Origin of the sequence: Nodosilinea nodulosa PCC 7104, assembly GCF_000309385.1 — a bacterium.
GTDB lineage: Bacteria > Cyanobacteriota > Cyanobacteriia > Phormidesmidales > Phormidesmidaceae > Nodosilinea > Nodosilinea nodulosa.
Genome location: NZ_JH976537.1, coordinates 4870807 through 4927674 on the forward strand (window position 1 = coordinate 4870807; position 56868 = coordinate 4927674).

Sequence of the window (56868 nt, forward strand, 5' to 3'; positions counted from 1 at the left end):
AGGCCGGTGGTAACGTGCAAATCCCAGGATTTGCCGAACAGCGTGATCCACTCGGTGCCCGCCGCCAGCACCGGCTGGAGCATCGGTTCTTCGGCGGCAACTTGTCCAGGGCGACGGGTCGAGCAAAAGGCGGTAATGCTGGCCTGGGTGAGGGGGGTTTCTTTGAGCTGCCAGAAGAACTGCACATCTTTGGGGTTGGCCCCCGGCCAGCCGCCTTCGATGAAGGGCACGCCCAGGGCATCGAGCCGCCGCGCAATCCGCAGCTTGTCTTCGATCGACAGGGCCAGCCCCTCCCGCTGCGCTCCATCGCGCAGGGTGGTGTCGTAAATGAAAATGGTCTTGCGTTGCCCCTCAGGGGTCTTGCGTTGCCCATCGCGCTCAGTCATCGTCCCTGGTGCCTCAATTGTCCCAAGTAATCCCAACTTCTTAGGGTAAGCCCTGGGTCGGCCTAGCTTGAGGGGGGAGGGGCGATCGCGTTATAAAACGTAGATATTCTTCGCCTGCCAGGAAATGCCATGCCCACCGTCACCGCCCAGGGAAAGACCATTCAGTGCGAGGCCGGGGCCAACCTGCGGCGGGTCCTGCTGGCCCACGGCGTCGATCTCTACAACGGCCAGGCCGCGCTGATCAACTGCCGAGGCATTGGCACCTGCGGCACCTGCGCGGTAGAGATTGAAGGGGAGATTTCAGCCGCTAATTGGAAAGACAAAACGCGCCGATCGCTGCCGCCCCACGACCCCGCGCGCAACCTGCGCCTGGCCTGCCAAACCAGGGTGCTGGGCGATATCACCGTCACCAAGTACGACGGCTTTTGGGGCCAGGGCATGCAACCAGTCTGGTCGGCAGAGTAGTAGACTTCGGCATGGGTTTCCGGACTATGGCGATCGCCAGGGAGCAGTGAGGCTAGGGAGCCAGGGGAGTTGGAGCGGTGGCCTGATTTCCGTCCAGCAGGACAAATCCCCGAAGGCCAAAATACACCCACCCTCTTGGATCGCTTTGCTCCCCCCGCTCCCCCGCTCCCCCGCTCCCCTACCCCCTTAGCTTTCAAGAAAAGCGCCTCAACGCCCGCCCTAGCTTACTAGTCCTCAGTTTCAATCGCCTCCAGCAGGTCAGCCTTGGTGCCCTCCAGACTGCCCCCCTGGATCGTCGCCCGGTAGCACACAGGCGACAGATAGCCCTGAATTTGCAGGCTCTGGCAGGCCAGGTGAAACTGGCTCAGGGCCACCTGGGGGTCCGCGTTAAAGGTCTTTAAGTAGTCGTCAAAGCCCAGAAATGCCAGCCGGTACAGCAGCTCCTGGCTAAACTTGCCCTCAAAGTAGCCGCCGTGCACGTCGCGCTTGCCCCGGGCGTAGTCGAGGGTCAGCAGGAAGTAGTCCCAGGGTTTTAGGGTGGCGTGGCCCAGGGCGCGGGTCAAAAGGCCCGTGGGCTTGGCCGAACAGGTGTTGTTGCTGGGGTCGTACTTGATATCAAAATAGTCGGTGCAGTCGAAATAGGTAAAAAAGTCGGCCACGGTGGCGCGGTTGGCGCTCCGGGCCGTCTGCACCTTAAACAGATCGGCCATGGTCACAACGCCCCGCTTCTGAAACCGCTGATAGGTTAGAAACAGGCTTTCCATCACGTTGGCCTGCGCCTGGGCAATGGCCTCCCCAATGGGTAAAGAGGCTGAAAAATCCTTGTCCAGGGTCCTCAGGTTGATCAGCCCGTAGTCGTCAATTCCCCCCAGTTTGTTCTGCAGCGCCACATTGCCGAGGCGGTAGCCCCGCGCCTGGGTGCGGCTGGGAAAGGCGATGTAGTTGGCCGTCGTTGAGGCCGTGCGCAGGGCGATGTCGCCCTCGCTGCTAAACAGGTAAGACTCCGAAAACCGCCGCAGCGACGAGGCTAAAAAATTGGCCCGGCTCGACACAATGGTGAGGACCGGAATGTCCGGGGAGGCCAAAATTAGCCGCCCCAGGCTAAACACGTCGCCCACGTAGCTGTCGGGCCGTTTTTCGACCGATGCGGTGTCAAACACGTCCGACAGAATGCGGATGACGTTGGTGACTACAAACGCGCCCATGCTGTGGCCAATGAAGCTGAGCTTGACCTTGTTCTGCGATCGCCGCCCCCAGTAGGCCCTCGCCTGGGCCATCGCCTGGCGGTGCTGCTCTTCGCTGGCGGTATTGGGAAACATCTCCACCGCCGTGCGCTGAACAATGGCCTGGTCAATCTGGCGCAGCAGCTCCACCAGGTCTAGCACCCCAAAGTTGTCGGCCCGGTAGTTGTCGCGAAAGTACACCACCAGCCGCAGCACCACCAGCGCCAGCATGAGCGTGCCCAGCACAAACAGCAGCGTCAGCAGCAGGCCGAGTAAAAAGCCCCAAACGGATTCGTCAAAGGTGGATAGCTCCAACCACAGCAGCACCAGAGCGCCCAGGGCGCCAGTGGTGATCATGTCGCGGGGCAGGGGCGGTAGCGCCTTCAGCGCCTCCCAGATATGCTTGGGGCTGGTCAGGGCGACGTTTTCGGAGGGCCAGCGATAGCCAACAAACAGCCGGTTTGGGCGGGTCGCAATGGTTGGGTCGTGGTGGTTAACGTATTTGAAAATATTTTTGTACCAGGCTTCTACCCCGTCGAGGCTGGTGTTGTAGCCATGTACCGTAATCACTAGCTCGGCGGTACCGTCGGCAGAGGTCGTCATCATGCGGTGGAGATGGGCGGCGATCGCATCTACCCCCAGCGTCGCCTGCCTTTGAATCGTTTCGCTGGCTTCCTGGGCCTCTTCAATGTTGGGCGGGGCGCTACTCATGACAAAATAGCCGGGAATTTTGCCCTCAACGCCGCTGGTGTCGTCTATATCCACCAGGGCCGCCTGGCTCTCCTGCCGGAAGACAAATTTTTGAATAATAAACGGAAGCTGTTTCATAGATGCCCTAGAAAATCCGTCAATGGGAGATTTCAAGAGCGTAGCTGACCTTTCCAGACGCTACCCCCCCAAGTTCACGAAATGTAGGTTCGCCAGAACTGGGGATCGCGCGGCCCGCCTGCGCCCAGCCCTGCCGGGCCAGCGACATGTGCTGGGGCGCTTTGCCGCTGCCTAGGCGCCCGTCGCCAACACCGGCACCGCCTGGAGCAGAGTTTGGGTATAGGGGTGCTGGGGAGAGTCAAACAGCGTCTTGGTGGGGGCCAGCTCGACAATTTTGCCCTGCTGCATGACGGCAATGCGATCGCACATAAACCGCGCCACCCACAGGTCGTGGGTGATAAACAGGTAGGTGAGGTCAAACTCCTGCTTGAGGGCGATCATCAGGTCGAGCACCTGGGTCTGCACCGTGGCGTCGAGCATGCTGACCGGCTCGTCGCAGATTACCAGCCTGGGCTTGGTGATCAGGGCGCGGGCAATCGCCACCCGCTGCTGCTGCCCCCCCGACAGATCCCGAGGAAAGCGATGGAAATAGTCTTTGGTGGGAATTAGGCTGACGCGGGCGAGCATGTCGTGGGCCTGCCGCTCGGCCTCGGCGACCGTAGCCAGCCCGTGGATCAGCAGCGGATCGGCAATGCTTTTGCCCACGGTCATCATCGGGTTGAGGCAGGCCAGAGGATCTTGAAACACCATTTGCAGCTGCCGCCGCTGCTGCCGCATGGCCTGCCGCGACAGGGCGGTCAGTTCAGTGCCGTCAAACTCAACCTGGCCTGCGGTGGGTTTTACCAATTGCAAAATGGTGCGCGATAGAGTGCTCTTGCCGCAGCCCGACTCGCCCACCAGCCCCACTACCTCGCCGGGGTAAATCTCCAGCGAAACGCCGTCCACGGCCTTGATCACCTTGGCCTCCTGGCCACCGAAAAGGCGGGCGAGGGGGCTGCTCTCCAGGGTGTAGTGCTGTTTGACATCCGTCAGCCGCAGCACGGGGTCGGCGGCGGTGGCGGTGTAGAGCAGGCCCTCCGCCTGCTGCATTTGCCGGGCCGATTCGACCAGCGATCGCGTGTAGTCGTCCTGGGGATCGTGCAGCACCGCCGCCGCGCCGCCCTCTTCCACCACCCGACCCTCATACATGACGGCGACGCGATCGCAGTACTCGGCCACCAGCGACAGGTCGTGGGAGATTAGCACCAGGGTGGTGCCCAGCTCGTCGCACAGCCGCGTCAGCTCGTCGAGAATTTGGGCCGACACCGTCACATCCAGACTGGTGGTGGGCTCGTCGGCCACGATCAGCTGGGGTTCTAAAATCATCGCCAGGGCGATCGCCACCCGCTGGCGCATGCCGCCGCTAAACTCGTGGGGATACTGGTCAAACCGGCTGGCGGGAATGTTGACCGCCTCCAGCACCGCGATCGCCCGCTCCCTGGCCGCCGCCTGGGAAACCTCCCGGCGATGGGCGCGCAGGGTCTCGATGCAGTGGTTGCCAATGGTCATCAGCGGGTTGAGCCGGGTCATCGGGTCCTGAAAAACCAGGGCGATCGCCTCGCCCCGAAACTGCCGCAGCCGCTGGGGGGTAAAGTCGAGCACCGACTCGCCGTTAAACCACACTCGCCCCTGCAGCTCGGTTGCGTTGGGCAACAGCCGCAGCGCCGCCCGGCCCAGGGTGCTCTTGCCGCAGCCGCTCTCGCCCACCAGGCCCAGCTTTTCCCCCGGCGATAGGGACAGAGACACGCGATCGACCGCGCGATCGGCCTGGCCGGGGTAGGTCACCGAGAAGCTTTCAAGGGCAAAGAGAGCGTCTGTCATGGGGACAAGGGGTGGATGGGTAGGGGGTGAATGGGTGGGGAGTAAATAGTGAATCAGCGCGAGAAATGCAGGCCCAGTAGAGATTAACAGTACAGACTAAATAAGAGATCAAAAACCTGAGCCAATGAGTCTGATCGATCTCACACCCCCACGCCCCACGCCCCACGCCCTACGCTCCCACGCCCCCACGCTCCCCTCCACCCCTCTACTCACTGATCCACCCGCCGCATCAAATACGCCACCCCAAAATCCCCGTTGGGGTGCTGCTCCAGCAGATCGGCCAGCTCAAACACCCGCTGGGCAATGTCTTCCCCCAGCTTGTCAATGGTGGCCTGCTTCTCCCGCTCGCCGTGCTCTAGCTCGCGCACCTGCCCCTGCCAATCGGCAGAAAAAATGTAGTCGATGTGGGCCTGCAAATCGAGCTGCCCCAGCAGTTCCCACTCTCCGGCGTCGCACCAGATGCCGTTGCAGCTGGGGCAGCGCTCTACGTAGAACACTCCCGACTTGAGGGTAATCCGCCCCCGCACCAGGTAGCTGCGGCATTCGGGGCAGAGGGCCGCCCGGTTGTCCAGGGGGGCGGGCTGAAAGGGCGTGCTCAGCGACAGGGGCAGCACCGCGACGCTGATGGGCCGGTCGGGGTCAATTTGCGATCGCTGCCAGTCAGCATAATGCTCTGGCGGAATCCAGGCTCCGCCGCAGCTGGAGCACGCTTTGACCGATAGACCCGGCGCCAGCTGACTGTCTTGAAGGTCAATGTCGCCTTCCTTAGGACACTGATACAAAGCACCTACTCTCCACCGCGTTCTTTCTCAAACCCAATAAACCCCTACTATTAAACCACTGGAGCGCTATGTCGCCTCGGCGATCGCCTGCTCCAGGGCATTACAAAAGCCCGCCAGCTGAGCGAGCTTTTCGATCAGCTGGCGCTGGCGCTGCTGGGTGGTCGTCGACTGACGGGCCGCCTGCAAAAAGGCCACATCCATGGCCAGCAGCCGCAGGGTGCGGTTCATCTCTGTAATGATCGGCTGGGCGCTGACGATCGCGTCCCCCAGGGGCAAAATCTGGTGCTGAAAATGCTGCTGAGCCAGCAAAAACTGCGCCTGGATCTGCCCGCCGTCGGGGTTGGCCGACCGCGCCAGGGTCTCCAGAGATTGCAGCTGCGATCGCAAATTTGACAGGGCATTTATCATAGGTATATGCCCTTTAGGGCAGTGAGTGAAGACTCTTGGCCGCGTTTTACCGTCGCCGGAGACAAATTGCCAGTTCCCCCCTGGGGGGACAAATGTTAAGGTTAATACACAACACTCCATCAGCCGAAAGCTGGCCATTAGCATTTATTGCGCCGTGGCCAGAAGAGGCGATTTCCTCAGGGTTATGGTGTAGGTTATCTCTATCCCAACGGGCTGCTCTCGGGCAGTTGCATCGCGTTCTTTGGCAGAACGTCTGTACGAGTTTTGCCGGAGTTTTTGCCTTTAATTTAATTTATGCGTCTGACGGGTATTTTCGCTTTCTCAGATGGTCAATCGCCTAATTAACGGTTGCCCTCTTTGATTTTCGTTACAGACCTAAATACCCTGTTCAACGATTTGCCATTGGTCCTGGCACTGTTTTAGCTTATCCGTTTCTGAGAGGTCGCTGGCATCCTATGACTGCAACGGTTCATCCCCCCCTACCCGACGATTGCACCCTGCCCGGCTGGCTCAAAACCTGCGTGCTAGCCCACCACGACGACAGCCAGGATGACCTTGCCCACGACCCCGAAGACAAGTCTAACAATGTGCTGGTGTGCCAGGCCTTTGAGTTTGCCTACACTCTGCACAAAGGGCAGTACCGCGCCTCGGGCGAACCCTACATCTGCCACCCGATCGCAGTGGCCGGTCTGCTGCGCGACCTCGGCGGCGACAGCGCCATGATTGCCTCGGGCTTTCTCCACGACATCGTCGAAGACACCGACGTTACCCCAGAGGAAATTGAGGATCACTTTGGCAGCGAAGTGCGGCAGCTGGTCGAGGGGGTGACCAAACTCTCAAAGTTTAACTTTGAAAGCAAAACCGAGCGCCAGGCCGAAAACTTTCGCCGCATGTTTCTGGCCATGGCCCAGGATATTCGGGTGATTGTGGTGAAGCTGGCCGATCGCCTCCACAACATGCGCACCCTCCAGCACCTCAGCGACGAAAAACGCCGCCGCATCGCCCGCGAAACCATGGAGATCTTTGCGCCCCTGGCCAACCGTTTGGGGATCGGGCGATTCAAATGGGAACTCGAAGATCTCTCCTTTAAGTATCTAGAGCCCGATGCCTACCGGCAGATGCAGAAGCACATTACCGAAAAGCGGGCCGATCGCGAAGCGCGGCTGATTCAGGTGGCCGAAACCCTGCGCCAGCGCATGCACCAGTCCGAAATTCAGGTGGTCGATGTCAACAGCCGGCCCAAACACCTGTACGGCATTTACCGCAAAATGGAGCGGCAGCAAAAAGATTTCAGCGAAATCTACGACATTGCCGCCATCCGCCTGATCGTCGGCACCAACGAAGATTGCTATCGCGCCCTGGCCATCGTTCACGATGCCTTTCGCCCGGTGCCGGGCCGCTTCAAAGACTACATTGGCCTGCCCAAGCCCAACCGCTACCAGTCGCTACACACGGTGGTGATCGGCCCCAAGGGCAAGCCGATTGAGGTGCAGATTCGCACCCTGGAAATGCACCACGTGGCCGAGTACGGCATCGCCGCCCACTGGAAGTACAAAGAAACTGGCTCGTCGGTCAACACCCGCATCAACGCCGACGACGAAAAGTTCACCTGGCTCAGGCAGCTGCTGGAGTGGCAAAACGACCTCAAAGACGCCCAGGACTTCCTCGAAAACGTCAAGGGCAACCTGTTTGACGAAGACGTTTACGTCTTCACCCCCGATGGCGATGTGGTGCCCCTCAGCCGGGGGGCAACCTCGGTGGACTTTGCCTACCGCATCCATACCGAGGTGGGCAACCACTGCGCCGGGGCCAGGGTAAACGGCCGCATCGTCACCCTCGATACGCCGCTGGAGAACGGCGATATTGTCGAAATCATCACCCAAAAGAACAGCCACCCCAGCCTCGACTGGCTCAACTTTGTGGTTACCCCCAGCGCCCGCAACCGCATACGCCAGTGGTATAAGCGATCGCACCGCGACGAAAACATCGCCCGAGGCCGGGATATGCTCGAAAAAGAGCTGGGCCGCAGCGGCTTTGATGCCCTGCTCAAGTCGGAACCGGCCCAAATGGCCGCCGAGCGCTGCAACTACCAGTCCGTCGATGACCTGCTGGCGGGGCTGGGCTACGGCGAGACCACCCTCAACCTGTTTGTAAATCGTCTGCGGGAGGCGATCAAGACCAAGCAGCCATTGGAGGTGCTGTCGCCCGAGTCGTCGCTGCAAGATTCTGACCAGTTTCTGGCCGGGGCCGTCACCAGCCCCCACCGCCATCGACCCGCCCCCTCCAAAGACCCGATTTTGGGCATCGAGGGGCTGGTGCACCACATTGCGGGCTGCTGTAACCCCTTGCCCGGCGAGCCGATCATGGGCAGCGTATCTTTGGGCAGCCGAGGGATTGCCATTCACCGCCAGGGCTGCCCCAATTTGGCGGATATTCCGGGCGATCGCATCATTCCCGTCAGCTGGAACTGCGGGGAGCACAACGACACGCGCCAAACCTATCCGGTGGAGGTGCGGATCGAGGTGATCGATCGCGTGGGGGTGCTCAAAGATATTCTGTCGCATCTGTCGGACCTGCAAATCAACGTTCACAAGGCCCAGGTCAAAACCTTCCCCGGCCAAACCGCCGAGATCGACCTGGGCCTGGACGTCAAAGACCACGCCCATCTCGATCAGACCTTCGTGCAGATTCGCAAAATGACCGACGTGCTCAAAATTCGCCGCATGAGCCAGGGGGGGTGAGCGCGCTGGCACGGCCCGCCGTTTATTCCTGCAAAGAACGCCAGGAAAGGGTTAGGTAGCCCAGCGCGCTGTCGCTCTAGGGGCTGTCATCAATTAGTTGCTGATGGCCCAAGCATCAACGGTTACAGCCCCTAGCCTGTGGTTTGGGTCGGGCGTGCCATGCTGGTGGAATCAGGACTTTAGCCAGCATTGATGCCACACCCTGGGGCCATGGAATAATGGGAGTTTTGCAGCGACCACAGCAGCACCATGACGCAGGCAACGGCAAACTTAATTCAGCGCATCGGCGTGATTGGCGGCGGCCAGCTGGCCTGGATGATGGGGCCAGCGGCGCAGCAGCTGGGCCTGGATCTGGTGGTGCAAACCCCTGGCGAGAGTGATCCTGCCGTTGCGATCGCCCATTCCACTATTCTTGCCCCCGTTGCCGATGTGGCGGCCACCAACGCTCTGGCGGCCCAGTGCGATGTGATTACCTTCGAGAACGAGTTCATCGACTGCGCAGGGCTGCAAACCCTGGCCCAGCGGGGCACAGTCTTTCGCCCCGGCCTGGATGTGCTCACCCTGGTGCTCGACAAGCGCCACCAGCGCGAATTCTTTAGCCGCATTGGCCTGCCCAACCCCCGCTACGACTTTTTAGAGGGCGATGAAAGCGAGGCCGAACTGGCGGCTAAGGCAGCGGCGATCGGTTTTCCGCTGGTGATGAAAACCCGCCGCCTGGGCTATGACGGCTACGGCACCTCCGTTGTCAGAGACGCCTCCCAGCTCAGCGCTACCTGGAACACCTTTCACCAGGCCCCGGTGCTGCTAGAGGAGTTTGTGCCCTTTAAGCAAGAGCTGGCCGTCATGGTAGCCCGATCGGCCGCGGGCGATGTTGCCGTGTATCCAACGGTAGAAACCCAGCAGGTCGATCAGATCTGCCGCCGGGTCTTTGCCCCTGCCCAGGTGGCTCCCACCGTCGCCGCCAGGATGGAGGCCATCGCCCGCACCCTCGCAGAACAGCTGCAGCTGATCGGCATCGTCGGCATCGAATGCTTTCTCACCCAGAATGACCAGGTGCTGATCAACGAAATCGCCCCCCGCACCCACAACTCCGGCCACTACAGCCTTGACGCCTGCGCCACCTCCCAGTTTGAGCAGCAGCTGCGGGCGGTCAGCGATCGCCCCCTCGGCCCCACTACGCTCACCTGCCCCCAGGCGGTAATGGTGAACCTATTAGGGCTAGATGCGCCTGAGGACAGCCACCACCGCAGGCTGGAGGCCCTCAAAGCACTGCCCCAAAGCACCCTTTACTGGTACACCAAAGGCATTCGACCCGGCCGCAAACTCGGCCACATTACCCAATGCCTCGGCCCAACCGAAGACCCCACCGCCGCCGCCGCCGCCATTGAAACCATCTGGTACGGCGAATAACCAACTCACCTACGTCGCCGATTTATATCAAATCTCTGCCCCCCCGCCCCCTTGCTTCCCTGCCCCCCGCGCCCCCCTGCCCCCCACTCCCCCACTCCCCCCATGCCCTACACCCTAGACCAGCTCAACGCCATGACCGAGGCCGAATTCGTCGCCGCCGTCGGCCCCGCCTTTGAGGAGACGCCTCAGATCGCCGCCCAGGTCTGGCCCCAGCGCCCCTTTGCATCGGTAGCCGATCTGCACCAGCGCATGGTAGCGATCGTGCAGACCATGGCTGAGGACGAGAAACTGGCGCTGATTCGGGCTCACCCCGATTTGGGGGCGCGAGTCACCATGGCTGAAGCGTCGGTAGCAGAGCAGAGCCGGGCCGGTCTTAGCCACCTCAGCCCGGAGGAGTATGAGCTATTTCAGCGGCTCAACCAGGACTATAAAAACAGGTTTGGTTTTCCGTTTATCCTTGCGGTAGCCGGGCATACCAAAGCGTCGGTTTTGGAAAACTTTACCGTGCGGTTGCGCAATTCTACTGTTGAGGAAATAGCGACGGCCCTGTTAGAAATCGAAACAATTGCGCGATCGCGCTTAGAAACCTGGATGCAGAGTCACTCTAGCCCCAAAGCCTCCTGAATCCTCCTCATGAGGTTTATCAAACGCTTAATTTAAGCCAGGCTTAATGAAAAGTAGGCTAGGTATTCTCCCCGGCAGCCTTAGGCCGCAACTGCAAGCGCTATATATTGAACACAGTCTAAACACCGTTAATTCATCTGCTGCCACACGCGAATGGGGTCGTATCCATGAAATGGGCTATTGCTGCGCCTTTCTTTGATCTTGAAAATATAGATACCGCCAATTGGTTAGAGCCTTTTGTCCCGGGCGACAACCACGAATTTCAGCTGATTCCGCGCCAAAAACCGCTGCCCAAATGGCACGATCGCAAATCTAAATTTACGCCTATAAATGACTGGCTCATCTACATGAGGCAGGCTGCCGATGCCCTCAACTCCGATGCTGATGGCATTATTACCGTATTTCCCCAGGTGGCGTCGGCCGTTGGTCTCCAGCAAACGCTCAGGTTCTCCAACAAGCCTGTGGTGTCCTGGCTGTTTAACGTGGGGACCTGTAGCGGTGGCCCCCGGCGAAAGCTGGCTCAGACGACCCTGGGCAATATCGATTATTTTGTGGTTCACACCCGCCGCGAGATCGACATCTACAGCGAGTGGCTAGGTATATCCGCCGAGCGATTTGAGTTTGTGCCCTACCAGGTGCCCGATATTCCCATCGAGTACGAAGAAGAGCGGCAAATTCCGTTTATTACCTCCCTGGGCTCGGCCCACCGCGACTTTCCCACCCTGTTTGAAGCGGTTAAAAAGCTCGACATCAAAACCGTCGTGGCCACCGGCAAAGGGGCCGTTGAGGGCATGACCATCCCCGATCAGGTCGAGCTACCCTTTGGCATCAGCAAGGCCGAGTGCCTGCGTCTGGGCCAGCAGGCCCGGCTCAACATCGTGCCGCTACAGCCCAAGGAGGGCGTTACGGCAGCGGGGCAGGTCACCCTGGTTGAGGCCATGATTATGGGTCGCCCGCTAATTGTGACGAACTTTTACGGTGCCGAAGACTACATCATCCACGGCGAAACGGGCTGGCTGGTCGAGCCCAACTCCCTGGAGAGCATGACCGAAGCCATCGACCTGCTTTGGAATGACGATGCCCTGCGCCAGAAGCTGGGGGAAAATGCCCGCGCCTACGCCCTGGAGCATTTTTCGGACCCCTGCGCAGGTCGCCATCTAGAGCGCATTCTCAATAAGGTCAGCGAAAACCGTAAGACTCCGGCCAGCGCCAAGTTGCAGTGGGCGAAATAGCCTGCTCCCCAGGCCTGGGCTGCTTGTGCTGAGGCTTTCACGGATGCCGTAATGGCGCACCTTGGGGAACGGGTTTAACCGATTTGCAGGGTGCGCAGTCTGTTGATGGCCGCCGCTAGCTCCAGGCCCCGGAACCAAACCAGATCGCCCATAGGCCACTCGGTCAGGCTGTCAAGCCCGTGCTGCCCTAGGTCGGCCATGACGGCGGCGATCGCCGCCGCCAGAGGTGTAGTTGCCGTCATGTAGTGGCGCTGGGCATAGACGATCGCCTCGGCGATCGCCCGCACCTGTCCTGGCTCTACCAGTTGCTCCACCGCCGACAGGTCAATGGCCTCGGTGCCAATCTGGAGCTGGTCCACATCCCGCGCCCTGAGCTTGACGCTGTGGCGACCTTTGCTGGGGTCAATGCTGTCGGGCTGAACAATTCGGGGCGTGAGGCTGCCAAACTGGGGGCCGCCCTCGCGATCGCGCTCTGTCTTGTACTGCGCCGCAATTGACCGCGCCCGCTCGGTCACATCCTGGGGCACAAACTCATCCATGGCAACTACGGTATCGGCCACGTCGAAGTAGTCGCCGCTGCCCCCCATCACCAGCACCGTGGAGATGCCGTAGTCGGTGTAGAGCTGCCGCACCTTGTCGATAAAGGGGGTAATCGGCTCGCGGTCTTTGGCGATCAGGGCCTGCATGCGGCGATCGCGAATCATAAAGTTGGTCGCTGAGGTGTCTTCATCCACCAGCAGCGCCGTTGCTCCCGCCTCGATCGCCTCAATGATGTTCGCCGCCTGGGAGGTGCTGCCGCTGGCGTTGGGCGTCGAGAAAGCCTGGGTCGATTTGCCCTGGGGCAGACTGCCGATAAACGGTGAAATATTCACTCCGGCAATGCTGCGGCCATCCTCGGCCCGCACCTTCACCGCCGCCGGATCTGTGACGACCTGGTGCCGTCCGTCGTCGGGCACGTGGTTGTACACCCCCGCTTCGATCGCCCGCAGCAGGGTCGATTTGCCGTGGTAGCCGCCCCCCACAATCAGGGTAATGCCCTGGGGAATGCCCATGCCGCTCACCTCGCCCGCGTGGGGGCAGCGCAGCGTTACCCGCAGCGCGTCGGGAGATTTGAACGGTATGGCCTGATCCTGGAGCGGACGTTCATCGACACCGCTGCGCCGGGGCAGGATGGCGCCATCGGCCACGAAGGCGACCAGGCTGTGGTCAGCCAGCTGCGATCGCAGCGCCTCCGCGTCCTCCACCGTATCGACATGGCGCTGAATCTTGCCTCTGTCTAGCGCTTCATAGACCAGCGTTCGTTTCACCAGATTGGGAACGGCCTGGCACAGCAGTACCGCCCCCTGCCGCCCTGCAATTCGCCTGCCAAAGGCCGGCAGACCCACGGTAAAGCGTAGCTCCACTGCGGCGGCGGTTACCTTAGCTGCACTGCGCTCCAGCACGGCCTGGCTGGGCCGCACGATGCCGATTTGCCCACTCTTGCCTGAGCCAGACCCCCGCTCCTGCCGCTGGGTGGCCCCATGGAACGCACGAGTCAGGTAGTCAGCCAGGGCGATCGCCCGACAGGGCCTAGCCCATAGATCCTTAGGAAACCCCGCCACCGCCTGGGGCACCACCACCCGCACCCGACTCGGGGCCGCAAACGGGTCGCCCTGCACATGGTCAATGTGCAGCACAAAATCCTCAAAGGCGTACTCACCCCTGAGCGACTTATACGCCCCGTAGCCCTGACCATCGAGCCGGTGCAGCTGTTCGTAGAGGTCATCGCAGGTAGCCATAGTGCGGATTGAATCGTCTTGAACCCAAGTACTCTATCGCACCCCCAACCAGACTCAAAATAGCCCTGCAACGAGTCAGATAAGCGCCCCCTCCCCCCCGCCCCCGCACCCCCACACCCCACCTCCCTCACTTCCCCCACGCCCCACGCCCCCACGCTCTCACGCCCCCACTCCCTCACCCCCTCACCCCCCTCGCCCTCACCATCTCCACCGCCACCGCCATCGCCGCCACCATGCTGCTGGCATCGGCGATCCCCTGCCCCGCGATGTCAAAGGCCGTACCGTGGTCCGGGGAAGTGCGCACGAAGGGCAGGCCCACGGTCGTATTCACCGCCCGATCAAAGGCCATCAGCTTGACCGGAATTAGGCCCTGGTCGTGGTACAGGGCCAGGTAGGCGTCGTGGGCGGTTTCTGTGGCGCGGCGATCGGTGCCAAACCAGGCCTGTCCTGGGCGCACCCACAGCGTGTCTGGGGGAATTGGGCCGTCGATCTGCATTTGAGGGTAGCGCTGGCGCTGAGCCTCTAGCCAGGGAATCAGCCAATCCACTTCTTCACGGCCCAGCTGCCCGCCTTCGCCGCTGTGGGGGTTGAGACCCGCTACGGCAAGGCGAGGATGCCCCAGGCCAAAGTCTTGCCTGAGGCTGTGGATCAGCAGATCGAGTTTTTGGGTGAGGAGATTCGGCGTCAGGACATCAGGCACCTGGCGCAGGGGAATGTGGGTGGTAGCCAATAAGGCCCGCAGCCACCAGCCCGTGTGGGGCGACTGGGCCACAAAGGCCATGCCAAAGCGATTGGCCTGTGCCCCTTCGGCCAGCAGTTCCGTTTGGCCCGGATAGTGGTGCCCGGCGGCTTTCCAGGCCGACTTGGCGATCGGCCCGGTGACGATCGCATCATACTTACCCCCCACTGCTCCCCGGATGGCGGCTTGCACATAGGCAAAGCTGGCAGCCCCGGTGGCGGCGCTGGCCTGGCCAAAGGTCACTGGCTCAAGGGGCAGCGGCGGGGAAATATCTACAAGCGAGAGAGCGTCCAGATCGGGGAGCGACCCGGCATAGGCGGACTGCTGAAGGGCCGAGAGAGACTGGTGCAGCAGCGATCGCGTACCCAGCACGGTAATGTCGGCGATCGCCGCCCAGTCCTTCGCCGCCAGCGCCTTCAGCACCACCTCTGGCCCAATACCCGCCGGGTCACCCAGAGTAATGGCCAGGTGAGGCCGGGGAGAGCCTGTTCCCGGCAGGGGAGAAGTGAGGATAGACATAGGCGCAGGGGTGGATACCAAACTGGTCTAAAATGAGGGCGGCTAGGGGGTTAAGCAACGTCCTGGCAGGCTGGGCAACCGGCTTAATTACTATAGTGCTGTGGCAGGAGAGCGTATGGGCGGCGAAATTTTTAATACGGCAGTGATCATCTTTACCCTAACCCTAGTGGGCCTAGGCATTGGGTTTCTGATGCTGCGAGTGCAGGGCGGCGAAGAGTAGTTTTTGCCTCGGGGGTGTATCCGGTGGAACCATCTGATATTCTTAGAGGAAGTTAAACTTTTGTATCATTTCCCTCATGAAAGTATTGGTCGTTGGCGCTACTGGCACCCTTGGCAGGCAAATCGCCCGCCGTGCTTTGGATGAGGGGCATGACGTTCGCTGTTTGGTCAGAAGTGCCCAGCGAGCTGCCTTTTTGCGAGAGTGGGGGGTAGAGCTGGTGCGGGGCAACCTATCCAGGCCTGAAAGCCTGCCCCCCGCCCTTGAGGGTATTGACGCCGTGATTGACGCCTCCACCGCCCGTCCGTCGGAGTCGGTGATGGAGGTGGACTGGCAAGGCAAAGTCAATTTAATTAAAGCCTGCCGTGATGCGGGCATTCAGCGGTTCATTTTTATCTCTATTCTCAACGCCGACAAGTTCCCCCACGTGCCGCTGATGAACGTCAAGCGCTGCACCGAGAAATTTTTGGCCGAGTCGGGGTTAAACTACACCATTCTTCAGCCCTGTGGCTTTTTGCAGGGCCTAATTGGTCAGTACGCTATCCCTATTTTAGAGAAGCAGCCGATCTGGGTGATGGGCGAGGCGGCCCCCATCGCCTACATGGATACCCAGGACATCGCTCGGTTTGCCATTAAAGCCCTGTCTGTGCCCGAAACAGCTAACCGCAGTTTTCCCCTGGCGGGCACTCGCGCCTGGGGCGCTTACGAAATTATGCGCCTGTGCGAGCGCAAGTGTGGCCAGGAGGCCAGGGTTTCTCGTATTTCCCTCGACCTGCTGCGGGCGATTCGCAAGGTGGCGCAATTCTTTCAGTGGGGCTGGAACTTTGCCGATCGCCTCGCCTTTGTGGAAGTGGTAGCCGGGAGCCAGCCGCTGGATGCGCCCATGGATGAGGTCTACCAGGTTTTTGGTATCGACAAAGCCGAAATCACTACCCTCGAAGACTACATGCAGGAGTACTTCAGTCGCATTATGAAGAAGCTGAAGGAACTCGACTACGACAGCGACAAAGCCAACAAGAAAAAGCTGCCGTTTTAGAGGTCTGCTGCCGGGCATTGCTTGGCAGACCTAGGAGTCTTCCTGAGCGGTTGGGATCTATAAACTCACTGTCAGCCGTGCCTGTAGACGCCTGAACAGATTAGGCTGTAGGCAAGTCTTTGCAGAGGTTTGCGATGACTGGGTCCAGCATTCTAGAACCAGGCAAGTTCAGCTCTACGGAGCAGTCTCGACAGGGGATGTATGGTCGCTTGGGCGGCTGCACCGAGGGTAGCGCCGAGTTGAGCAAGATTTGACCCTGTATCGGGTTCCCGCTGATCTCCAGAAGTTATTTCAAAGTCTGGTCGGGCTGTTGACCAATCAAAGGCACGTCTAGATACCCTGCCTCTCGCATTAGCCGGGGCCACAGAATTAGGAAAAAGCCTATCCATACGCCAATGGGAACAGCTACCAGACTGGTCAGCCAGACCCGGTGGAGAGCAAACCAGCTGCCGCCTACGATCGCAACCCCCGTCAGCACAATGGACCAGGGCTGGCACCACCAGGGCTTGAGCTGCCAGGGGCTAGTGATGGGTGGGGGGGTGGTCATAGTTGCGTACCAAGTTTAGAGTTTGGACTGGCGATTTTGGAGCGGGTAGCCCCGATATTCTATGGCTTGCCCAGCAGCAGTTTATCGCTCGTGTTGGTTTCCCAAGCCAAACTCCAAAATCACAAATCTAGAATTGCCCTACTCGGGCTGGCAGCGATCGCACAGGCCCCGCACCGTTACCTCGTAGCCCTCGATCTGCCACTGGGGGCTGAGGGTTTGCAGATTGAGGCTGGCCAGGGTTTCCCAGGGGATATCGGCGATCGCCCCGCAGGACTGGCAGCGAAAGTGGTGGTGAGGCCCCACATTGGCGTCGTAGCGGCAGACCCCAGCTTCCAGCAGCACCTCGCGCACCAGATTCACCTCGCGCAGGGCCTGCAGCGAACTGTAGACCGTGGCCTGGGACGACGTTGGCGCATCCTGGTTGAGGTCGCTGAGAATATCGTCGGCGGTGGGGTGGTCGCAGCGACCCAGCAGGTTGGCATACACAGCAAATCGCTGGGGAGTCACACGCAGCCCCCGCGACTTAAGCATGGCAACAATTTGATCGGTTTGGGACGACATTCTGCCCGGCTCCGGCACTGAACGCTACGGCAATTCCACCACAAACAGGCGTCGGATGGATTTTGGGATGAACACACTACAATAGCCTGCTCTGATACAGAGTAGCATTCCAATCTGGGAATCAGCTTGATTTTGTAAAGAATCTAATTTTTGAGTTATTATGCTTATTGAAGATTTCTTAAGTCAGAACTATTCTGATTTGAGAGGCAACCGCTGGAACCGCAGTTAAGTTGTTGTAGAACTACAAAGAGGTAATCATGGCTGCTATTGAACGCGTCCCTGACGTTACGTTTAAGACCCGCGTGCGGGATGAGTCTGTGGGTGGGCCCAACCCCTACCGCTGGCACGACCTGACCACCAGCGATCTGTTTGCCGGTAAAAAGGTAGTGGTGTTCTCCCTGCCCGGTGCGTTTACCCCCACCTGCTCCTCCAACCACCTGCCCCGCTACGAAGAGCTTTACGATGAGTTCAAGGCCCAGGGCGTAGACACCATCGTTTGTGTATCTGTGAACGATGCCTTTGTGATGTTCCAGTGGGGCCAAAAGGTTGGCGCTAAGAACGTATTCCTGCTGCCCGACGGCAACGGCGAATTCACCCGCAAGATGGGCATGCTGGTGGACAAGTCCAACCTGGGCTTTGGCATGCGCTCCTGGCGCTACTCCATGTTCGTCAACGATGGCGCGATCGAGAAAGTTTTCGTCGAGCCCGACTTTGGCGACAACTGCCCCATTGACCCCTTTGAAGTATCCGACGCCGACACGATGCTGGCCTACCTGAAGGGCACTGAGTCCGCTGGTGTGTCTGAGCCTCGTCTGGCCTTCGTGGGCTAATCCCTCTTGGGTTCACCCTGAGTGAGTATTGGGCAAAGGGGGTTGCTATAGCTCCCTTTGCCTTTTTAGATTGCGAATGGGGTGGACAGTACCTGGCCGCTTACGTCCAACGCCTTCAGCCCCGTTCAGATTAATTGTTGCAAATCCTTTAGCCTAGAGATATAGCCTTACCCCTGTGTACCGTTTAGGCTCTGTTGCAGTCCTCTCCATTCATCGCCGCTATGAAACTCTCTCGCAAAAATTTGCACGAACGCACCGACCAGGTTTACGACGCTATCGTTGTCGGCGGCGGAATGGGAGGGCTGTCGGCGGCTATCTATCTGGCTCGCTACGGCCTCAAGTGCCTGGTCGTAGAGAAAGGCAAGGGGCGATCGCTGTGGATGCAGGACCTGCGCAACTTTGTCGGCTTTGACCCCGACACCCCCGGGCGCGCCATTCTAAACCACGGCACCCAGCAGGTGGTTGACTGGGGCGGCGACTACCTGCGCGGTTTTGTCGAAGATGTGGTCGATGAGGGCGACCAGCTTGCGGTGCAGGTCAAAGTTGGCAAGGCCGACAGCTACTACCCGGTGTTTCGCACCAAGTACCTGATTGCGGCTTCGGGGGTGATTGACGTGCTGCCCGAACTCGACAACATGCAAAACGTCTACGACTACGCGGGCTACACCCTCCACGTCTGCATGATCTGCGATGGCTTTGACATGTGGGATCAAAAAGCCGTTCTGATTGTCGGTAAAGAGTCGCAGATCAACGCCGCCTTCGTGCTGAACTGGTTTACCCCCTACATTACGGTGCTCACCCACGGTCTCTGCACGGTGGGCGATGAGATGAAGGCCAAGCTGGCCGACCACGGCTACCCCCTCTACGAAGCGCCAATTGCCCGCTTTTTGGGCGAACACCACAAGATGGGTGGCGTGGAGCTGACCGACGGCACCGTGATTGAAGCCACTACCGGCCTGATCAATATGGGCTCGATTTACCACAACCGCTACCTCAAAGGCATTCCCAGCCTGGAGTGGGACGGGGAAAATCTGGTGACGAACGCCATGTGCCAGACCACCCACGATCGCATCTTTGCCATTGGCGATCTGAAGCAGGGCGTCAACCAGGTGTCTGTGGCTGTGGCCGATGGCACCCTGGCCGCCACCCAGATCTGGCGCACCATTCGCCGCGCCAGCCCCCCGCGCAAGTGGGAAGAAAATCTGGCCAAAGCGCTGGTGTCTTAGCCCGCTAGGTTTCACCTGACCTCTGCCCCTCTCCCCCAGGAGCGGGGTTTTGAATGATACGGTCGTTGTTTTGTAGCCTAGGGCAGCGGACCATGGGGGCGATTAAGGGATATTTTGCGGCGCTAGTGACTCCGCACCTGGCGGTGCGAGCGGTGCGGGTGGCTTTGGTCATTGGCACGCTGCTGTTTGTGATCAACCACGGTGCGGCGGTGCGATCGGGCACCATGACCCGGGCTCGCTGGATCTCGGCGGGCCTGACCTACCTGGTCCCCTACGCGGTGAGCATTCATGGGCAGTACCTGGGGCAGGGCGGAAAGCGAAGCCTGGGGAAATAGATCGGAAACGTCATTTCTAGACGATGCCATGGAAATACGCTTTCTAGATTCTCGGCATGTCGTCGTTTACCGCGAGCTGCGCCTTCAGGCCTTGAGGGAGTCGCCCGCCGCTTTTGCGTCCAGTTATGAGCAAGAAGCAGAGTTCTCTTTAGCCGATTTTGCGGCCAGACTGCATCCCAGTCCCGATTCTGCTAGCGGTATCTTCGGCGCCTTTGACGCCAACGATCAGCTGGTCGGCCTGCTCGGGTTCTCCCGGGAGACTCGCCCAAAACGTGCCCACATTGCTTCTCTCTGGAGCATGTATGTGGGGCCGGAATTTCGCGGCCAGGGGCTTGGAGCAGCTCTTCTCGATCGGGCAATATCCCATGCCCAGCAGCTTGGTGGCCTGCGACAAATCATTCTCAGCGTTACTGCGGGCAATTTAGCCGCCCGCTCCCTTTATCTGTCCCGCGGGTTTGAACCGTTTGGTCTGGAGCGTGGGGCTTTATTTGTTGACGGCAGCTACCTGGATGAAGAGCATCTCGCCCTGTACTTCTGCCGCGATGCTCAGTTTCCCCCTGCCGCAGCCCCCCGGCATTCTTAAACCAATGTTGAGTTGTATCCTAGAGCACAATAGGCGATCGCGCGATTTGATCTGATCAATAGGATCAGTTCCTTTACCCTGAGTCAGGATCGCTCACCTATGGATACCCCTTCGCCAATAGATGTTGCGGTTGCTACGGCGCTGGCCAAGGAGCGCACCGCCGATGACATTGAGAGCATCAAGCGGGCGTTCCTCAACAACCTTTTTTACGTGCAGGGCAAGCCGGTGTCGCTGGCCACCCAGCACGACTACTACATGGCCCTGGCCTACCTGGTGCGCGATCGCATGCTGCACCGCTGGAACGGCACCGCCGAGAGCTACACCCAGCACCGGGCGCGGACGGTGTGCTATCTGTCGGCGGAGTTTTTGATGGGGCCGCACCTGGGCAACAACCTGATCAACATGGGCATCTACGCGCAGGTGAAGCAGGCGATGGAAGAGCTGGGCCTCGATTTTGATACCCTGCTGGCCCAGGAGGAAGAGCCGGGGCTGGGGAATGGGGGCCTGGGGCGATTGGCGGCCTGCTATCTCGACTCGCTGGCCTCGCTGGAAATTCCGTCGGTGGGCTACGGCATTCGCTACGAGTTCGGCATCTTTGAGCAGGATCTGCGCGACGGCTGGCAGGTGGAGCGCACCGACAAGTGGCTGCGCTACGGCAACCCCTGGGAGGTCGCCCGGCCCGAGTGGTCGGTTGAGGTCAAGTTTGGCGGCTACACCGACACCTTTACCGATGAGCAGGGCCGCTACCGGGTGCGCTGGGTGCCCGATCGCGAGGTGCTGGGCGTTCCCTACGATACGCCGATCTTGGGCTATCAGGTCAATACCGCCAACACCCTGCGCCTGTGGAAGTCAGAGGCGATCGAATCCTTTGATTTTGCGGTGTTTAACCAGGGCAACTACTACGGCGCCGTCGAAGCCAAGGTGGCCTCTGAAAACCTCTCCAAGGTGCTCTACCCCAACGACGAAAAAATTGAGGGTAAGCAGCTGCGCCTGGAGCAGCAGGCTTTCTTTGTGTCCTGCTCCCTGAAGGACATGTTCCGGATTTTGGCGGGGCAGAACATGGCGGTGGAGCAGTTTCACGAGAAGTTTGCCATTCAGCTCAACGATACTCACCCGGCGATCGCGGGGGCCGAGCTGATGCGCCTGCTGCTCGACGAGCACGGCTTAGACTGGACCCTGGCCTGGGAGATCACCCAAAAGACTCTCGCCTACACCAACCACACCCTCTTGCCCGAGGCGCTGGAAAAGTGGCCCGTCAGCCTGTTTGGCCGGCTGCTGCCCCGCCACCTGGAGATCATCTACGAGATCAACCGCCGCTTTCTCGACCTGGTGCGGATGAAGTTTCCCAAGGACTCGGCCCGCCTGGCCCGCATGTCGCTGATTGACGAAAGCGGCGATCGCTACGTGCGGATGGCCAACCTGGCCTGCGTCAGCAGCCACACCATCAACGGCGTGGCCGCCCTGCACAGCGAACTGCTCAAGGAAACGGTGCTGCGCGACTTCTACGAACTCTTTCCCGAAAAGTTTTGCAACAAGACCAACGGCGTCACCCCCCGCCGCTGGATCGCCCTCAGCAACCCGCGCCTGAGCACGCTGATTACCAGCCGAATTGGCGATCGCTGGATCAAGCACCTCGACGAGCTCAAGGCAATTGAGCCCCTGGCCGACGACGCCGGTTTCCGTGACGAGTGGCGCGCTATTAAGCAGGCGGTCAAGCGCGATCTGGCCAGCCGTATCCACAGCCAGTTCGGCATTTTGGTCGACCCGGCCTCCCTGTTTGACGTCCAGGTCAAGCGCATCCACGAGTACAAGCGCCAGCACCTCAACGCGCTGCACATTGTCACCCTCTACAGCCAGCTGAAGCAAAACCCCAGCCTCGACATCACCCCCCGCACCTTCATCTTTAGCGGCAAGGCGGCCCCCGGCTACCACATGGCCAAGCTGATGATCAAGCTGATCACCGCCGTGGGCGACATGGTCAACAAAGACCCCGACCTGCGCAACCAGATCAAGGTGATCTTTTTGCCCAACTACAACGTCACCAACAGCCAGCGCATTTATCCCGCCTCCGACCTGTCAGAGCAAATTTCCACCGCTGGGTTCGAGGCCTCGGGCACCGGCAACATGAAGTTTGCCATGAACGGGGCGCTCACCATCGGCACCCTCGACGGGGCCAACGTCGAAATTCGCGACGCCGTGGGGGCCGAAAATTTCTTCCTCTTTGGCCTCACCGCCGACCAGGTGGTCGATCTCAAGGCCGAGGGCTACACCCCCTACAGCTACTACCAGCACAATCCCCTGCTCAGAGATGCCATCGACCTGATTGCCTCCGGCCATTTCTCCCAGGGGGATAGGGAGTTGTTTCGGCCCCTGCTCGACAAGCTGCTGCACCACGACCCGTTTATGCTGCTGGCCGACTACCAGGCCTACATCAACTGCCAGCAGACCGTGGGCCAGGCCTACAGCGATATCGACAGCTGGACCCGCATGGCGATTCTCAACGCGGTGCGCATGGGGGGCTTTTCCAGCGATCGCTCCATTGCCGAATACTGTAGCGACATCTGGAAGGTGGCCCCCTTCCCTGTGGGCCTGGTGGACTACGGGGAACTCGGCGGCGACCCCGGCGGCAAGCTCACCTGCAAACTCAGCTGATCTCCCTTCTCTATTCCCCCCTACCCCCCTACTCCCTCACCCCACCACTCCCCTACTCACTCACCCCTCCACTCTGCCGCCTCACCAGCCCGCACTCCCTTAAACCGGGGGTACCGCTGGCAGGTCTGCTACTTCGTTAATCTGCTCCAAACTGCTGCCCTGGAACTCGGTTTGGGTCAAAAAGCGAAACACCTCTTGGTACATTGGTTTCCAGTAGCCATTGCTCATGTTTTGGCTGCGCTCCAGCGGGTCGACCATGGGGTGGGGCACCAGGGCCGAGCTTGGAAAAGTGTACAGGTAGTGGTTGTCGTAGGTTTTAAGCAGCCCGCCGTGCCCCAGGGATTGGGCAAATTTTTGGTTGGTCTGGATATTGGCCGCGTCTTCGTTTTCGGTCAAAATCATCAGCGTTGGTTTGGGCTGTAGGGCCGCAACATTGTCACCTTTGCGCACAAATGCGCCAAACCGATTGGCGGCGGTAAAGCAGCCCAGCGGAAAGTGCAAATCATCCCAGCCAAACTCTCGAATATCGAGGGGGCCAGCCAGGTTGACATAGCGCTCGCGGGTTTCGCCGTACACCTCCAGCAGGGGCGCAAAGGCCACCACCTGAGCCACCCGCTGCGGGTTTTTGGCCCCCAGGGCCAGGGCCACGGCTCCACCGACCGATAGCCCGACGGTATAGACTGGCCCCGGCATGGCCTCTAGCTCGTCCAGGCGAGCCTGGGCATCGGTCAGGTAGGCCAGGTGAGAGGAGATAAAATAGCGGTCAAAGTCGGGGTCGTTATCGCGCTCGATCGCCGCGACGATGTCGAGTAGACGCGGCTCTAGCTGGCTGAGGCGAGCGATTAACCCGGCCATTTGCAGTGGGGATAGGGTCGATGCGCTGGCGTCGCCACTGGCCGCCATGTTGGCCAAAAAGGTTTGCAGCACCGGGTCAGCGCCGACTTTTTCGCGCAGGGGATTTAAAATTTCAGGCTTGAGGTCTACCTGGGGCCAGTACTTGTCGGGGATACGGTAGGCATGCCCCGCCAGCGTGGCCTGGTACACGTTAAAGCCGTTGCGGAAGAGATAGTCGGCCAGGCGCGACATTTGGTGGGGTTTGGCGCTAAAGCCGTGGAACATCAGGACGGTGCCCTGAATCGGGGTACCCGCGTCGTGGAAAAGGTAGTAGGGAAATGCCCCATCCCGGCGATCGGGGCTGCTGGCGATGGTTTGAATATAGGCGTCGATGCGCTGCCGGGTGGCCTGAACGTGGTCCTGGGTCGGTGTCGTGGGGCCATTGTGTAGGGTAACCATAGACCTGGGGGTGGGGGAGAGAAAACCACAACCATTATGGATGAGGTTTTGCTTAAAAATGTTCGCCCCGTGAACATGGTCTACGGAAGCTCTGGACCCTTGGCGGGGGCTAACCCAAATTCCACGAGGGCGGGATAAAAGTTGCGGTTTTCGTGGCTGGGGCGGCTGAGTTTAATCAGGGCAAAGCGCTGGAGGGGCCGCAGCGATCGCCACTGCTCCAGACTTAGCTGAACCCCTGCTAAGGCTGCCTGGCCCTGCACTGCGGGGGGAATCTCTGCGCCGTTGTGCCAAGGGGGGTGGGGGTCTATGGCTAGGGTGGAGGCCGGGGTGCCCTGGACGTGAACCACCAGGTCCTGCACGCAGGCGGCGTAGGCCAGGGTAGAGGCGCGATCGCCGCAGGGCAGCAGGGTCAGGCGTTCGCGATCGCCCGCGCTAAACCGATGCCATTGCTCCAGCTTGAGCTTGACCCCGCAGGTGTCAAGCTTGAGCCGCACCTGCATGGGAATACAGCGCAGTGACTCCACAAAGTCGGCCTCAAACTGAAAAAAGTCGTTGTTGTCGCAATCCTGGACCATGGCAAAAAGGGGGCAATCGCCCTAGTGGGGCTGAAAAGACTGCACATGGAGCTGGTACGTCTGCCCCTGGTAGGTAATGGTCGCCGGGGCCGGGCCAGCTCCCGGGCTGGGGGGCTGGGGGGCCGCAGGCCGAGCCGTCTGGGGCGCTGGCACCGGGGTAAAGGTCACCCGCTGCAGCTGTTCGCCCGCCGCCGGGGTCAACACCTGGGCCACCTGCCCCGCCTGCTGGAGCTGGTTGGTGAGCGAAACCAGGCCACTGAGGCCGTTGATCAGGTCGCGCAGGCTGCGGCGCAGGGCGGGGTCGCCCGTGAGTTCGTCTACGTCGGCAATGACCTTGTGGGCGCTTTGAAACACGCTGCGGGCCGAATCGAGGGTCTGCTGCAGCATGATCAGATTCTCGGGGCTGTTAAACGTGCCCGTAATCGAGCGAATGTCGGCGGCGGCATCGGCGGCGTTGGCGGAGAGGCGATCGAGGTTGACCAAAAAGTCGCTGTTCTGAAGGGCCGGACTCAGGGTCGAGGTAATGCTCTGGATATCGGCAACGCTGCGGTTGATGTTGTCGAGGGTCGTGGTCAGGGTGCCCCGATTGGTTACCACCAGACGGTTAATTTCGGTGCCGGTCACCTCAAACTCGGCAGCGGCATTGCCAACGTTGTCGGTGGCGCGGTTGGCTGAGGCCACCAGCGGTCCCAGATCGGTCTGTAGCTGCCGCGATAGACCAATCAGCTCCAGCGACAGCTGGTTGGCACTCTCTGTCAGAGCGGTGGCGTTTTTAAGGGTAACTTTCAGATCGCCGATGATTTCGGGATCGGCAAAGGCGTTAGCCAATCCCTCCGCCGAGCGAATCAGCGACTCGTAGCTGGCCCCTACTTCACCGTCCAGGCGATCGCCATTGCAGATAATGGCGCTGCCTGCGCAGTCGGCCGCCGTGGGGCTGAGGGCCAGCTCCGGCGAAGTGAGCGGGCGCTGGGGCGTAATGTCGATGGTGGTGTCACCAATCAGCCCCGACTGGTTGACCAGAATGGAGGCATCGCGCGGAATGCGCAGATTGCTGTCCGTGATTTCTACCGCCACCTCGACAGCGTTGGTGGAGGGAATAATGCGGAGCACTTGCCCTACCGGCACCCCCCGGTAGCGCACGTTGGTGCCCTCCTGCATGCCCAGGGTATTGGCAAATACAAACGTAGCCCGATAGCTGCGGCTGCCGGGATTCAGCCCTCGTAGCCACAGCACCAGACCGCCAAATAGCCCCACCGCAATTAGAATTAGCAGCCCCACCGACCCTTCTCGAATTGCCCTTGCCCGCATGGTGCCTCTTACCCCAACCGCTGAACTGGTTTGATCACAACCCCATTCTGTACCGAATCAGCCCCACCTGCCTGGGTTAACGCCAGATCCAGCATTCAGATCCGGCCCGTGGGCAAGGCGCTAGTGCACCAGCTGAATCGGCCCCTCGACCCTGCCGCTAAAAAACTGCCTGACGAAGGGATTGTCGGTTTCATCTACCTCGGTTACCGGCCCCTGCCACTGGATTTTACCCCGGTGTAGGAAAATGACCCGGTCAGCGGTGCGACGAATGGTACTGTCCTGGTGGGTGACGATCAGATAGGAGCTGCACCCGTTGTTGCCTTTAATATCACGAATCAGGTCTTCGATAACCGTAGAGGCGATCGGGTCGAGCCCGGCCGTAGGCTCGTCGTACAGCAGCAGCGCCGGTCGATCCTGAGGGTTTTCTGGGTTCGACACAATTGCTCTGGCAAAACTAACTCGCTTGCGCATGCCCCCCGATAGCTCTGCCGGGTAGCTTTTGCCTGTACCCGGTAGCCCCACCATGTCGAGCACCTCATCTACGATCTCGCGAATCTGTCGGGCCGGCAAATTAGAGTGCTGGTAGAGCAAAAACCCCACGTTCTCCTCCACCGTCAGCGAGTCAAAGAGGGCGGCCTGCTGAAACACCATGCCAATGCCCACCAGGTCGGGCGAATCTTCAATCAGCCCTTCTCGACGTTTTCCCTGCACATAAATTTCTCCCTCGTCGGGGGAAAGTAGCCCGGCAATAATTCTTAAAATCGTTGATTTGCCCGTGCCCGAGGGACCGATGATGGCTACCGCCTCGCCCCGGTACAGGGTTAAGTCGACATTGTCGAGCACCTGGTTTGTGCCAAAGCGCTTAGAAATACCCCGCAACTCTAGCAGCACCTCACCGTCGCAGTCGGCTAGGTCGGGCTGGGAGGCCCCCACTACCGCCAGGGGCAATCCGGACTGCCCAGGATCAGGGCCGTGATTGTGGGAATCGGGCATAGACTTTACCGATGTGTGTACCCATATATGCCGAATGATCTAGATGATCTAGCTGCCCAGACCCGCCCACCTGAAGGGGCGGCTTTACCAATCATTAACAGCCTAGGGGCATATCCATGCTTTGACTCTATCAAATAGCCGCTAAAATCTAAGGCGCTGGTGCTCAATCCTATCAAAGGCTGCTTGAAACTCCCGCAGGCGTTTCAAGGTATACCGCAATGCGGGTCGGGATAGGGCAGGCCACCGTTGGCCTGGGTGGGGCATCTAGATGGTCGAGAACACCAGCAGACGCCTGTGTTTAAATGCCTTTTGGGCTGGTCAGATTGCTATCGGCCTCCTTTCATGTTCTTAAAATCTTTGTATCAGGCTCTGGCCCGGCTGTTTCAGCAGGTCAGGCGGGAGACCCTAACCCTGGCTCCTCCCCGCCGGGTTAACCGACTTATGGGATGGCTAGCGCCGGGTCTGCTCGTCAAACGATGGCTGTTCCTCAGCATGGCTGGGGTGCTGCTGGTGGGAGTGGGGGTGATGATCTGGCTCAAGCTGACGCCCGTATTTTATACGGGGCAGCTGCTGGGGGCGGCACTGCGGGCGTTTACAACCCACGTACCCAACTACATTAGCGGCCCGCTGGGCATTTTGCTGGGGCTGGGGCTGATTTTTTGGGGCCAAAGTCGCACCGTAGGCGCTATCACCGATGTGCTGATTCCCGGCAACGAGGAAGAGCTGCTCGATGCCCTGCTGGCCCAGCGGCGGCTGTCGCGGGGGCCGAAGATGGTGGTGATTGGCGGCGGCACCGGGCTGTCCAATCTGCTGCGCGGCATGAAGCGGTACAGCTCCAACATTACCGCTATCGTTACGGTGGCCGACGATGGCGGCTCGTCGGGGCGGCTGCGGCGCGAAATGGGGGTGCTGCCGCCGGGGGATATTCGCAACTGCCTGGCGGCGCTGGCCGATGAGGAAAAGCTGCTCACCGAGCTATTTCAGTACCGATTTGAGGCGGGCAGCGGGCTGGTGGGCCACAGCTTTGGCAACCTGTTTTTGACCGCCATGAACGAGATCACAGGGGATCTGGAGCAGGCCATTGCCGCCAGTTCTAAGGTGCTGGCGGTGCGGGGGCAGGTGCTGCCCTCAACCTCGGTGGATGTACAGCTGTGGGCCGAGCTGAGCGATGGTCGGCGAATTGTGGGCGAGTCTAAAATTACCGAGGCGCGGGGCCGCATTGTGCACATTGGCTGCCTGCCTCCCAACCCGCCGCCGCTGCCGAAGGCGATCAGGGCGATCGAAGAGGCCGACTACATTGTGATTGGCCCCGGCAGCCTCTACACGAGCATTATTCCCAACCTGCTGGTGCCCGATCTGGTGAAGGCGATCGCGGCCCGGCAGGTGCCCCGCATCTACGTGTGCAACATCATGACCGAACCCGGCGAGACTGACGGGTTTTCGGTGTCTGACCACATTCGGGCGATCGATTCGGCCTGCGGCTGCTACCTGTTTGATGCGGTGCTGGTGCAGAAGGTGATGCCCTCAGATGCGGTGATTAGCCACTACGCCCGAGCCGGGGTGGGGCCGGTGCTGCTCGATCGCGCCGCTATTCTCGATTCGGGCCGCCGCATTATCGCCGCCAATGTCATGGAGGAGCGGGAAAATCTGACGGTGCGCCACCACAGCGAACGTCTGGCGCGGGTGCTGCTGCGCTGGTACACCCGCACCCAGCGCATGTGGTAGGTCCGACGTACAGAACTGCGGGTAGCTTCTTTGCGGGGATAGCTGTAGCCAGTTTGGTTAAGACATGTCTCCTATGAACGTTCAAGCGTTTGAACGTTATCAAGAGGGGTCGGTGTTGAGCCGTCGCCCTACCCAGCCGACTATGCCGCTGGCGATCGCCCCTGCCATCAGCACGCTAAGGGCGGGCAAAATGAGCGGGTTCCACAGCGAATACCAGAGGTCTAGGCCCAGGTCCAGGTTCATGCTGCGCCCCAGCACGGCGACCAAAAACCAGCCCAGGCTGAGCAGCACCAGCCCTAGATCGGCCACGAGTACCCAGCTAATTAGGCTAGAGATGCGTTGAGTGATGGGCATTTGCTTCATGGGTGCATTTAGAATTGTAAAACAAGAATAGGCTGCCCTATCGTCTAGAGCAGCCTACCAAAAAGACCAGAGTTACTGGCGGATTAACACACAAATTGCCCTGGACTAGGCAGATAGCTGGTCCGAAGTTATCCTAAGCCTCTAGGTTCTGAATCAGGAGATTGTCGGGATCGACGTAGTGACAAACAGCGTCGTCAACGCAAATCAGGGCCCAACCAGAGGCTTCGATACTGACTAGCTCGTAGTCGGCGTCTTGCACAAAAAATCCTTTGTGGTTCCTAGTTTCGGGCTTGATTCCAACGGGGTTACTAGACATGACTATACTCTCCAGAAAACAGCGACCAGCAATGTAGAAGCAAAGCTTATGGCTTACTTGAGGAAATCCTATCATTCCCTTCATGAGAATTTTATTAAGTAATTTAAGGGTTTATTGCATAGCAGCAGGTTAAACAGCCAGTGCGCTGCGATCGCGCCATCTCCACACCGAATCAATCCCTTGATTCCTGGGTTATTGATGCCCCACGCACATTTTTTTCGCCGCCAGAGAAAGATTAACTTAAGTTTTATAAACACTCTATGAGTGATGTCAGATTTTGGGATGGCAGTAGAAATACTCATTGGCCTGTTGGGCGTCCAGGGCGATTTAGGGCCATTCTGGCTTGATCCCCGACTGGTTTACCGCTATGGCAGCGCCTGGGGCTATTTTTTCTGTAGCGCTCTGTGCAGTCTGTCGGTCTGGGTCTAAGGGCGCAGCTCAGGTTGCGATGTCGGTGGCACAGCCAGATTAAAGTATTGGGCTGTGCCGCCAAATCAACTGGCCGATGTCGCCAAATTGTTGAGGCCGCCGGGTTAAATACCCGCAAATATAGCGATGGCCAATGCGATTAGGGCAGGATTTATAGCTATTGGCCTATGGCATCCCCCTAAAGGACTGTGCAGAATGACCTAATCGATCTGACGGTGGCTGTATATCCGTCAATCCGTCAAACAGTCTGTCAAATATAATTTTCGCGTTTTGGCCTCCTGTCGTCTATCTGCATCACTATGATCTCACCCTGGCTCAGCTGGATTCAGCAGCTTTTGGGCATTGCTCAGACTGGGCTGCACTACAAAAATCATCCCTATGACACAGAGCGCTACAGGCAGGTGCAGGACATTGCCGTTGCCATGCTTGCCGCTCAGGCCCAGGCCGACCCGCTTGCTCTACTGGAGCTATTTCAGCGGGAGCAGGGGCATGCCACCCCCAAAGTCGATGTCAGAGGGGTCGTGTTTCGCGATCAAAAGATTTTGCTGGTGCAGGAGCGTTCCGACGGTCTGTGGGCGCTGCCCGGCGGCTGGGCCGATGTGGGCGATTCCCCCAGCTCCGCCGTAGAGCGCGAAATCTTTGAGGAGTCTGGCTTTACCGCCCGCGCCACCCGCCTGCTGGCCTGCTACGATCGCGCTCACCCCCGCCACGGGCACCCGCCCGCCCTGCACCACAGCTATCGATTAGTCTTTCTCTGTGAGATTACCGGCGGCCAGCCCACCCCCAGCTACGAAACCCCGGCGGTAGACTTTTTTGGCCCCCACGAGATCCCGCCCCTTTCCCTGGGGCGCACCAGCCCCAGCCAAATTCAGCGTTTTTTTGAGTCCTTAAACAACCCCGACCAGCCCACCGACTTCGACTAGCTACTAGCCATCTCCCCCACTCCCCCACTCCCCACTCCCCACTCCCCACTCCCCCACTCCCCCACTCCCCATCCATCTCCCCATCTCCCCCATCTCCCCCATCCCCTCATCTCCCCCACCCCCTCATCTCCCCACCCCCCTACCCCTGCTTCTGCAACAATCCCTCAAACACCCGCTCACCCACTGGCGCATTGCCAGAGGGCACTAGCCGCAGAGGCCCAGGGGCGGCGCCTGCGGCGAGCGGCTCGTAGGCAATGGCGATCGGAGCCTCGCGCTGGTCAAAGGCCTCTAGCAGCGTTTGCCGGGGCAGCTCTGCCGGGTCAATAAAGGCGGGATCGTAGTCAAAAAAGGCCTGTTGTTGGCCTTCGACCTGGATGCCCCTGGCCCGCATCTCCTCGTCGTAGCTGAGGGTGTAGTTGATGAAGTCAGGCTGGCGATCGCCCAGCTGAATGCGGTCTTTGATCACCAGGCGGTTTTTGACCGTGAGGGCGTACTGGCTAGGAGCTAAATCGTCGTCGGCAAAGTAGAGACGCTTGAGATCGCCCTGGGCGGCTAGGGCCACCCGCTGCCCCGCTGGCAGCCTCAGGCCGCTGAGGTCAAACCCAGCGCTTTTAGACACGCGGCGATCGGTAATGGAGAACCCAGTTTCTGGCGTCGATGAGTCGAACTGGTAGGCACGGGTTTCATCGCTGAGGCCGATCGAGAGCTGGGGAATGTCGGTGGACTGGTTGGCGACAAACGTAATCTCTGGGCCGGAAGCATTGGCAACCAGAAACAGGGTCAGGCGCTGGTCGGGGCTAAGCACCAGGCCGGACACATTGGCGGTGTACCCCGGCCCGGTGAGCTGTAGGGTAACGGGCGATCGCGGCCCAGGGGCTACCCCACTCAGGGTAACCTCCAGGGGCTGACCCAGGGCGGCGGCAGGGAGGCGATAGCTGGCGGGCACCGCGCGGCTGAGTCCCCCTTTAAAGGGCACTAGATCGACGGTATCATCGCTGCTAAAGGGCTTTGAACCAGCCTCCTCAGACAATAAAGCTCCGCCGTAGGGCACCACCGTGAGCACTCCTTCACCAATCAACGCAATGTCCACAGAGGGTTGGGCACCAGCGTCGGCCTCGGTTTCGGTGCCGCAAAAGGGACAGGTGAAGGGGCCGGTGGCCGCGAGCTGACTCTCGGCTGGGGGCTGCCGCCACGATCGCTGGGTCAGATCCAGGGTTTTGCTCTGGGCATCGCCGCCAAATTTCGGCCCGCTGGGGGTAGGCTGGTAGGCCCAGGTGTCGGCCTGGGTGTCAAACTCGACGTGGAGGTCGGTGGGGCTGCTGGGGCGACCGGCGGGGTAGTTGCTGTCGTAGACATAGACCCAGTACTGGCCGCTGCCCCGGTCTTCGAGTCGGTAGGGGGTGAGGGCGTGGCCCTCGGTGAGCGCCCCCTCCAGCAGGCGGTAGACCCCCATCGTAAATGGGTCCGCCGAGCCGGTCAAAAACACCTGCGCGATCGCCAGCAGGATTTGGGTGGGCGTAAAGGTGTCGCGAACGGTCTGGGTGGGCTGAAACACTTCGCTCACTCCCTGCATGAGAAACAGGTTGGCGATAAAGGTTTGCAGGTCAAACAGCGTGCGGGCCAGGCCAAACACCGTGTGCCCCAGCAAAAAATTGACCAGCCGCTGCCACCAGGGAATTCGCGGTGGACTGGGCTGCCACAGGTCGAGGGCGGCGGCGGCCATACCCTCTGAAAGGCCCTGCTTCATACCCCCTAGCTGGGTGGTGAGCCAGCTCCGGGCAGCAGCGGTGAGCACGCAGGTGGCCGAACCATCGCCCACACATACCTGAGGGCCAAAAAGCTGCTGAAGCTGCTCGGTAAGCACCGCTTCCCAGGCCTGGGCATTGCGATTTAGGTCGATGGCTTGCAGCAGCTCTTGGTTAGAAAACTGGAACCCGTTCACCGCTGGGTCAAAGTTGGCTAGCGCTACGCTGCCGCTGGGCAACTGCTCAAGCTGGGCCAGCAAACGGGGGCTGGCTAGGCTGGCTGCAGGGGCAGTCCGGTGTGCGGGTGGCTCGGCCACGGCCGCGATCGCCAGGTAGGGCCGCAGCTGCACCGCGATCAGCGCGGTGAGCAACATCAATCCTAGCCACCGCCTGAGCCGCCTAGGCCGATCCCTCCGCTGTTCTGTCATGTCGCTGATGTTGGCCACTGTAGTTACCCTTAAACAATTGCCATTAAACCCAGTGCGCTGCGCTGTGATTTTAGCTAAAGTATTGCTAACGCTGGCGTTGCCCCTGGCGTCTTGATCCTATTTGCCCCCTCAACCTGCTGGCCACAGCGAACCTATAGACCATAGAGGTCGAGCCGCGCCCCCAAAAACTTCCCTGGGATGGGTTGGTCAAATTGAGTTTTGCTTATATGGTTAGGGCAGATTTGCCTGCTGGGATGGGTAGATATACCTCGGGTAGACGAGATTCCCTAGCGATCGCAGCTCTATACGCAGATCATGACAACCCAGGGTGCCGTAAGAGGTAGTGACGATGATGTTTTTTATTCCCCCAGCCGTGCCTCCCTCGGGAGCCATGGCCCTGGTGCTGATTAGAACCGACACTGTCAGTGCCGAGTGCAAAAAAAACAGCCGCGACTGTTTTCCGGGCGATTTGGTCGGGGTTTCTCCCCAAATCTCGCCCGATCGGTCCACCGACCTGCTTGGGCGAACCAGCGGGTTCCTGCCTGGGACAGAGACCCGAACCCCCTGAGCCTGAGACGGATAAAACGCGCTGACTGCCTGACAGATGTCCAACGTAGGTCGGATGCAACGCAGGGTCACCCAGCACTGGCCGATCCTGAGGCCTGCTGGGTTCTGCTGTTGCGCCACCCAGCCTGCGAAATATCAATGCTGTCCAACGTTGTCTCAGCTAACCAGCAGAACGTCTCTGTTGACGCCTCTATCGACGTTTTGCCGCAGGTTGTGATGCGGGCGCGGGCAGCGCTTCTAGGGTAAGGGTAGCGGCGGCGGCGGCCAGGGCCTGCGGCGACTCTGGATCGGCCAGGTAGGGCAAGGTGCCCAGCACAGGGGTTTGGGTCAGGCCAGCCACTAAGTCGATGGGTGCCCACTGGTCAATGTCTTCGGCGGTTAGCGCCGTTGGACAGTTGAGGACAAGGCCGCGCAGATCGATGCCCCTCTGGCGAGCCAGGGCCACATTGGCGACGGCCTGGGCGATCGCGCCCAGCCTGACCGGCACCACCAGCACCACCGGCAGGTGCCAGGCCGCCGCCAGGTCGGCCACGGTCAGCTCGTAGGTTACTGGCGAGCCTAGCCCCCCCAGCCCCTCGACCAAGACCCAGGGGTGCTGCTGGGTACTTGCCTCTAGGGCGCGCCAGGCCAGCGCCAGGTCAACGCTGCGCCCCTCCAGGGCGGCGGCCAGCGGCGGGGCCAGGGGGGCCTCAAAGTACTGGGCGGTAATCGCCTCCAGGCTGGTTTGAGGGAAAAACAGGCGCTGGTACAGTTCGCGATCGCCGACCCCCGACTGAAAGGGCTTCAGCACCGCCGGAGCCTGGGCAGGCCGATGTTGCTGCCAGTAGGCCAGCAGAGCGCTGGTGAGGACGGTTTTACCCACTTCGGTATCGGTACCGGCCACCAGCAGAGCATTGAGAGAAGCCATAGACCTGATTGCCAAGAACCCTAGTTCACCGAAACTTTCAGCACGTAGTTAGACGGGCGGGGTGAACTCACATCCACCATGTAGTCGCCGCTGCTGGGCAGCTGCCCCTGCCACGACAGCACCCGCGACGCATCGGGAATCATCTCGCCATTGGGAAACCGAACGTCGAGGGTTACCGGGCCGCTGACGGTGGGCAGCTCGAGCGCTAAGACCTGACCCTCCTGGGCATTGATGATGTAGCGGCGAGAGCGGTCCTGGTTGACCTGACCCGACACCTGCACGCTGGTTTGCCCCGGTGGAATCTGCACCCGCTGCTGACTGAGATCCGGTGCGGGGCTGGGGGAGGGCTCCGGCGCCACCGTCGGGGGCGGCTCGACCGTGGGCTGGGGCTGGGGCTGGGGCTCTACGGAGGGGCCGGGTTCGGGCACGGCGCTGAGGCTGACCTCTAACTCGTAGTCGCTCTGCTCAAGCCCCTGCACGGGCCGCAGTTGCAGAGTGTATTCCCCATCGGCGGGGAGGGTACCCTGCCAGTTCAGCACCCGCTGGGCCGAGCCATCGATCGGCTGCCCCTGGTCATTGAGCACGGTGAGCAGCACCCCTTCACCCTGCATTCGGGCCAGCAGCACCTGGCCTGAGGTGGCCTTGAGGCGATAGTTGATGGTTTCGTTCTGGCGCAGGCTGCCGGTCACGGTGCGGTCTTCACTGGGGGAAATAGACAGGTTTTGGTTGTATTCAACCGGGCTGTTCTCGGGGGTGGGTTCAGGGGTTGGCTCGGGCGTAGGTTCAGGGGTTGGGTTCAGGGTGATTTCTGGGCTGGGCACCGGGGTGGGCGCTGGGGTGCGGTTGAGCAGGCTGACGACGGTCCAACCGCCCAGGCCCGCCACCAGGGCCAGAACGCCGCCAATCACCGCCACAGCCCAAGGATTTTCCCAGACTGAGGCGGGTTCAACAGCCGGGGCGGGGGCCGTGTAGCTGGGGGCCGGGGGTGGGGCGCCCACCTGGGTGGGCTGATACTGCCGCCCGACGGCGACGGTGCGCACCTGGGAGGGCGGCGGGGGGGCAGCGGCGGGCTGTCCGGCCCTGGTGCCCACTGCGCCGAGGGCCTGGGCCATTTCGCTCACCGACTGGTAGCGATCGCCGGGGCGGTAGCTGGTCGCCCGCTGCAAGACCTGCAACAGCCCAGGGCTAAGGGTATTGGGCAAATTCCAGCTCAGGTTGACATCGTCAAAAATTTCCTGGGGTTCTTTGCCGGTCAGCAGCACAATGGCCGTCACCGCCAGGGCGTAGAGATCGCTGCTGGGGTAGGCCCGACCCGACTGCATTTGCTCGCTGGGGGCGTAGCCCAGCTTGCCCACGGAGGTTGCCTGGCTGTGGGGGCCGGGCGGCTGAATGCGGGTGACCACTTCTTTGACCACCCCAAAGTCGATCAGCACCGGCAGGCCGTCGGCGCGCCGCTGCATGATGTTGTCAGGGCTGATGTCGCGGTGAATAATGCCCTTGCTGTGAATGTGGGCCAGGACCGGCAGCATCTGCTGCAAAAACTGCCGCACCTCGGCCTCTGAAAAGGCCATGCCCTGCTGAAGCCGCTGATTGAGCAGGCTGCGGTAGGTGACCCCATCGATATAGTCTTGAACCAGAAATAGCCGCTGATTTTCCTCAAAGATGGCCTGAAATTTGGGAATTTGCGGATGCTCAATGCTGTAGAGAATGGCGGCTTCGCGCTGAAAGAGCTGCACCGCCTTGTCAGAAAATTGGTCGCCCTGCTGGGGTTCGAGTTCTTTGACGGCGCAGCGTTCGTTAAAGCGGCCCAGATCTTCGGCCAGGTAAGTGCGTCCAAAGCCGCCGTAGCCCAGCTCTTGCAGTACACGGTAGCGGTTTTGAAGGGTGGTACCAGGCGTCAGGGTGGGGTGCATAGATTTGGATCAGTTCAGGGACCAACAGTGGGGCAGCCAGTCTGCCAGGGCGATCGCTACACCAGTTTACAGTAGGATTACCGACCCCGACTTGGGGCATCGTCTGGGCCGGAATCTACGCTGCCGATGGGTAGGAAGTCCCTACTGGAGGAATGCCAGCCCCTTTGCAACAATGGGAAATGTCAGGATAGGCCTAGGATGGTGGTACCGGGATCGCTAGACCGGAATTGTAGCCCTGAGCTTGGCCGTCTTTGACGCTGATATTTAGACTTCGATTTAGATTTTGACATTCATTGGATATTCAACTGTGCCATCTGGCGATGGCGGCGGCGATCGCGCAGGCCGCGGTGACGCAGAGGGCACGCTCAGATTGTAAGAGGCGGTTTAGGCCATGGAGCTAGAGGGCATGGGCAACGACGATACATCCAGCGGGGCCAGTGTGGATCGGTTTGAGGGTACGGAGCCGGGGCCAAAGCGAGACTTCGGCTCTCTACTGGCGCTGCCGTCTTTGCTCAAACGCCCGCTGCTTGTTGGCGGCCTGGGGCTATCGGCTACCCTGGCGCTGCTAGGTAGCGCCCACTTCAACCCTTTCGATAGCTCAACGCTGCTGAGTGCTGTGGCCCTGGGATCGGGCGTGTGGTGGTGGCGGCGGGGCGGGGCTAGCCTGGGGGGCTTTGCGAAGCGTACCCAGAAGGCGGCTAAACCAATTGCTCCGCCCGTCGTCGATCGCCCTCGGGTAGAGGCTGAACTGACCGGGCTGGCGACCCTGCTCGACACCCTGGCCCAGGAGGTCGCTCTGGCCAAAAGTGCAGCAATATCGCCAGAGACCCTCAAGGCCTATCGGGACGAACACCAGGCCCTGGGCATCGAGCTAGCCCGCCAGACGCTGCGGGTGGCGATCGCAGGCGATCCCCGCACTGGCAAAACCACCTTGCTCAACCTGCTCTCCCCCGAGGCTGAGCAAAATGCTGGCCCCGGTCTGCTCACCTTTGAGGAATTGTCCCTGGCCCCGGCTGTCACCCCTGACTGGTTGAACTACGACGGCCTGCTGCTCGTGACCGATGGCGATGTCACCAACAGCGCCTTTACGCTGCTGCGCGATCGCGTGATTGCCGGGCAGGGAGCGGTGCTGGTCTTCAATAAGCAAGACCACTACGACCCCACCGATCAGCAGACCGTTTTGGCCCAGCTCCAGCAGCGGGCCTCTGCCCTACCGGCGGGGGTGCCCGTGGTGAGTACCGCCGCTGCCCCTCGCCCCATTAAGGTGCGCCGCCACCAGGCCGACGGCACCGTGGTAGAGACCCTGGAAACCCCCGAACCGGCGATCGCTGACCTCCGCGCTGCCATCGATCGCACCCTGGCCGCTGAGCCATCTACCCTGGTCGCCGCCACCGTGCTGCGCCGCACCCAGGCCCTGCGCCAGCGGGTGCAAATCGACCTCAACCGCCTGCGCCGCGATCGGGCCATGCCCCTGATCGACCAGCTCCAGTGGGTGGCCGGGGCCGCCGCCTTTGCCAACCCCGTGCCCACCCTCGATCTGCTGGCCACCGTCGCCATCAACGGCCAGCTGCTCATGGATCTGGGTAAACTCTACGGCGTCAACCTCAGCCTTGAGGAAGCCAAAACCGCCGCTGGCACCCTGGCCAGCCTCACCGTCAAGCTGGGCCTGGTCGAGCTATCCACCCAGGTGCTCACCGCTGTACTCAAGAGCCACTTCGCCACCTACCTGGCTGGCGGCCTGGTGCAGGGGCTCAGCGCCGCCTACCTCACCCGCATGGCGGGCCTCAGCCTAGTCGACTACTTTGAGCAGGCGGCCCTGGCCGGTACCCCTACCTCTGCGCTCTCCTGGGAGGCGATCGCCCAGCGCCTGCAAAGCACCATCCAGCAAAATCGTCAGCTCGGCCTGCTGCAAACCCTGGCCAAGCAGGGCATCGACATTCTCAGGCCTGTCCCCGCCCAGCTACCCGCCAGCACCGCCCCCGCCCTCGACCTGACCACTGCTGCGGGCGCAGTCGTTTCTACGGAGGCCCTTCCGATCGAAGCGATAGAAGCGGTCGAAGCGCTTCCCCTTGAAACGGTGCCCGATCGCTAACGCCCCCGCCTTCCCTCTTTGATCCTCCTCCTATTCCCTCCATGCCCTCCCCCCTCCTTCACCGCGCCCGCCAAACCCTGAGCCAGGCGGTTTCCCGCTATTCCACCGCGCTCCAGGGCAGCCCCAGTCCGGCGGCGGCCCACCATCAGACGGCGGTTAAAACCGGGCTGGGGCAGCTCCAGAGCCTGACCGCCAAGCTGGAGTCCCGCTGCCTGCGGGTGGCTGTGTTTGGCCTGGTGAGCCGGGGCAAATCAGCGGTGATCAACGCCCTGGTGGGGGAAAACATGCTCGAAACCGGGCCTCTCCACGGCGTGACCCGCTGGCCCCGGTCGGTGTACTGGCAGCCCGAGGTCAAGGGCGATCTGCCCTGGCAAATCGAGCTCATCGATACCCCCGGCCTGGATGAGGTGGGCGGTGACCTGCGGGCCGATATGGCCCAGACCGTGGCAACCCAGGCCGATTTAATTTTGTTTGTCGTATCGGGAGACATTACCCAGCTAGAGTACGAGGCGCTGCTGGGCCTGCAGCGGAACCAGAAGCCGCTGCTGCTGGTGTTTAACAAAATCGATCTCTACCCCGAGGTCGATCGCCAGGCGGTGTACGAAACCCTGCATCGCCTCCGGGCAGAGCTGGGCCAGGGCAACCCCAGTCCTCCGCTGGCTGTGGATGAGGTGGTAACGGTGGCCGCTAGTCCGGCTGCGATCAGGGTGCGGGTCGAATGGCCCGACGGTCGCACCAGCGAGGAGTGGGAGGCTCAGCCTCCCCAGATTGAGCCCCTGCGGCGGGCGCTGCTGGCCATTGTGGCCCAGGATGGAGCGGCCCTGGTGGCCCTCAACGCCCTGCGCAACGCCCGCAGTATTGAGGGCGAAATGGTGGGCCATGTCAGTCGGCTGCACGGCGATCGCGCTGACGAAACCATCTGGCAGTTTGCCAAGTACAAGGCCGCCGCCGTGGCCCTCAACCCGATCGCGGGCCTCGACCTGCTGGGCGGGGTCCTCATTGATCTGGTGATGATTCGCACCCTGGCGCGGCTCTATGGCTTTCCAATTACGGGCCACGAGGCCGGGCGGCTGTGGCGGGCCATTCTCAAAAGCTCGGGCACCCTGCTGCTCAGCGAGGTGGGCAGCGGCCTGCTGGGAGCGGGCAAAACCACCGCGGCCCTGGTCACCCTGGTAGACAGCCCCTCGGGCGTCGCCGCCCTAGCCGGGGCGATGACGGCCCAAGCCAGTGCGGCGGGCTACGGGTCTTACGCGGTGGGGCAGGCTGCTAAAACTTATCTGGAGCAGGGCTGCACCTGGGGGCCAGAGGGGGTCAGCGCTACCCTGGCGGCGATTCTCCAAGAAACTGATGCCTCGATGACCCTGGCTCGCCTGCGCCAGGAGGTCCAGGCCGATCTGGTGGAGGCTTCAGCCCCAAGAGGTTGAAGCCCAAAGTTAGCGCCCTGAGCCTTTTAGCTCGGTGCGCCGCTGGCGCTGTGGCTTCCTGGGGGGAATCGGGTATTCTAGGGTGACTATTTTTTAGCCCAGGGCACCGGCTTCCAGGAATTGGCCGCTCAGGGGCTTAAACTCTGGAACCTTTGCCCCGCCCATAGCCCCAACCGCTGTCTTCGTTCTGTCTACTCTAGGGGGAGCGATCGGGCCTGGGGAAGCGATCGGGCCAACGCTGTACCTTACCGCCTGGGGTGTGTCGGCCATGGCCGCTCTCTCAAATTCAGATTTTTCCGTCGCCAGCGGCCGCAACGAATCCTCAGCCCCCGCTGCTTCCCAGTTCTTTGCCTCCGGCGACCTCAGCGCCTCCTGCGTGGGCGATTTGGTCGACGCGCTGCCCGCCGTGCTCACCCCCCAGACCTCGATTCGGGAGGCGGTACAGGTGATGCAGGCGCAGGCGCTGAACTGTGTGGTGGTAGCCGAAGGGAGCACCATTGCGGGGCTGTTTACTGAGCAGGAGGTGCTCGATGGCGTGGCCGCTGGGATCGACCCCACCGCTCCCATTGGCTCAGGCCGACTGCCCCCCGGCCCTATTCTTCGCCCTGAAAATGGCCTTGCCACAGCGTTTCAGGCATTGCAGGCCGCCCATTGCCACTACCTGCTGGTGGTGGATGAACAGGGCCAAATCTGCGGGCTAGTACCGCGCCAGCGACTTGAGCGGGCGATGGCCGACCGTCCTGCCCACCGGCTGGAGGAGCCAGCCCTCGACGAACCCGATACCCATCCTCGGCACCTGACCCGCGATCGCGGCCTGACCCCCGATCGCGGCCTGACGGTTCTGACCAATATTCACTACCAGCTGCTGGGGCTGGAGGGGGAAAATCGGCTGCGGGTGCTGGGCCGCTGCCTGAAGCTGCTGGGCACAGCCAGCCAGGCGATCGGGGCGGCTTTGTTTGAGACCCACCTTGGCAGCGACGGCAAAACCCTCACCAGCCTGCGGGCGGCTTGGCAATCGGCCGGGGCCGTCAAGCTGGATCAGGGTAGCCTGCAAAATCTGCCCATGGGCCAGCTGCAGCGGTGGCACGAGATGCTCGCTCGGGGCGGGCTGCTGATCGGAGCGATCGGCAGCTTTCCGGCAGCGGAACAGCCGCTGCTACGCACCCTGGGGGGCGACACCGTGCTGATACTGCCCCTGCGCTGCCACGGTCAATATTTTGGTTTTTTGGTGTTTAGCCGCGCCCCCGACCACCCCGGCGGCGATCGCGCTGAGCGACGGGCTGCCTGGTCGTCAACCGCCGTCAGGTTGCTGCGCGCCGCCTCCATGAGTCTGTCGCTGGCCTGCGAGCAGCACACTATGCAGTCGTGCCTGCGCCAGACCCAGAGCGCCTTTGCCAGCCTGTTTCACCACAGCCCTGACCCGATGGCGGTGACCACCTTTCCCGATGGCCGCCATTTGCTGGTGAACGCCAGCTATGCCCGCTGGCTGGGGCGTTCGATTATCGATATTGTGGGCCGCCGCCCGGCCGATCTGGGCCTGGTGCACGATCGGCGGCAGTTTGCCCATCTGCGCCGACAGATCCGCGATCGCGGCAGCATCAAAAATATTGAGATCGACTCGCGCCTGGCCGACGGTCAGCCCCACACCCTGCTGGTATCCTCGGAGCTGACCCAGCTCAACGATCAGACCTGCCTGCTCTCCGTTGGCAAAGACATTACCGAGCGCAAAGCCATACTGGCCACCCTGCGCGCCGCCGAAGCCCGATTCAGGGCGATTTTTGAGCAAATCAACGTGGGTATCTGCCAGGCTGACCTAACCGGCAAGCTGGTGGATGCCAACCCCGGCATCTGCCGCATGCTGGGCTTTAGCCGCGACGAAATGCTGGCCAAAAACTTTGCTGACTTCACCCATCCCGACGATTTGGCCCTCGACTTGCAGTACTACCATCGCCTGCTAGCCGGTGAACTCAGTTCCTTTACCATTGAGAAGCGCTACTGCCAGAAGAGCGGCGGGGTGGTCTGGGTAGCGCTGACGGTGTGTCTGGTGCGCGATGGCGACGGTCAGCCGCTGTTTAGCATTGGAGTGTCCCAAGACATTAGCGATCGCAAGCAGGAAGAGGTCGAGCGCCAGGTGGCTGAGCGGGCCTTACAAAGCTCCCACCAGCGCATCAACAACATTCTAGAGAGCATCACCGAAGCCTTTTTTGCCCTCGATCAAAACTGGCAATTTATCTACCTCAACCAGCGGGCCGAGCAGTTTTTGCAGCGATCGCGCCACGGCGTGCTGGGCCAAAATCTGTGGTACGAGTTTCCTGAGGTGCTGGGTACCCAGATGTCTAAAGCGCTGCGCCGGGCCATGGTAGAGCGGGTCAGCCTCACCTTTGAGGAATACATGGCCCACTCCGACAGCTGGTGCGAGTTCCATGTGTACCCGACCCAGGAGGGGCTGGCGGTGTACTTTCAAGATGTCACCAGCCGCAGGCGAGCCTACGAGCAGATCGAACACCAAATTCGCCGCGAACAGGCCCTAAATCGGGTCATTCAAGTCATTCGTCAGTCGCTCGAACTCGACAGCATTTTTGACACCGCCGCCCGCGAAATTGCTCACCTGCTTCAGGCTGACCACGTCGATATTCAGATGTACCTGCCCGCCGATGAGCGCTGGCGAGTGGTCGCCGAGCACCGGGCCAACCCGGCGCTGCCCAGCCTGCTCTATCGCACCATTGCCGACCCGGAGAGGGGCTCGCCCCAGACCGACCTGGTGCAGCTCAACGCGGCCGTTGCTCCCCACGAACTGCTCGACGCCCTGCCCGGTGGCTGGCTGCTGGCCCCGCTCTACCTCAGCTATCCCCGGCCCTGGGGTCGGCTGGGTATTCACCGCCAGGCGCCCGACCCTGAGCCGTGGAAAACCGCCGACATTGAGCTGGTGCAAACCGTGGCCGATCAGCTGGCGATCGCCGTGCAGCAGGCCCAAACCCTGGCCCAGGCCCAGCGCGAGCTGCGCCAGCGCCAGCGGGCCGAGAGCCGCCTCAAAGAGGCCCAGCGCATTGCCCACACCGGCAGCTGGGAGCTGCACCTGCCCAGCCAGCGACTGCTCTGGTCGGAGGAGATGTTTCGCATCTATGGCCTCAGCCCCCGGCCTGTGCCTCTGTCGCTGGAGGAACAGCTAGCTGCCCTCGAACCCGGCGATCGCCCCCTGTGGCAGCAGCAGTTAGCCGCCGCCAGCCACACTGGCCAGCCGATCAATCTTGAGGGTGCCATTCTGCACCCCGACGGTCGCCGTCGATTTGTGCAGCTGCTGGGGCAGCCCCAGCGCAACGCCCAGGGGGCGGTAACCAGCCTGGTGGGCACCCTTACCGATATTACCGATCGCAAGCTGATCGAAGACCGCCTGGCCTACGAAGCCCTGCACGACCCCCTGACCGGATCGCCCAACCGAGCCTTTTTCATGGAGCAGCTGAGCGGAGCGGTGGCCGCCGCCAAGGCGTCTAAGGCGATTCTCTTTGCGGTGCTGTTCCTCGATCTCGATCGCTTCAAGGTGATCAACGACAGCCTCGGCCATCTGGTGGGCGACCAGCTGCTGATTGAGTGCGCCCACCGCCTCGGTTCGGTGGTGCGCGAGGTCGATCTGGTAGCCCGCCTGGGAGGCGATGAATTTGCCATTTTGCTCAACTCCATCACCACCATTGACGATGCCCTGGGCGTGGCCGATCGCATTCACGAGGTCCTGCAAAGGCCGCTGGTGCTGGAAGGCAGGGAAATCTTTATCAGCGCCAGCGTGGGCATTGCCTCCAACCTGACCGGAGCCGTGGAGGCGGTCGACTTTTTGCGCGATGCCGATACCGCCATGTATCGGGCCAAGGAGAACGGTCGGGGGCAGTCGGCCCTGTTTGACCCCGCCATGTACGAGCAGGTGGCCACCCGCCTCACCCTCGAAAATGACCTCCAGCGAGCCATCGATCGCCAGGAGCTGGCCCTGCACTATCAGCCCATTGTCGAGCTGGCCCACCATCGGCTGATCGGCTTTGAGGCCCTGGTGCGCTGGCACCATCCCCGCTGGGGGTTAATTCCGCCCAGCACCTTCATTCCCCTGGCCGAAGAAACCGGGCTGATTCTGGCCATCGGCGAATGGACTCAGCGGTTGGCCTGTCAGCAGCTTCAGCAGTGGCGACAGCATCTGCCCGCCGACCAAGACTTAGTGATTAGCGTCAACCTGTCGGTGAAGCAGTTTGCCAGCCCCCGCCTGATCGACACCATTGACGAAGCCCTGGCCGCCAGCCGTCTCACCAGCGACTCCCTGCGCCTCGAAATTACCGAAAGCGCCCTGATCGAAAATCCCCAAACCGCCGAGCGGATTCTGACCGCCCTGCGCGATCGCGGCATTCAGCTGGGCATCGACGACTTTGGCACCGGTTACTCCTCGCTGAGCATGGTGCACCAGTTCCCGATGCAGATTCTCAAGATCGACCGATCTTTTATTCAGTCTATGGGGGCCGACCCGCGCGGGGTGGCCATGGTGCAGGCCATTTTGGCCCTGGCCCGGAGTTTGGGTATGGCGGCGATCGCCGAAGGGGTCGAAACCCAGGCCCAGCTCGAACGGCTGCGCCAGCTGGGCTGCCCCTACGCCCAGGGCTACTGGTTCTCTAAACCGCTGCCCGCCCCCGAGGCCGAGCAGCTATTGGTGAGCTGGCCCCGGCCAGAATGAATCCAAGGCTACACGGGATCCAAAACAACTGTGCCTATACTGAAGGCGACCTCCGCTCCCTGGGCTATTGCCATGGCACCTTCTCTAGAACCCCTCGCCCGGCGCACCAAGATTGTGGCTACCATTGGCCCTGCTAGCCGTTCCAAAGCCATCCTCAAGCAGATGGTCGAAGCGGGCATGAACGTAGCCCGCCTCAACTTTTCCCACGGCAGCTACGATGACCACGCCCGCACGATCGCCCTGCTGCGCGAAGTCGCCCAGGAGCACGACGCCCCGATCACCCTGCTGCAAGATCTCCAGGGGCCAAAAATTCGCGTCGGCCCGCTGCCCAACGGCCCCATAGAGCTAACCGACGGCACCACCGTAGCGCTGGTGCCCCTCGATCAGGTCGCGGCTGTCCCCGGCGGCATCGGCATTGACTACCCCTACCTGGCCGAAGAGGCCCAGCCGGGCATGCAGATTTTGCTCGACGACGGGCTGCTGGAACTCCAGGTAGAAGCCGTCGGCGATGCTAAGGTGATCTGCCGCGTAGTCCAGGGGGGGCTGCTCAAAAGCCGCAAGGGGGTCAACCTGCCTGAGCTCAACCTGCGCCTGCCCTCCCTGACCGAAAAAGACAGGCAAGACGTGGCGTTTGGCGTTTCCCAGGGGGTCGATATTGTCTCGCTGAGTTTCGTGCGCCAGGCCCAGGACATTCTCACCCTGAAGGACCTGCTGGCGGAGCTGGGAGCCAGCCATACTCCCGTGCTGGCCAAAATTGAAAAACCCCAGGCGATCCAAAACCTGGCAGACATTCTAGATGTCGTCGATGCCGTGATGGTGGCTCGGGGCGACCTGGGGGTTGAAATGCGGGCCGAAAAGGTGCCCATGCTGCAAAAGCACATCATTCGGGAGTGCAACAGCCGCTGCATTCCGGTGATTACCGCCACTCAGATGCTGGAGAGCATGATTCAAAATCCGCGACCCACTCGGGCCGAGGCCAGCGATGTGGCCAACGCCATTCTCGACGGCACCGATGCGGTGATGCTGTCGGGGGAGTCGGCGGTGGGGGCTTTTCCGGTGCGAGCGGTGACAATGCTGGCCCGCATCGCCACCGATGTGGAGCAAGATCTACAGGTGATTAATCAACCCGCCGCCCTTAGTGACGAAACCCACGCCCTCAGCGAAGCGCTCAACGCCATCGACCAGACCCTCGACCTCAAGTACATCGTCTGCTTTACCGAAACCGGCTACACCGCCACCATTGCCTCCGGTGAGCGGCCCAACGCCATGGTGGTCGCCTGTACGCCGATTGCCTCGGTCTATCACTGGATGAACCTGATCTGGGGCGTCAAGCCGATCTTGCTGGAGGGCTTTCCGGACAGTTTCGAGGCGATGGTGACCGCTGCGGAGAACAGCCTGCGATCGCGCCACCTGATCGCCCCCGGCGACAAACTGCTGGTGATGGGCGGCGTGCCCGCCAATACCCCCAAGGGCACCAACTTCCTCAAAATTCACACCGTCGGAGGGCAATAACTCCGTGGGTACAGGCCTGCATCTGGGGGGCGGGGCGATCGCCTCTGGGGTAGGAATTGTAGCTGGGCAGAGGCGCTGAGGCGAGCCGCCCAACCGCTAGCTCGCCTCAGCGATGTCTTGATTGATCAGGTCCTGCACGTGGGCCGGCTGAAGCTGAAGCCAGTCAATGATTTGGTTTAAATTCCAGCCCCTGTGCTGGGCGATCGCGCGGATATGGGCCAGCGTAATGGTCGGCGAAGGTTCGGTAAGCCAGGCTCTAATCACATGTCGCGGTACTTGCAGCGTAGTTTCTGCACCCTGGTTTTCAGGGTTATTTAGCTCTTGCTTAAGCCACTCTAGTAGAGCCTCAGTATTCCAGGGATAGTAATTTTGCATCGGGGCCGACTTTCTATAGCTTTTAGGCACTAGGTCAAAAACTCAGTCAGTACCGACGATAAAGCCCAAATGTGACAACTGTGTGACTGACGAGAGGGAAATGCTATCTCCGCCCGATCGCCGCCGCCCAGGCCCAAATTCATGCCCCAAATCAGTCACACCCGCGCGCAAACCCACGGCAAATACGCTGGGTCGTCTCATCCTCTACTGTCTTCCCCCAGGGTGAGATACCGCGATGCCCCACCGCGACTACACCGCCAGAAACTCCTGGATGATGTCGTTGGTGAGTTCGCTGGTGGGGCCGTTGGCCACAATTCCCCCCCGCTGCATGGCGTAGTAGTAGTCGGCCTGACGCACGAAGTGCAAATGCTGCTCTACCAGCAGGACTGAAATGCCCGTGGTTTTAATGATTTTTTTCACCGCCGCCTCGATGTCCAGAATAATCGAGGGCTGAATGCCTTCGGTGGGCTCATCGAGCACGAGCAGCTTGGGCTGGCCCATAATGGCGCGGGCGATCGCCAGCTGCTGCTGCTGCCCCCCGCTGAGGTCGCCCCCCATGCGATCGAGCATGGTCTTGAGCACCGGGAACAGCTCGTAAATCTCTTCGGGCACCTCCTTGACGGCTTTGCCCCGGCTGCCCAAAGCTTCCTGACCAATAATTAGGTTTTCCCTTACCGTCAGCCGGGGAATCACCTCCCGGCCCTGGGGCACATAGCCAATGCCCAGGCGAGCGCGGCGATCGGGCGGCAGGTTGTTCACCACCTGCCCCTCAAAGCGAATCTCTCCGGTGCGAGGTCGCAACACGCCCATGATGTTTTTGAGCATGGTGGTCTTGCCTACGCCGTTGCGGCCAATCAGGCACACCATCTGGCCCTTGGGAATGGTCATGCTCACATCCCGCAGGATATGGCTTTCACCGTAGTAGAAGTTGAGCCCCGAGATTTCGACCATGGGGGCGGTCATGGGATCTTGCAGGGCGGGGGAGGGGAGGGTGGTGGTCATGGGGCAAGGAGTGGATGGGCGATGGGGTGGATGGGTGATGTAGGGGGTGGGGGAGTAGGGGGGGAGGTGGGGAAGACGGAATGGCTCAACAAAGCATCACTCCATCACCCCATCACTCCTTGCCCCCTACCCGCGCGCGGCCAATTCTTCCAATGCGGCGGCTTCCAGGCGGCTGACGGTCTCGGGCGGCAGGCCCAGCATGCCGAGCAACTTTTGGTAGACCACCGCTTCGCTCTGGTTGATCTGGTTGGAGCTGATTACCTCGTAGCTGAGCATCAGGGCTTCTTCGCGCTGGGACTGGGTGGTGAGTTGGGGCACCAGCTCCTCTAGCGGAATTTCTTTGGCTAGCAGATTGGTGAGATCGTCCCGCAGGCTGGCCTGGTCCTCTGGGCTGTGGGCAAACTTGCGGCTGAGGCGATCGAGAATGACCTGCTGCTGCACATCGGCAAAGTTATCGTCGGCCCAGGCCATGGTGGCGGCAATGCGCAGCAGCAGCATTTGCTCGGGGGTGAGGGTGGTCTCTTTGCCCAGGTAGACCTCAATGACTTTGGGATCATTTTGCACCTGGTCCATGGTGCCTTCAAACAGCACGCTGCCCTGGTGCAGCACGGTGACCTGGCGGGCAATCTGGCGCACAAACTCCATGTCGTGCTCAATCACCACAATGGAGTGGCTTTCGGCCAGCGACATCAGCAGCTTGCCGGTTTGCTCGGTTTCTTCATCGGTGAGGCCAGCTACGGGTTCATCGACCAGCAGCAGATCGGGCGACTGGGCCACCAGCATGCCGATTTCAAGCCACTGCTTTTCGCCGTGGGAAAGCAGCGCCGCAGGCACATCGGCTTTGTGGTCCAGGCCGATGGTTTCGAGCAGCCCGCCGACGGTGCGCTTCTCGGCGGTGGGCGTCTTTTTAAACAGGGTGGCAAAGATGTTTTTCTCGCGGTTGCAGGAAAGCTCCAGGTTTTCGCGGGGGGTGAGGTTGAGGTACACCCGTGGGGTCTGGAACTTGCGGCCTATGCCCAGACGGGCGATCTCGTGCTCTTTGTACTTGCGCAGGTCTTGACCTTTAAAGTAAGCGACGCCCTCGGTGGGCTTGGTTTTGCCGGTAATGACGTCTAAAAAGGTGGTTTTGCCCGCGCCGTTGGGGCCAATGATCACCCGCAGCTCGCCCTCATCCATGCTGAAGTTGAGGTTATTGATCGCCTTAAAGCCATCAAAGCTAACGGTAACGTCTTGAATATCGAGGACTTTGGTGCTCACGGGGGTCAGGTCTCCTTCGGGTTCCGGCGTCTACTTCTCTGCAAATTCGGGGGTTTCGGTAATGGCTTCTGCCTCTGGGGTATCGTCCAGGTAGGGCAGATCGGTAGGGGCAAGACCCAGCGCTTTGCTGACCGCAGCGCCGAAACTGCGGCGACCCCAGCCAATGATGCCGTCGGGTAGCGTGGTAACCACAATCAAAAACAAGGCCCCCTGAAAGAACAGCCAAACGTCGGGAAAGCGCTCGCTGAGAAGACTGCGGGCCATGTTGACCAACACCGCACCCAGCATGGCCCCAACCAGTGTGGCCCGCCCGCCCACGGCCACCCAGATCACCATCTCAATGGAGAAGGCGATATCCATGAACTGGGGCGAAATAATCCCCGACTGCACCGTGTAGAGCGCGCCGGCAATACCCGCGATCGCCCCTGAGACGGCAAACACCAGCACCTTAAAGGCCGTTGGGTCGTAGCCTGAAAAGCGCACCCGGTTTTCGTCGTCGCGAATGGCGACCAGCATGCGGCCAAAGCGCCCGCTGGTGAGCCAGCGGCAGAGAGCGTACATGGCCACCAGGGCCACCACCGTAGTGATGTAAAAGACCATCCGCATGCTGTCGCTGCCCACCTCTTGACCCATAAACACTGAGGTCGAGGTCTTGAGGCCGTTGGTGCCGTTGATCAGCTTTTGCTGACCGTTGAAGAAGTTGTAGAACACCACCAGGGCGGCCTGGGTCAAAATTGAGAAGTAAACGCCGCGAATGCGGTTGCGAAACACCAGATAGCCCAGCAGCCCCGCCACGATCGCCGGGATGACGAAGATCGCCAGCAGGGTAAACGGAAAGGAGTTAAACGGCTGCCAAAACCAGGGCAGCTCGGTTACCCCGTAGAGGCCAAAGAAGTCGGGCAGCTGCCCTTCGCCCAGGGTATTGAGCTCCAGATACATGGCAAAGGCATAGCCGCCGAGGGCAAAAAAGATGCCGTGGCCCAGGCTGAGCAGGCCGGTAAAGCCCCAAATCAGGTCGATGCCCAGGGCAACAATGGCCAGGGCCAAAAAGCGCCCCACCAGGTTAAGCCGAAACCCCGACAGCAGCAGCGGCAAAACCAGGACGAGGAAGAGGGCGATCGCAACGACCGCCACAATCTCAATCGTAAGCTTGCGCTTTTGGCTGGCCTTGGCGGCGCGGCGTGGTTGAACTGCAACGTCTGTAGTCATAGCCCTATAGCTCCACCGAACGGCCCTTCGGCGGGAACAGCCCAGCGGGCCGCACCTGCAAGAAGGCAATAATTAACGCAAAAACCATTACCTTAGCCATGCTGGTCGTGGCAAAAAAGTTGAAGAAGGCGATAACGGGTTGAAAGAAATCCGTGGGCGGAAACAGCAGCGCCATGGTTCCAGAGCCGAGCAGGTAAGTGGTAATGCCAATCACCAGGGCTGCCACAATGCTGCCCACCAGCTTACCGACCCCGCCCACTACCACCACCATGAAGGCATCGACAATGTAGTTAGACCCCAGGTTTGGCCCCACCGAACCCAGCAGCGTAACGGCAAACCCGGCGATACCGGCCAGACCAGACCCCAGGGCAAAGGTAAGGGCATCGACCTGACCGGTGGGAATACCCAAACAGGCGCTCATGCCCCGGTTTTGAGTAACCGAGCGAATTCGCAAACCCCAGGCCGTGCCGTTGAGAAACCAGTACACCGCCACCAGACAAAGTATGGTGAGGACGATAATAAACAGCCGCGCGTAGGGAAACTGCAGCGAGCTGCCCACCGAAACCCCTCCCCGCAGCCAGCTCGGCGGGGTGACATCGACATTGCGCGCGCCAAACCAGGGGCGGATGAACTTGCTGCTGCCCGAGGACTGCACCAAAAAACCAGCCACCGCCGCGATCGCCGCCGACAATCCCAAAAAGACAGGGTTAGCCCAATGGCTGATGCGGTCCCAGTCGGTGTATCGGGTCAGAACCCAGCGCCCAATAAAAAACAGAGCCGCAAAAATAAGCAGTCCAATCACCATCGGCCAGCTGACGCTGCGAATGAACTGAATCAAAATCAAGCTCACCCCCCAGGTTGCCAGCAGGGTTTCCAGGGGTCTGCCGTAGAGATAGCGAATCACCGTTCGCTCCAGCAATAACCCCAGCAGTGCCGATACTAAAAACGCTAAGGGCAGAGCCACAAAGATGTAAATTTCGGGGGCAATGCCGCCTATGCTTTTAGCGGCATTTTGCACCACAAAAGTGGTGTATGCCCCAAACATCATCAGTTCGCCATGGGCCAGGTTAATGACCCCCATCAAGCCAAATACAATGGCCAACCCCAGAGCCACAATTAACAGCACCGCACCAATGCTAATGCCATTAAAAAGGCCGCCAATTAAGCCTTCCAACACAGCGCTTACCGATTTAAGAACAATGTAGAATCTGCAAAAACGTCAATGAACCCCGATCGCTATCGGACTCAAAAGCCTTTAAAAATAGTAGAGGCAGTCTCGGAGTCAGAAATGTTCATTCTTGACAGTTTTGCCCTGTTTAAAGGTTTGCCAAAGCCATCTTTAAGCCAGAATAGCTAAACCAAAGCAACCTACTCCTGACGGAGGGTAAGCCAAGTCAAAATAATTATGCCTTCCTCTTTAGGGAACGCTAGATTGCAAAACCAAAGGGGGTGATCCAACGGTGAGCTTGGGCTTCTTAGCAAGCCATAAAAAACCAGCCGTCAATCAATAAAAAAAGGAATATTTTCTAGGCTTTGAACGGAGCCTACCTATAGGGAGCGGGGATACAGCTTGCTGCACCCCCGCCAAACCATCGTTTGACAGTGCCGCGATCGCGGCTACAGCCTCCGCCTAGATCTTGTACTTCTCACCCTTGGCAGGGTCAGACCAGTCACAGGCAAAGCCCTTGGTGTCGGGCACAAACTGGTTCCAGGGCTGAGGGGCAACGGTCCCCTCCGATGTCCAGATGATGTCAAACATACCGTCGTCTCGGACCTCACCTAGGCGCACCGTCTTAGACAGGTGGTGGTTGGTGTTCACCGTCACGGGGCCCTCAGGTGCCGCTAGTTCTTGACCGTAGGTCGCTGTCCGTACCGCAGGAATATCAAAGCTGCCAGCTTTTTCCACCGCTTGCTTCCACAGATAGACCATGATATAGGCAGCCTCCATGGGGTCGTTGGTGACTCGATCCTCACCAAACTCAGCCTTGAAGTCACTTACCCACTTTTCGTTCTCGGGGCTTTCTACGGTCATGAAGTAGTTCCAGGCGGCCAGGTGCCCTTTGAGGAACTCGCTACCGATCTGGCGCACTTCCTCTTCAGCAATGCTCACCGACATAACCGGGTACTGGTCTGGCCCCATGCCAGCGCCCTGGAGCTGCTTAAAGAAGGCCACGTTGCTGTCGCCGTTGAGGCTGTTAAAGATGACCCCCCCGCTCGGCAGGGCCGCCTTGATTTTGGTAATGATGGGAGTTACCTCGGTGTTACCCAGGGGCAGGTAGTCTTCACCGACGGTGTTGCCGCCCTTAGCCTTGAGCTGTTCTTTGATGATGGTGTTGGCGGTGCGGGGGAACACGTAGTCAGAGCCAACCAGGAAGAAGTCTTTGCTCTTGTTCTCAAGCAACCAGTCTACGGCAGGCTCGATCTGCTGGTTGGGGGTTGCCCCGCTGTAAAACACATTCTTAGAGCACTCTTGGCCTTCGTACTGCAAGGGATACCACAGCATGTGGTCTTTGGACTCGAACACCGGCAGTACAGCCTTGCGGCTAGCCGAAGTCCAGCAGCCAAATACCACCGACACCTTGTCTTGGTCGATTAGCTTCTCGGCTTTCTCGGCAAAGGTGGGCCAGTCAGAGGCGCCGTCTTCTACAACGGCCTCAATTTGCTTGCCCAGCACCCCACCAGCCGCATTGATTTCTTTAATGGCCAGCTGCTCAGCGTCTACCACAGTAGTTTCACTGATGGCCATGGTGCCGCTGAGGGAGTGCAAAATGCCGACTTTGACGGTCTCCCCATCGCCAGATGCTGTGGTGGTGTCGTCGCCAGCAGACCCGCTATCGGAGGTCGTGCTGCTGCCACCGCAGGCCTTTAGCAGCATTGATGTGCCCAGGGTTGCAGACCCGTATACCAAAAACTTACGCCGATTAAATCGAGTTACCATTCAACCTCGCTCCTGACTCATTGATAAAATGAAATATTGGCTTAACCGAGAATTCACGTAGACCGTCAGAGTGGATATTAGGGTTAGTGATTCGCAGCAAGTGTAGCGTGAGATACAAAATCTCTAAACTTTGCTGTAACAAAGTTTAGGGAAGCTGGGGCCGGGGCGAAACACCCGGCTCGGGGGCCAGCGCCGAGGCGGCATCGCTTTGCCGACCCAGGGCCGATTGCCCTCTCAGAATTAGGCCGATTCTACCCAGATAGGGTCATTGCAGCGGATGCGGCCTGGTCGTAAAGCCGTGGCTCGAATGCCTGCAATAACGCGGTTGTGCTTCGCTGTGGTGCGTAGAATGCCGAGATCGGCGGGCAGCTCAGACTGGGGCAGGGTCGTCATCACACAGCGGGGACAGCCGGTGAATACCCTGAGCTGAGCTGCCTCCCCAATCTGTAGGGTCTGATTTACCCAGCCCTCGTCGATGAACCCCCCGGCGCTCCCTTCGGCGGGCTGAATTACGATGTTGGGGCGAAATCGGCGCGCATCGAAATTGTTGGTGGGGCTGAGGGCCGCCAGCTGGGCCAGGGTCGCCGTTGAGATGGCATGGACATGGCAGGCATCAAAGAAGGTGCCCTCCGGCATGACAATGTGCGTCACGGTGTCCTGGTAGGTGGTGCCTGCGACCTCCGGCCAGTAGTGTTCAATGCTCGCGCCCTCCCTGGCGGAGGATATGAGCTGCACAGGGCGCCCCAGGGCATTGGAGAGCAGCTCATTTAGAGCGGGACTGAGGCTGCTGGTGCGGCGTCCGTCTGGGAGGGTAATTTCAACGGTGGAAGGGCCGGTTTTGGGTGAGGATTCGGCCACTAGGCTGGCTTGAAAATTCAGCAGCCTGGCCCACTTTTTGGGATTTTTAGCGCTGGCTACCCTCTGATGCTGCTCATCCCAAAGGGCATAGGCGCGATCGCCCCAAAACCCTCGATCGGTCAGCTCCAGCTCTGGGACACTCTCCCCCAGCATCGATTTGACGGGGTAGCGCCACAGGGCTTTTACGGTACCAATCAACGTTCTAGGCATGATCTTGACCCTAGCAAGCAATCGGCGTAGCGATGGAGAATTGATCCCGCTATATCCTACAGAACGGGCACAGCGGCAGGCCCTAGCGCTGCATGGTGCTGAATAAAGTCAACGATGGCGGCCAGGCCAGCTTTTGTTTTGAGATTGGTGAAGCCAAAGGGGCGATCGCCCCGCATTTTACGAGCATCTCGCTCCATCACCTCCAGGCTGGCCCCCACCAGCGGGGCCAGGTCAGTTTTGTTGATCACCAAAAAGTCAGATTTGGTGATCCCCGGCCCGCCCTTGCGGGGGATTTTGTCTCCGGCGGCCACGTCGATAACGTAGAGAGTCAGGTCCACCAGTTCTGGGCTAAAGGTGCTGGCCAGGTTGTCGCCGCCGCTCTCCACAAACACTAGATCGAGCGGGTGAAAACGGGCCTCCAGGTCTTCGATCGCCACCAGGTTCATCGACGCGTCTTCGCGAATGGCGGTGTGGGGGCAGCCGCCGGTCTCGACCCCGACAATGCGATCGGGGCTGAGCGCCTGACTGCGCACCAAAAACTGGGCGTCCTCCTGGGTGTAGATGTCGTTGGTGACGACCGCGATCGAGTAGCGATCGCGCAACGCCTTACACAGGCTATCCACCAGGGCCGTCTTGCCCGAGCCCACCGGACCTGCCACCCCAACGCGAAAAGGAGTCGTCATGATCGCTAAATTCAATTTTTAGGATGCTTTGTATCTTACACCCCTTACCCTCGTAGCCCCTGTCGGAAAGTCCTGGCAGCATCTAATCGAGATGTCTCAGCCATCAGCACGCAGCGCGCGAGGAGGTCGATATCGAGGCAAGACAATTCAGGAATCTGGCTGTGGTTAACCTGGTGATATTCCCCTTGACTGAGGTGATAGAGGCTCAGCAGTCCGTCTTCCCAAAACCAAACTTCTGGCACCCGTAGTATCTGATACCGCCTTAGCTTAGCCGTAGTGCCACTGGTGAACGTCACCTCAATCGAGAGATCGGGGATCGCTTTGGGGCCGCCCATGCAGTAGGACTCGTCAGCCTGGGCAGAGGCCTCCCCCTCCCGTTCCTGATCCATTGACCCAGTAGGGTAAAACTCTATGCCCTGCTCGACGAAGAAAATCTCTAGCAAAAACGCGATCACCGACTTAAAAAATTCGTGCTCGCGTCCTGGCATGAGAACTTCAACCGTACCGTCGCAGTAAAACAGCCGCACCCCTGGGCAGTCTTCTAGCCCCTTCTGGATCAGCTTGAACTGTGCCCAGCTGCGATCGGAGTACGTCACTCGCTGGTCAGTGCTGGGGCTGAGAGCTTGTGGCATGGTGGATAACCTGTCTATCCTTTAATCCTACTGCACACAAAAGTTCCCAGAATATACCAAGAACCTGGGGAGTTGGGCTGACCCAGGCCAGCAACCCGGATTCTTTTGCGGTGGCTGTTTACTCTAGCCAAACCAAGCTTAGAAATAGAGTCTTCCCACAGGCAAAACCCCACTTCTAGGCTTGGTTGAGGTTTATGAGTCCAGAAACCGAGCTGTTTGAGACCCTAGCTGTACTTCTCGTTGGAGGCGGTCTCCAGGTCAAACAGCACTTGGAGGGTTTGCATCGCCCGCTTGCGGGCTTCGATATCGCGCTGGGCGCGCAGCTGCACCATGGGGTCGTGGAGAATTTTGTTGACGATGCCACGGGTGAGGGCTTCGATGACCTCCTGGTGCTTTTCGGCAAACTCGCTGCCCAGGCGCGAAAGGGCCTTCTCTAGCTCCTGCTCGCGGATAGTCTCAACCTTGCTGCGCAGGCTGCTGATGGTGCTGACGGTATCCAGGGAGCGCCACCAGTCCATAAAGCTTTCTACCTCCTGGTCGAGCAAAGCCTGGGCCTCCATGGCCATGCGGCGGCGGCTGGCCTGGTTCTGGGCCACTACGGCCTTGAGGTCGTCCACGTTAAAGGCGTAAACGTTATCCAGTTCATTGGCGTTGGTGTGCACATTCAGGGGCACCGCGATGTCAAACAGCATCAGGGAACGGCTGGAATCCACCAGCGCCACCAGGTTTTCGCGGTGGAGCAGCGGCTCGGTGGCGGAGGTGCAGGTGAACACCACATCTGAGACCTGCACCGTTTCCAGCATGGTGTCGAGGGTGCCGGTGCGAATGTCGGCGTCGGGGAACTGCTTGGCCAGCTCGTTGGCCCGATCGACGGTGCGGTTGAGGATGGTGATGGTGCAGGAGTCTTTAGAGACCAGGTGCTGCACCAGCAGACGGGCCATTTTGCCTGCGCCCAGAATGCTCACGTGGCAGCTATTTAGGTGGGGCACCTTCATGCGGGCCAGCTCCACCGCGGCGGAGCTGATCGAAACCGCTCCGGTGCCAATGCTGGTTTCGCTGCGCACCCGTTTACCGGCGGTGAGCGACTGCTTGAGCAGGCGATCGAGCACCCGGCCAATGCTCTTGTGCTGCTGGGCCAGCTGGTGGGCGTGTTTGACCTGGGCCAGAATTTGGCCTTCCCCCAGCACCAGGCTGTCGAGGCCTGCGGCAACGCGCATGAGGTGGGTAATGGCGTCCTGGTGCAGCAGAATAAACAGGTGCTGACGCAGCTCGTGCAGGGGCAGGCCGCTGTGCTCAGAGAGAAACTGAGTCACTTCTCGAATGCCCTGCTCGGTGGCCTCGGTGACGATGTGGATTTCGAGGCGGTTACAGGTGCTGAGAATGGAGACTTCATCGATGTGGGGACAATGGGTGAGATGGGCGATCGCGTCTCCTGTCTGAGCCGTCGGAATGCTAAGTTTTTCGCGAATTTGCACCGGGGCAGTTCTATGGCTCAGGCCAATTACGGCGATATTCATTCTTCCTCCACGCGTTTATAGTCACCTAATTTAGGGTGTCGGCATCC

General features: G+C 60.4%; 48 protein-coding genes (1 of these 48 only partly in view). 19 read left to right on the forward strand and 29 right to left on the reverse strand.

Annotated features, from left to right (window positions below):
- Positions 1–386: the 5' end (the start) of a citramalate synthase gene (gene cimA / locus LEPTO7104_RS0122550; protein ID WP_017300856.1), read on the reverse strand. The gene continues 1357 nt to the left of window position 1, outside the view; 386 of the gene's 1743 nt are visible here — the first part of the coding sequence; the start codon lies at positions 384–386; its stop codon lies off the left edge, out of view.
- 129 nt (positions 387–515) lie between these two features.
- Between cimA and LEPTO7104_RS0122555 the strand changes: the two genes are divergently transcribed.
- Complete coding sequence (locus LEPTO7104_RS0122555; RefSeq protein WP_017300857.1) at positions 516–851, forward strand: 2Fe-2S iron-sulfur cluster-binding protein; 336 nt, start codon at positions 516–518, stop codon at positions 849–851.
- A gap of 227 nt (positions 852–1078) precedes the next feature.
- On the opposite strand, the gene LEPTO7104_RS0122560 is transcribed toward LEPTO7104_RS0122555, so the two are convergent.
- From LEPTO7104_RS0122560 to patD, 4 genes are all read right to left on the reverse strand, one after another.
- On the reverse strand, positions 1079–2902 hold the full coding sequence (locus LEPTO7104_RS0122560; RefSeq protein ID WP_017300858.1) for an alpha/beta hydrolase: 1824 nt from the start codon (positions 2900–2902) through the stop codon (positions 1079–1081).
- A 171-nt stretch (positions 2903–3073) separates the two neighbouring features.
- Positions 3074–4702 carry a dipeptide ABC transporter ATP-binding protein gene (locus tag LEPTO7104_RS0122565; protein ID WP_017300859.1) on the reverse strand — a complete coding sequence of 543 codons (1629 nt, stop codon included), beginning with the start codon at positions 4700–4702 and terminating at the stop codon, positions 3074–3076.
- A 209-nt stretch (positions 4703–4911) separates the two neighbouring features.
- Positions 4912–5484, reverse strand: coding sequence for a TFIIB-type zinc ribbon-containing protein (locus LEPTO7104_RS0122570; RefSeq protein WP_017300860.1), 573 nt, complete (start codon positions 5482–5484; stop codon positions 4912–4914).
- A gap of 66 nt (positions 5485–5550) precedes the next feature.
- Positions 5551–5892 carry a heterocyst frequency control protein PatD gene (gene patD / locus LEPTO7104_RS0122575; protein WP_017300861.1) on the reverse strand — a complete coding sequence of 114 codons (342 nt, stop codon included), beginning with the start codon at positions 5890–5892 and terminating at the stop codon, positions 5551–5553.
- Positions 5893–6347: 455 nt separating this feature from the next.
- Here patD and LEPTO7104_RS0122580 point away from each other — a divergent pair, with 455 nt between their 5' ends.
- The 4 genes from LEPTO7104_RS0122580 to LEPTO7104_RS0122595 all read left to right on the forward strand — a co-directional run bounded on the left by LEPTO7104_RS0122580 (position 6348) and on the right by LEPTO7104_RS0122595 (position 11899).
- Positions 6348–8633 (forward strand): RelA/SpoT family protein, encoded by a 2286-nt coding sequence (locus tag LEPTO7104_RS0122580; RefSeq protein ID WP_017300862.1) that lies wholly within the window; start codon positions 6348–6350, stop codon positions 8631–8633.
- A gap of 249 nt (positions 8634–8882) precedes the next feature.
- A complete protein-coding gene (locus LEPTO7104_RS0122585; RefSeq protein WP_017300863.1) occupies positions 8883–10043 on the forward strand; it encodes a 5-(carboxyamino)imidazole ribonucleotide synthase in 1161 nt (386 codons plus the stop codon).
- 102 nt (positions 10044–10145) lie between these two features.
- A complete protein-coding gene (uraD, locus tag LEPTO7104_RS0122590) occupies positions 10146–10667 on the forward strand; it encodes a 2-oxo-4-hydroxy-4-carboxy-5-ureidoimidazoline decarboxylase (protein ID WP_017300864.1) in 522 nt (173 codons plus the stop codon).
- Between the two features lie 167 nt (positions 10668–10834).
- A complete protein-coding gene (locus tag LEPTO7104_RS0122595; RefSeq protein WP_017300865.1) occupies positions 10835–11899 on the forward strand; it encodes a glycosyltransferase family 4 protein in 1065 nt (354 codons plus the stop codon).
- 74 nt (positions 11900–11973) lie between these two features.
- Here LEPTO7104_RS0122595 and LEPTO7104_RS0122600 read toward each other — a convergent pair whose 3' ends face one another.
- Both LEPTO7104_RS0122600 and pdxA read right to left on the reverse strand, forming a co-directional pair.
- Positions 11974–13677 (reverse strand): ABC-ATPase domain-containing protein, encoded by a 1704-nt coding sequence (locus tag LEPTO7104_RS0122600; protein WP_017300866.1) that lies wholly within the window; start codon positions 13675–13677, stop codon positions 11974–11976.
- Positions 13678–13852: 175 nt separating this feature from the next.
- A complete protein-coding gene (gene pdxA, locus LEPTO7104_RS0122605; protein WP_017300867.1) occupies positions 13853–14935 on the reverse strand; it encodes a 4-hydroxythreonine-4-phosphate dehydrogenase PdxA in 1083 nt (360 codons plus the stop codon).
- Positions 14936–15050: 115 nt separating this feature from the next.
- On the opposite strand from pdxA, the gene petM reads away from it, so the two are divergent.
- Entirely contained in the window at positions 15051–15155 is a 105-nt protein-coding gene (gene petM / locus LEPTO7104_RS0122610) for a cytochrome b6-f complex subunit PetM (RefSeq protein WP_017300868.1), read from the forward strand.
- A 76-nt stretch (positions 15156–15231) separates the two neighbouring features.
- On the forward strand, positions 15232–16188 hold the full coding sequence (locus tag LEPTO7104_RS0122615; protein ID WP_026072991.1) for an SDR family oxidoreductase: 957 nt from the start codon (positions 15232–15234) through the stop codon (positions 16186–16188).
- Between the two features lie 286 nt (positions 16189–16474).
- Here the strand turns inward: LEPTO7104_RS0122615 and LEPTO7104_RS0122620 are convergent, their stop codons facing one another.
- Both LEPTO7104_RS0122620 and LEPTO7104_RS0122625 read right to left on the reverse strand, forming a co-directional pair.
- Entirely contained in the window at positions 16475–16735 is a 261-nt protein-coding gene (locus tag LEPTO7104_RS0122620; protein WP_017300870.1) for a DUF6737 family protein, read from the reverse strand.
- A gap of 138 nt (positions 16736–16873) precedes the next feature.
- On the reverse strand, positions 16874–17296 hold the full coding sequence (locus LEPTO7104_RS0122625; RefSeq protein ID WP_017300871.1) for a Fur family transcriptional regulator: 423 nt from the start codon (positions 17294–17296) through the stop codon (positions 16874–16876).
- 257 nt (positions 17297–17553) lie between these two features.
- Here LEPTO7104_RS0122625 and LEPTO7104_RS0122630 point away from each other — a divergent pair, with 257 nt between their 5' ends.
- From LEPTO7104_RS0122630 to LEPTO7104_RS0122650, 5 genes are all read left to right on the forward strand, one after another.
- Complete coding sequence (locus LEPTO7104_RS0122630; RefSeq protein WP_017300872.1) at positions 17554–18126, forward strand: peroxiredoxin; 573 nt, start codon at positions 17554–17556, stop codon at positions 18124–18126.
- A gap of 221 nt (positions 18127–18347) precedes the next feature.
- Entirely contained in the window at positions 18348–19352 is a 1005-nt protein-coding gene (locus tag LEPTO7104_RS0122635) for an NAD(P)/FAD-dependent oxidoreductase (RefSeq protein ID WP_017300873.1), read from the forward strand.
- A 92-nt stretch (positions 19353–19444) separates the two neighbouring features.
- Positions 19445–19687 carry a nitrate/nitrite transporter NrtS gene (gene nrtS / locus LEPTO7104_RS0122640; RefSeq protein WP_017300874.1) on the forward strand — a complete coding sequence of 81 codons (243 nt, stop codon included), beginning with the start codon at positions 19445–19447 and terminating at the stop codon, positions 19685–19687.
- Positions 19688–19715: 28 nt separating this feature from the next.
- Positions 19716–20270 carry a GNAT family N-acetyltransferase gene (locus tag LEPTO7104_RS0122645; protein WP_017300875.1) on the forward strand — a complete coding sequence of 185 codons (555 nt, stop codon included), beginning with the start codon at positions 19716–19718 and terminating at the stop codon, positions 20268–20270.
- Positions 20271–20369: 99 nt separating this feature from the next.
- Entirely contained in the window at positions 20370–22922 is a 2553-nt protein-coding gene (locus LEPTO7104_RS0122650) for a glycogen/starch/alpha-glucan phosphorylase (RefSeq protein ID WP_017300876.1), read from the forward strand.
- 99 nt (positions 22923–23021) lie between these two features.
- Here LEPTO7104_RS0122650 and LEPTO7104_RS0122655 read toward each other — a convergent pair whose 3' ends face one another.
- The 4 genes from LEPTO7104_RS0122655 to LEPTO7104_RS0122670 form a co-directional block, all read right to left on the reverse strand.
- Positions 23022–24215 carry an alpha/beta fold hydrolase gene (locus tag LEPTO7104_RS0122655; RefSeq protein ID WP_017300877.1) on the reverse strand — a complete coding sequence of 398 codons (1194 nt, stop codon included), beginning with the start codon at positions 24213–24215 and terminating at the stop codon, positions 23022–23024.
- A gap of 80 nt (positions 24216–24295) precedes the next feature.
- The gene (locus LEPTO7104_RS0122660; protein ID WP_017300878.1) at positions 24296–24790 is read right to left on the reverse strand and encodes a nitrate reductase associated protein; all 495 of its coding nucleotides are present in this window, start codon (positions 24788–24790) and stop codon (positions 24296–24298) included.
- Between the two features lie 21 nt (positions 24791–24811).
- Positions 24812–26098, reverse strand: coding sequence for an MlaD family protein (locus LEPTO7104_RS0122665; protein WP_017300879.1), 1287 nt, complete (start codon positions 26096–26098; stop codon positions 24812–24814).
- A gap of 120 nt (positions 26099–26218) precedes the next feature.
- Positions 26219–27091, reverse strand: coding sequence for an ABC transporter ATP-binding protein (locus LEPTO7104_RS0122670; RefSeq protein WP_017300880.1), 873 nt, complete (start codon positions 27089–27091; stop codon positions 26219–26221).
- A gap of 342 nt (positions 27092–27433) precedes the next feature.
- On the opposite strand from LEPTO7104_RS0122670, the gene LEPTO7104_RS0122675 reads away from it, so the two are divergent.
- A complete protein-coding gene (locus LEPTO7104_RS0122675; protein ID WP_017300881.1) occupies positions 27434–28816 on the forward strand; it encodes a gluconeogenesis factor YvcK family protein in 1383 nt (460 codons plus the stop codon).
- 99 nt (positions 28817–28915) lie between these two features.
- Here LEPTO7104_RS0122675 and LEPTO7104_RS0122680 read toward each other — a convergent pair whose 3' ends face one another.
- Positions 28916–29179 carry a hypothetical protein gene (locus LEPTO7104_RS0122680; protein ID WP_017300882.1) on the reverse strand — a complete coding sequence of 88 codons (264 nt, stop codon included), beginning with the start codon at positions 29177–29179 and terminating at the stop codon, positions 28916–28918.
- 133 nt (positions 29180–29312) lie between these two features.
- On the reverse strand, positions 29313–29495 hold the full coding sequence (locus LEPTO7104_RS0122685; RefSeq protein WP_017300883.1) for a hypothetical protein: 183 nt from the start codon (positions 29493–29495) through the stop codon (positions 29313–29315).
- A gap of 728 nt (positions 29496–30223) precedes the next feature.
- On the opposite strand from LEPTO7104_RS0122685, the gene LEPTO7104_RS0122695 reads away from it, so the two are divergent.
- Positions 30224–30847: an NUDIX hydrolase gene (locus LEPTO7104_RS0122695; protein WP_017300885.1), complete on the forward strand. Its 624-nt coding sequence runs from the start codon at positions 30224–30226 to the stop codon at positions 30845–30847.
- A gap of 139 nt (positions 30848–30986) precedes the next feature.
- On the opposite strand, the gene LEPTO7104_RS0122700 is transcribed toward LEPTO7104_RS0122695, so the two are convergent.
- Positions 30987–32966, reverse strand: coding sequence for a hypothetical protein (locus tag LEPTO7104_RS0122700; RefSeq protein ID WP_017300886.1), 1980 nt, complete (start codon positions 32964–32966; stop codon positions 30987–30989).
- Between the two features lie 403 nt (positions 32967–33369).
- Between LEPTO7104_RS0122700 and LEPTO7104_RS0122705 the strand changes: the two genes are divergently transcribed.
- A complete protein-coding gene (locus tag LEPTO7104_RS0122705) occupies positions 33370–33588 on the forward strand; it encodes a hypothetical protein (RefSeq protein ID WP_017300887.1) in 219 nt (72 codons plus the stop codon).
- 189 nt (positions 33589–33777) lie between these two features.
- On the opposite strand, the gene bioD is transcribed toward LEPTO7104_RS0122705, so the two are convergent.
- Entirely contained in the window at positions 33778–34494 is a 717-nt protein-coding gene (gene bioD, locus LEPTO7104_RS0122710) for a dethiobiotin synthase (protein WP_017300888.1), read from the reverse strand.
- A gap of 20 nt (positions 34495–34514) precedes the next feature.
- On the reverse strand, positions 34515–36407 hold the full coding sequence (locus tag LEPTO7104_RS0122715; RefSeq protein WP_017300889.1) for a serine/threonine-protein kinase: 1893 nt from the start codon (positions 36405–36407) through the stop codon (positions 34515–34517).
- 391 nt (positions 36408–36798) lie between these two features.
- On the opposite strand from LEPTO7104_RS0122715, the gene LEPTO7104_RS34950 reads away from it, so the two are divergent.
- The gene (locus LEPTO7104_RS34950; RefSeq protein ID WP_017300890.1) at positions 36799–38499 is read left to right on the forward strand and encodes a slr1306 family protein; all 1701 of its coding nucleotides are present in this window, start codon (positions 36799–36801) and stop codon (positions 38497–38499) included.
- Between the two features lie 41 nt (positions 38500–38540).
- Positions 38541–39923, forward strand: a complete 1383-nt coding sequence (locus LEPTO7104_RS0122725) for a GTP-binding protein (protein WP_017300891.1) — start codon at positions 38541–38543, stop codon at positions 39921–39923.
- 93 nt (positions 39924–40016) lie between these two features.
- Here the strand turns inward: LEPTO7104_RS0122725 and LEPTO7104_RS40355 are convergent, their stop codons facing one another.
- Positions 40017–40193: a hypothetical protein gene (locus LEPTO7104_RS40355; RefSeq protein WP_017300892.1), complete on the reverse strand. Its 177-nt coding sequence runs from the start codon at positions 40191–40193 to the stop codon at positions 40017–40019.
- On the opposite strand from LEPTO7104_RS40355, the gene LEPTO7104_RS37275 reads away from it, so the two are divergent.
- Together LEPTO7104_RS37275 and pyk are read left to right on the forward strand one after the other, a co-directional pair.
- Entirely contained in the window at positions 40192–44628 is a 4437-nt protein-coding gene (locus tag LEPTO7104_RS37275; protein WP_017300893.1) for an EAL domain-containing protein, read from the forward strand. The genes LEPTO7104_RS40355 and LEPTO7104_RS37275 overlap by 2 nt on opposite strands.
- A gap of 72 nt (positions 44629–44700) precedes the next feature.
- Positions 44701–46140 carry a pyruvate kinase gene (gene pyk / locus LEPTO7104_RS0122740; RefSeq protein WP_017300894.1) on the forward strand — a complete coding sequence of 480 codons (1440 nt, stop codon included), beginning with the start codon at positions 44701–44703 and terminating at the stop codon, positions 46138–46140.
- 96 nt (positions 46141–46236) lie between these two features.
- Here pyk and LEPTO7104_RS0122745 read toward each other — a convergent pair whose 3' ends face one another.
- The 10 genes from LEPTO7104_RS0122745 to LEPTO7104_RS0122790 all read right to left on the reverse strand — a co-directional run bounded on the left by LEPTO7104_RS0122745 (position 46237) and on the right by LEPTO7104_RS0122790 (position 56821).
- On the reverse strand, positions 46237–46515 hold the full coding sequence (locus tag LEPTO7104_RS0122745; protein ID WP_017300895.1) for a hypothetical protein: 279 nt from the start codon (positions 46513–46515) through the stop codon (positions 46237–46239).
- Between the two features lie 249 nt (positions 46516–46764).
- Positions 46765–47517, reverse strand: coding sequence for an urea ABC transporter ATP-binding subunit UrtE (gene urtE, locus LEPTO7104_RS0122750; RefSeq protein ID WP_017300896.1), 753 nt, complete (start codon positions 47515–47517; stop codon positions 46765–46767).
- Between the two features lie 126 nt (positions 47518–47643).
- On the reverse strand, positions 47644–48774 hold the full coding sequence (gene urtD / locus LEPTO7104_RS0122755) for an urea ABC transporter ATP-binding protein UrtD (protein WP_017300897.1): 1131 nt from the start codon (positions 48772–48774) through the stop codon (positions 47644–47646).
- Between the two features lie 30 nt (positions 48775–48804).
- On the reverse strand, positions 48805–49983 hold the full coding sequence (urtC, locus tag LEPTO7104_RS0122760; RefSeq protein ID WP_017300898.1) for an urea ABC transporter permease subunit UrtC: 1179 nt from the start codon (positions 49981–49983) through the stop codon (positions 48805–48807).
- Positions 49984–49987: 4 nt separating this feature from the next.
- On the reverse strand, positions 49988–51160 hold the full coding sequence (gene urtB, locus LEPTO7104_RS0122765; RefSeq protein WP_017300899.1) for an urea ABC transporter permease subunit UrtB: 1173 nt from the start codon (positions 51158–51160) through the stop codon (positions 49988–49990).
- Positions 51161–51613: 453 nt separating this feature from the next.
- Positions 51614–52921 (reverse strand): urea ABC transporter substrate-binding protein, encoded by a 1308-nt coding sequence (gene urtA / locus LEPTO7104_RS0122770; protein ID WP_026072994.1) that lies wholly within the window; start codon positions 52919–52921, stop codon positions 51614–51616.
- 240 nt (positions 52922–53161) lie between these two features.
- On the reverse strand, positions 53162–53989 hold the full coding sequence (locus LEPTO7104_RS0122775; RefSeq protein WP_040695606.1) for an MOSC domain-containing protein: 828 nt from the start codon (positions 53987–53989) through the stop codon (positions 53162–53164).
- A gap of 56 nt (positions 53990–54045) precedes the next feature.
- On the reverse strand, positions 54046–54675 hold the full coding sequence (gene ureG, locus LEPTO7104_RS0122780; RefSeq protein WP_196358185.1) for an urease accessory protein UreG: 630 nt from the start codon (positions 54673–54675) through the stop codon (positions 54046–54048).
- 41 nt (positions 54676–54716) lie between these two features.
- Positions 54717–55304: a Uma2 family endonuclease gene (locus LEPTO7104_RS0122785; protein WP_017300903.1), complete on the reverse strand. Its 588-nt coding sequence runs from the start codon at positions 55302–55304 to the stop codon at positions 54717–54719.
- A 224-nt stretch (positions 55305–55528) separates the two neighbouring features.
- A complete protein-coding gene (locus LEPTO7104_RS0122790) occupies positions 55529–56821 on the reverse strand; it encodes a glutamyl-tRNA reductase (protein WP_017300904.1) in 1293 nt (430 codons plus the stop codon).
- Between the last annotated feature and the right edge of the window lie 47 nt (positions 56822–56868).

Excerpts from the sequence above, each read along its gene's own strand:
- LEPTO7104_RS0122705 (WP_017300887.1), top strand. The coding sequence starts at position 33,370 with ATGATGTTTTTTATTCCCCCAGCCGTGCCTCCCTCGGGAGCCATGGCC.
- LEPTO7104_RS0122675 (WP_017300881.1), top strand. The coding sequence starts at position 27,434 with ATGTTCTTAAAATCTTTGTATCAGGCTCTGGCCCGGCTGTTTCAGCAG.
- LEPTO7104_RS0122680 (WP_017300882.1), bottom strand. The coding sequence starts at position 29,179 with ATGAAGCAAATGCCCATCACTCAACGCATCTCTAGCCTAATTAGCTGG.
- urtE (WP_017300896.1), bottom strand. The coding sequence starts at position 47,517 with ATGACCACCACCCTCCCCTCCCCCGCCCTGCAAGATCCCATGACCGCC.
- LEPTO7104_RS0122595 (WP_017300865.1), top strand. The coding sequence starts at position 10,835 with ATGAAATGGGCTATTGCTGCGCCTTTCTTTGATCTTGAAAATATAGAT.
- LEPTO7104_RS0122685 (WP_017300883.1), bottom strand. The coding sequence starts at position 29,495 with ATGTCTAGTAACCCCGTTGGAATCAAGCCCGAAACTAGGAACCACAAA.
- LEPTO7104_RS0122790 (WP_017300904.1), bottom strand. The coding sequence starts at position 56,821 with ATGAATATCGCCGTAATTGGCCTGAGCCATAGAACTGCCCCGGTGCAA.
- LEPTO7104_RS0122745 (WP_017300895.1), bottom strand. The coding sequence starts at position 46,515 with ATGCAAAATTACTATCCCTGGAATACTGAGGCTCTACTAGAGTGGCTT.
- LEPTO7104_RS0122645 (WP_017300875.1), top strand. The coding sequence starts at position 19,716 with ATGGAAATACGCTTTCTAGATTCTCGGCATGTCGTCGTTTACCGCGAG.
- LEPTO7104_RS0122625 (WP_017300871.1), bottom strand. The coding sequence starts at position 17,296 with ATGTCGTCCCAAACCGATCAAATTGTTGCCATGCTTAAGTCGCGGGGG.
- LEPTO7104_RS0122650 (WP_017300876.1), top strand. The coding sequence starts at position 20,370 with ATGGATACCCCTTCGCCAATAGATGTTGCGGTTGCTACGGCGCTGGCC.
- patD (WP_017300861.1), bottom strand. The coding sequence starts at position 5,892 with ATGATAAATGCCCTGTCAAATTTGCGATCGCAGCTGCAATCTCTGGAG.
- LEPTO7104_RS0122715 (WP_017300889.1), bottom strand. The coding sequence starts at position 36,407 with ATGCACCCCACCCTGACGCCTGGTACCACCCTTCAAAACCGCTACCGT.
- LEPTO7104_RS0122615 (WP_026072991.1), top strand. The coding sequence starts at position 15,232 with ATGAAAGTATTGGTCGTTGGCGCTACTGGCACCCTTGGCAGGCAAATC.
- LEPTO7104_RS0122630 (WP_017300872.1), top strand. The coding sequence starts at position 17,554 with ATGGCTGCTATTGAACGCGTCCCTGACGTTACGTTTAAGACCCGCGTG.
- LEPTO7104_RS0122585 (WP_017300863.1), top strand. The coding sequence starts at position 8,883 with ATGACGCAGGCAACGGCAAACTTAATTCAGCGCATCGGCGTGATTGGC.
- LEPTO7104_RS0122635 (WP_017300873.1), top strand. The coding sequence starts at position 18,348 with ATGAAACTCTCTCGCAAAAATTTGCACGAACGCACCGACCAGGTTTAC.
- pdxA (WP_017300867.1), bottom strand. The coding sequence starts at position 14,935 with ATGTCTATCCTCACTTCTCCCCTGCCGGGAACAGGCTCTCCCCGGCCT.
- LEPTO7104_RS40355 (WP_017300892.1), bottom strand. The coding sequence starts at position 40,193 with ATGGCCGACACACCCCAGGCGGTAAGGTACAGCGTTGGCCCGATCGCT.
- petM (WP_017300868.1), top strand. The coding sequence starts at position 15,051 with ATGGGCGGCGAAATTTTTAATACGGCAGTGATCATCTTTACCCTAACC.
- LEPTO7104_RS0122560 (WP_017300858.1), bottom strand. The coding sequence starts at position 2,902 with ATGAAACAGCTTCCGTTTATTATTCAAAAATTTGTCTTCCGGCAGGAG.
- nrtS (WP_017300874.1), top strand. The coding sequence starts at position 19,445 with ATGGGGGCGATTAAGGGATATTTTGCGGCGCTAGTGACTCCGCACCTG.
- pyk (WP_017300894.1), top strand. The coding sequence starts at position 44,701 with ATGGCACCTTCTCTAGAACCCCTCGCCCGGCGCACCAAGATTGTGGCT.
- LEPTO7104_RS0122785 (WP_017300903.1), bottom strand. The coding sequence starts at position 55,304 with ATGCCACAAGCTCTCAGCCCCAGCACTGACCAGCGAGTGACGTACTCC.
- LEPTO7104_RS37275 (WP_017300893.1), top strand. The coding sequence starts at position 40,192 with ATGGCCGCTCTCTCAAATTCAGATTTTTCCGTCGCCAGCGGCCGCAAC.
- LEPTO7104_RS0122565 (WP_017300859.1), bottom strand. The coding sequence starts at position 4,702 with ATGACAGACGCTCTCTTTGCCCTTGAAAGCTTCTCGGTGACCTACCCC.
- urtC (WP_017300898.1), bottom strand. The coding sequence starts at position 49,983 with ATGACTACAGACGTTGCAGTTCAACCACGCCGCGCCGCCAAGGCCAGC.
- LEPTO7104_RS0122725 (WP_017300891.1), top strand. The coding sequence starts at position 38,541 with ATGCCCTCCCCCCTCCTTCACCGCGCCCGCCAAACCCTGAGCCAGGCG.
- uraD (WP_017300864.1), top strand. The coding sequence starts at position 10,146 with ATGCCCTACACCCTAGACCAGCTCAACGCCATGACCGAGGCCGAATTC.
- LEPTO7104_RS0122600 (WP_017300866.1), bottom strand. The coding sequence starts at position 13,677 with ATGGCTACCTGCGATGACCTCTACGAACAGCTGCACCGGCTCGATGGT.
- LEPTO7104_RS0122660 (WP_017300878.1), bottom strand. The coding sequence starts at position 24,790 with ATGGTCCAGGATTGCGACAACAACGACTTTTTTCAGTTTGAGGCCGAC.
- bioD (WP_017300888.1), bottom strand. The coding sequence starts at position 34,494 with ATGGCTTCTCTCAATGCTCTGCTGGTGGCCGGTACCGATACCGAAGTG.
- LEPTO7104_RS0122655 (WP_017300877.1), bottom strand. The coding sequence starts at position 24,215 with ATGGTTACCCTACACAATGGCCCCACGACACCGACCCAGGACCACGTT.
- urtA (WP_026072994.1), bottom strand. The coding sequence starts at position 52,921 with ATGGTAACTCGATTTAATCGGCGTAAGTTTTTGGTATACGGGTCTGCA.
- LEPTO7104_RS0122665 (WP_017300879.1), bottom strand. The coding sequence starts at position 26,098 with ATGCGGGCAAGGGCAATTCGAGAAGGGTCGGTGGGGCTGCTAATTCTA.
- LEPTO7104_RS34950 (WP_017300890.1), top strand. The coding sequence starts at position 36,799 with ATGGAGCTAGAGGGCATGGGCAACGACGATACATCCAGCGGGGCCAGT.
- LEPTO7104_RS0122700 (WP_017300886.1), bottom strand. The coding sequence starts at position 32,966 with ATGTTGCTCACCGCGCTGATCGCGGTGCAGCTGCGGCCCTACCTGGCG.
- LEPTO7104_RS0122580 (WP_017300862.1), top strand. The coding sequence starts at position 6,348 with ATGACTGCAACGGTTCATCCCCCCCTACCCGACGATTGCACCCTGCCC.
- LEPTO7104_RS0122775 (WP_040695606.1), bottom strand. The coding sequence starts at position 53,989 with ATGCCTAGAACGTTGATTGGTACCGTAAAAGCCCTGTGGCGCTACCCC.
- LEPTO7104_RS0122555 (WP_017300857.1), top strand. The coding sequence starts at position 516 with ATGCCCACCGTCACCGCCCAGGGAAAGACCATTCAGTGCGAGGCCGGG.
- LEPTO7104_RS0122670 (WP_017300880.1), bottom strand. The coding sequence starts at position 27,091 with ATGCCCGATTCCCACAATCACGGCCCTGATCCTGGGCAGTCCGGATTG.
- LEPTO7104_RS0122620 (WP_017300870.1), bottom strand. The coding sequence starts at position 16,735 with ATGACCACCCCCCCACCCATCACTAGCCCCTGGCAGCTCAAGCCCTGG.
- LEPTO7104_RS0122695 (WP_017300885.1), top strand. The coding sequence starts at position 30,224 with ATGATCTCACCCTGGCTCAGCTGGATTCAGCAGCTTTTGGGCATTGCT.